This window comes from uncultured Jatrophihabitans sp., from assembly GCF_964246335.1.
Taxonomy (GTDB): Bacteria; Actinomycetota; Actinomycetes; order Mycobacteriales; family Jatrophihabitantaceae; genus Jatrophihabitans.
In genome coordinates, this window is record NZ_CAXTQF010000002.1 from 41,350 (window position 1) to 97,141 (window position 55,792).

55 protein-coding genes and 1 riboswitch (1 of these 56 cut by a window edge) are annotated in these 55,792 nt (G+C 70.6%); of the genes, 27 read left to right on the forward strand and 28 right to left on the reverse strand.

What is annotated here, in order from left to right:
* Positions 1–951 (reverse strand): hypothetical protein (locus tag ACFFCN_RS01040; RefSeq protein ID WP_375488850.1); only part of this gene is annotated, 951 nt, incomplete at its 3' end.
* Between the two features lie 86 nt (positions 952–1,037).
* On the opposite strand from ACFFCN_RS01040, the gene ACFFCN_RS01045 reads away from it, so the two are divergent.
* Complete coding sequence (locus ACFFCN_RS01045; RefSeq protein WP_375488852.1) at positions 1,038–1,328, forward strand: antibiotic biosynthesis monooxygenase family protein; 291 nt, start codon at positions 1,038–1,040, stop codon at positions 1,326–1,328.
* Between the two features lie 88 nt (positions 1,329–1,416).
* Here the strand turns inward: ACFFCN_RS01045 and ACFFCN_RS01050 are convergent, their stop codons facing one another.
* A complete protein-coding gene (locus tag ACFFCN_RS01050) occupies positions 1,417–1,821 on the reverse strand; it encodes a VOC family protein (protein ID WP_375488854.1) in 405 nt (134 codons plus the stop codon).
* A 16-nt stretch (positions 1,822–1,837) separates the two neighbouring features.
* Positions 1,838–1,940: riboswitch (TPP riboswitch) on the forward strand.
* Here ACFFCN_RS01050 and ACFFCN_RS01055 point away from each other — a divergent pair.
* The 3 genes from ACFFCN_RS01055 (at position 1,931) to ACFFCN_RS01065 (ending at position 5,053) form a co-directional block, all read left to right on the forward strand.
* Positions 1,931–3,400, forward strand: coding sequence for a purine-cytosine permease family protein (locus tag ACFFCN_RS01055; RefSeq protein WP_375488856.1), 1,470 nt, complete (start codon positions 1,931–1,933; stop codon positions 3,398–3,400). (Overlaps the previous riboswitch by 10 nt.)
* A complete protein-coding gene (locus tag ACFFCN_RS01060) occupies positions 3,282–4,184 on the forward strand; it encodes a pseudouridine-5'-phosphate glycosidase (protein WP_375488858.1) in 903 nt (300 codons plus the stop codon). The genes ACFFCN_RS01055 and ACFFCN_RS01060 overlap by 119 nt, the downstream gene beginning before the upstream one ends.
* Complete coding sequence (locus ACFFCN_RS01065; RefSeq protein ID WP_375488860.1) at positions 4,181–5,053, forward strand: carbohydrate kinase family protein; 873 nt, start codon at positions 4,181–4,183, stop codon at positions 5,051–5,053. Before ACFFCN_RS01060 ends, ACFFCN_RS01065 begins: the two co-directional genes overlap by 4 nt.
* A 135-nt stretch (positions 5,054–5,188) precedes the next feature.
* Here ACFFCN_RS01065 and ACFFCN_RS01070 read toward each other — a convergent pair whose 3' ends face one another.
* A complete protein-coding gene (locus ACFFCN_RS01070) occupies positions 5,189–5,929 on the reverse strand; it encodes a DUF2993 domain-containing protein (RefSeq protein ID WP_375488861.1) in 741 nt (246 codons plus the stop codon).
* A gap of 73 nt (positions 5,930–6,002) precedes the next feature.
* Between ACFFCN_RS01070 and ACFFCN_RS01075 the strand changes: the two genes are divergently transcribed.
* Positions 6,003–7,073 carry a winged helix DNA-binding domain-containing protein gene (locus ACFFCN_RS01075; protein ID WP_375488863.1) on the forward strand — a complete coding sequence of 357 codons (1,071 nt, stop codon included), beginning with the start codon at positions 6,003–6,005 and terminating at the stop codon, positions 7,071–7,073.
* Positions 7,074–7,095: 22 nt separating this feature from the next.
* Positions 7,096–7,536 carry a pyridoxamine 5'-phosphate oxidase family protein gene (locus ACFFCN_RS01080; protein WP_375488865.1) on the forward strand — a complete coding sequence of 147 codons (441 nt, stop codon included), beginning with the start codon at positions 7,096–7,098 and terminating at the stop codon, positions 7,534–7,536.
* Positions 7,537–7,557: 21 nt separating this feature from the next.
* Here the strand turns inward: ACFFCN_RS01080 and hutI are convergent, their stop codons facing one another.
* From hutI to hutU, 4 genes are read right to left on the reverse strand one after another with little or no spacing between them, the layout of a single operon-like run.
* Positions 7,558–8,730 (reverse strand): imidazolonepropionase, encoded by a 1,173-nt coding sequence (hutI, locus tag ACFFCN_RS01085; protein ID WP_375488867.1) that lies wholly within the window; start codon positions 8,728–8,730, stop codon positions 7,558–7,560.
* On the reverse strand, positions 8,721–10,031 hold the full coding sequence (locus ACFFCN_RS01090; RefSeq protein WP_375488869.1) for a formimidoylglutamate deiminase: 1,311 nt from the start codon (positions 10,029–10,031) through the stop codon (positions 8,721–8,723). Before ACFFCN_RS01090 ends, hutI begins: the two co-directional genes overlap by 10 nt.
* Positions 10,028–11,218, reverse strand: coding sequence for an allantoate amidohydrolase (locus tag ACFFCN_RS01095; protein ID WP_375488871.1), 1,191 nt, complete (start codon positions 11,216–11,218; stop codon positions 10,028–10,030). Before ACFFCN_RS01095 ends, ACFFCN_RS01090 begins: the two co-directional genes overlap by 4 nt.
* Before the next feature lie 58 nt (positions 11,219–11,276).
* The gene (gene hutU, locus ACFFCN_RS01100; RefSeq protein WP_375488873.1) at positions 11,277–12,932 is read right to left on the reverse strand and encodes a urocanate hydratase; all 1,656 of its coding nucleotides are present in this window, start codon (positions 12,930–12,932) and stop codon (positions 11,277–11,279) included.
* A 90-nt stretch (positions 12,933–13,022) separates the two neighbouring features.
* On the opposite strand from hutU, the gene ACFFCN_RS01105 reads away from it, so the two are divergent.
* Positions 13,023–13,790, forward strand: coding sequence for an IclR family transcriptional regulator (locus tag ACFFCN_RS01105; protein WP_375488875.1), 768 nt, complete (start codon positions 13,023–13,025; stop codon positions 13,788–13,790).
* A 69-nt stretch (positions 13,791–13,859) separates the two neighbouring features.
* Here the strand turns inward: ACFFCN_RS01105 and uvrB are convergent, their stop codons facing one another.
* A complete protein-coding gene (gene uvrB / locus ACFFCN_RS01110) occupies positions 13,860–16,034 on the reverse strand; it encodes an excinuclease ABC subunit UvrB (protein WP_375488877.1) in 2,175 nt (724 codons plus the stop codon).
* Between the two features lie 89 nt (positions 16,035–16,123).
* On the opposite strand from uvrB, the gene ACFFCN_RS01115 reads away from it, so the two are divergent.
* The 4 genes from ACFFCN_RS01115 to ACFFCN_RS01130 all read left to right on the forward strand — a co-directional run bounded on the left by ACFFCN_RS01115 (position 16,124) and on the right by ACFFCN_RS01130 (position 21,795).
* Complete coding sequence (locus ACFFCN_RS01115) at positions 16,124–16,786, forward strand: hypothetical protein (protein WP_375488879.1); 663 nt, start codon at positions 16,124–16,126, stop codon at positions 16,784–16,786.
* 71 nt (positions 16,787–16,857) lie between these two features.
* Positions 16,858–18,957 carry a glycogen debranching protein GlgX gene (glgX, locus tag ACFFCN_RS01120; RefSeq protein ID WP_375488880.1) on the forward strand — a complete coding sequence of 700 codons (2,100 nt, stop codon included), beginning with the start codon at positions 16,858–16,860 and terminating at the stop codon, positions 18,955–18,957.
* On the forward strand, positions 18,957–21,263 hold the full coding sequence (treY, locus tag ACFFCN_RS01125; protein ID WP_375488882.1) for a malto-oligosyltrehalose synthase: 2,307 nt from the start codon (positions 18,957–18,959) through the stop codon (positions 21,261–21,263). The genes glgX and treY overlap by 1 nt, the downstream gene beginning before the upstream one ends.
* 31 nt (positions 21,264–21,294) lie before the next feature.
* Complete coding sequence (locus tag ACFFCN_RS01130; RefSeq protein ID WP_375488884.1) at positions 21,295–21,795, forward strand: DUF4188 domain-containing protein; 501 nt, start codon at positions 21,295–21,297, stop codon at positions 21,793–21,795.
* A 141-nt stretch (positions 21,796–21,936) separates the two neighbouring features.
* Here ACFFCN_RS01130 and ACFFCN_RS01135 read toward each other — a convergent pair whose 3' ends face one another.
* Both ACFFCN_RS01135 and ACFFCN_RS01140 read right to left on the reverse strand, forming a co-directional pair.
* Positions 21,937–22,773, reverse strand: coding sequence for a PPK2 family polyphosphate kinase (locus tag ACFFCN_RS01135; RefSeq protein ID WP_375488886.1), 837 nt, complete (start codon positions 22,771–22,773; stop codon positions 21,937–21,939).
* 9 nt (positions 22,774–22,782) lie between these two features.
* A complete protein-coding gene (locus ACFFCN_RS01140) occupies positions 22,783–23,172 on the reverse strand; it encodes an SRPBCC family protein (RefSeq protein WP_375488888.1) in 390 nt (129 codons plus the stop codon).
* A 57-nt stretch (positions 23,173–23,229) separates the two neighbouring features.
* Here ACFFCN_RS01140 and treZ point away from each other — a divergent pair, with 57 nt between their 5' ends.
* Positions 23,230–24,954, forward strand: coding sequence for a malto-oligosyltrehalose trehalohydrolase (gene treZ, locus ACFFCN_RS01145; RefSeq protein ID WP_375488890.1), 1,725 nt, complete (start codon positions 23,230–23,232; stop codon positions 24,952–24,954).
* Positions 24,955–24,964: 10 nt separating this feature from the next.
* On the opposite strand, the gene ACFFCN_RS01150 is transcribed toward treZ, so the two are convergent.
* Genes ACFFCN_RS01150 through ACFFCN_RS01160 form a run of 3 tightly spaced genes read right to left on the reverse strand, consistent with a single transcriptional unit; the run spans position 24,965 to position 26,250 of the window.
* On the reverse strand, positions 24,965–25,267 hold the full coding sequence (locus tag ACFFCN_RS01150) for a winged helix-turn-helix transcriptional regulator (RefSeq protein ID WP_375488892.1): 303 nt from the start codon (positions 25,265–25,267) through the stop codon (positions 24,965–24,967).
* A gap of 39 nt (positions 25,268–25,306) precedes the next feature.
* The gene (locus tag ACFFCN_RS01155) at positions 25,307–25,510 is read right to left on the reverse strand and encodes a hypothetical protein (protein WP_375488894.1); all 204 of its coding nucleotides are present in this window, start codon (positions 25,508–25,510) and stop codon (positions 25,307–25,309) included.
* A gap of 38 nt (positions 25,511–25,548) precedes the next feature.
* The gene (locus ACFFCN_RS01160) at positions 25,549–26,250 is read right to left on the reverse strand and encodes a hypothetical protein (RefSeq protein WP_375488896.1); all 702 of its coding nucleotides are present in this window, start codon (positions 26,248–26,250) and stop codon (positions 25,549–25,551) included.
* 90 nt (positions 26,251–26,340) lie between these two features.
* Between ACFFCN_RS01160 and ACFFCN_RS01165 the strand changes: the two genes are divergently transcribed.
* Positions 26,341–27,081 (forward strand): dihydrofolate reductase family protein, encoded by a 741-nt coding sequence (locus tag ACFFCN_RS01165; RefSeq protein WP_375488898.1) that lies wholly within the window; start codon positions 26,341–26,343, stop codon positions 27,079–27,081.
* Here ACFFCN_RS01165 and ACFFCN_RS01170 read toward each other — a convergent pair.
* Complete coding sequence (locus ACFFCN_RS01170; RefSeq protein WP_375488900.1) at positions 27,078–28,160, reverse strand: ATP-dependent DNA ligase; 1,083 nt, start codon at positions 28,158–28,160, stop codon at positions 27,078–27,080. The genes ACFFCN_RS01165 and ACFFCN_RS01170 overlap by 4 nt on opposite strands.
* Before the next feature lie 128 nt (positions 28,161–28,288).
* On the opposite strand from ACFFCN_RS01170, the gene ACFFCN_RS01175 reads away from it, so the two are divergent.
* The 5 genes from ACFFCN_RS01175 to ACFFCN_RS01195 all read left to right on the forward strand — a co-directional run bounded on the left by ACFFCN_RS01175 (position 28,289) and on the right by ACFFCN_RS01195 (position 33,873).
* Entirely contained in the window at positions 28,289–29,233 is a 945-nt protein-coding gene (locus ACFFCN_RS01175) for an Abi-alpha family protein (RefSeq protein ID WP_375488902.1), read from the forward strand.
* 49 nt (positions 29,234–29,282) lie between these two features.
* Positions 29,283–30,863 carry an alpha/beta hydrolase gene (locus tag ACFFCN_RS01180; protein WP_375488904.1) on the forward strand — a complete coding sequence of 527 codons (1,581 nt, stop codon included), beginning with the start codon at positions 29,283–29,285 and terminating at the stop codon, positions 30,861–30,863.
* Entirely contained in the window at positions 30,860–31,576 is a 717-nt protein-coding gene (locus ACFFCN_RS01185) for an alpha/beta fold hydrolase (RefSeq protein ID WP_375488905.1), read from the forward strand. Before ACFFCN_RS01180 ends, ACFFCN_RS01185 begins: the two co-directional genes overlap by 4 nt.
* 41 nt (positions 31,577–31,617) lie before the next feature.
* A complete protein-coding gene (locus ACFFCN_RS01190) occupies positions 31,618–32,886 on the forward strand; it encodes a class I SAM-dependent methyltransferase (protein ID WP_375488907.1) in 1,269 nt (422 codons plus the stop codon).
* Between the two features lie 150 nt (positions 32,887–33,036).
* The gene (locus tag ACFFCN_RS01195; RefSeq protein WP_375488909.1) at positions 33,037–33,873 is read left to right on the forward strand and encodes an EamA family transporter; all 837 of its coding nucleotides are present in this window, start codon (positions 33,037–33,039) and stop codon (positions 33,871–33,873) included.
* A 13-nt stretch (positions 33,874–33,886) separates the two neighbouring features.
* Here ACFFCN_RS01195 and ACFFCN_RS01200 read toward each other — a convergent pair whose 3' ends face one another.
* On the reverse strand, positions 33,887–34,726 hold the full coding sequence (locus ACFFCN_RS01200; protein ID WP_375488911.1) for an aldo/keto reductase: 840 nt from the start codon (positions 34,724–34,726) through the stop codon (positions 33,887–33,889).
* Between the two features lie 114 nt (positions 34,727–34,840).
* On the opposite strand from ACFFCN_RS01200, the gene ACFFCN_RS01205 reads away from it, so the two are divergent.
* Together ACFFCN_RS01205 and ACFFCN_RS01210 are read left to right on the forward strand one after the other, a co-directional pair.
* Positions 34,841–35,737, forward strand: a complete 897-nt coding sequence (locus tag ACFFCN_RS01205) for a fructose bisphosphate aldolase (RefSeq protein ID WP_375488913.1) — start codon at positions 34,841–34,843, stop codon at positions 35,735–35,737.
* Positions 35,738–35,740: 3 nt separating this feature from the next.
* On the forward strand, positions 35,741–36,157 hold the full coding sequence (locus tag ACFFCN_RS01210) for a PPOX class F420-dependent oxidoreductase (RefSeq protein WP_375488915.1): 417 nt from the start codon (positions 35,741–35,743) through the stop codon (positions 36,155–36,157).
* Between the two features lie 19 nt (positions 36,158–36,176).
* Here ACFFCN_RS01210 and ACFFCN_RS01215 read toward each other — a convergent pair whose 3' ends face one another.
* Positions 36,177–37,061, reverse strand: coding sequence for an aldo/keto reductase (locus ACFFCN_RS01215; protein ID WP_375488917.1), 885 nt, complete (start codon positions 37,059–37,061; stop codon positions 36,177–36,179).
* A 31-nt stretch (positions 37,062–37,092) separates the two neighbouring features.
* Positions 37,093–38,673, reverse strand: coding sequence for a chloride channel protein (locus ACFFCN_RS01220; RefSeq protein WP_375488918.1), 1,581 nt, complete (start codon positions 38,671–38,673; stop codon positions 37,093–37,095).
* Positions 38,674–38,738: 65 nt separating this feature from the next.
* On the opposite strand from ACFFCN_RS01220, the gene ACFFCN_RS01225 reads away from it, so the two are divergent.
* On the forward strand, positions 38,739–39,218 hold the full coding sequence (locus tag ACFFCN_RS01225; protein WP_375488920.1) for a MarR family winged helix-turn-helix transcriptional regulator: 480 nt from the start codon (positions 38,739–38,741) through the stop codon (positions 39,216–39,218).
* A gap of 55 nt (positions 39,219–39,273) precedes the next feature.
* Here ACFFCN_RS01225 and ACFFCN_RS01230 read toward each other — a convergent pair whose 3' ends face one another.
* Together ACFFCN_RS01230 and ACFFCN_RS01235 are read right to left on the reverse strand one after the other, a co-directional pair.
* Entirely contained in the window at positions 39,274–40,140 is an 867-nt protein-coding gene (locus ACFFCN_RS01230) for an LLM class flavin-dependent oxidoreductase (RefSeq protein WP_375488922.1), read from the reverse strand.
* The gene (locus tag ACFFCN_RS01235; protein WP_375488924.1) at positions 40,137–41,162 is read right to left on the reverse strand and encodes an aldo/keto reductase; all 1,026 of its coding nucleotides are present in this window, start codon (positions 41,160–41,162) and stop codon (positions 40,137–40,139) included. Before ACFFCN_RS01235 ends, ACFFCN_RS01230 begins: the two co-directional genes overlap by 4 nt.
* A 144-nt stretch (positions 41,163–41,306) precedes the next feature.
* Between ACFFCN_RS01235 and ACFFCN_RS01240 the strand changes: the two genes are divergently transcribed.
* A complete protein-coding gene (locus tag ACFFCN_RS01240) occupies positions 41,307–41,894 on the forward strand; it encodes a TetR/AcrR family transcriptional regulator (RefSeq protein WP_375488926.1) in 588 nt (195 codons plus the stop codon).
* 7 nt (positions 41,895–41,901) lie between these two features.
* Here ACFFCN_RS01240 and ACFFCN_RS01245 read toward each other — a convergent pair whose 3' ends face one another.
* Complete coding sequence (locus ACFFCN_RS01245; RefSeq protein ID WP_375488928.1) at positions 41,902–43,413, reverse strand: MFS transporter; 1,512 nt, start codon at positions 43,411–43,413, stop codon at positions 41,902–41,904.
* Between the two features lie 95 nt (positions 43,414–43,508).
* Positions 43,509–44,072 (reverse strand): TetR family transcriptional regulator, encoded by a 564-nt coding sequence (locus ACFFCN_RS01250; protein WP_375488930.1) that lies wholly within the window; start codon positions 44,070–44,072, stop codon positions 43,509–43,511.
* 89 nt (positions 44,073–44,161) lie between these two features.
* Here ACFFCN_RS01250 and ACFFCN_RS01255 point away from each other — a divergent pair, with 89 nt between their 5' ends.
* A complete protein-coding gene (locus tag ACFFCN_RS01255; RefSeq protein WP_375488932.1) occupies positions 44,162–45,067 on the forward strand; it encodes an SDR family oxidoreductase in 906 nt (301 codons plus the stop codon).
* 22 nt (positions 45,068–45,089) lie between these two features.
* On the opposite strand, the gene ACFFCN_RS01260 is transcribed toward ACFFCN_RS01255, so the two are convergent.
* Entirely contained in the window at positions 45,090–46,127 is a 1,038-nt protein-coding gene (locus tag ACFFCN_RS01260; RefSeq protein WP_375488934.1) for an NAD-dependent epimerase/dehydratase family protein, read from the reverse strand.
* A 48-nt stretch (positions 46,128–46,175) separates the two neighbouring features.
* Here ACFFCN_RS01260 and ACFFCN_RS01265 point away from each other — a divergent pair, with 48 nt between their 5' ends.
* The gene (locus tag ACFFCN_RS01265) at positions 46,176–46,823 is read left to right on the forward strand and encodes a thymidylate synthase (RefSeq protein ID WP_375488936.1); all 648 of its coding nucleotides are present in this window, start codon (positions 46,176–46,178) and stop codon (positions 46,821–46,823) included.
* Positions 46,824–46,934: 111 nt separating this feature from the next.
* On the opposite strand, the gene ACFFCN_RS01270 is transcribed toward ACFFCN_RS01265, so the two are convergent.
* The 4 genes from ACFFCN_RS01270 to ACFFCN_RS01285 form a co-directional block, all read right to left on the reverse strand.
* Positions 46,935–47,906, reverse strand: a complete 972-nt coding sequence (locus ACFFCN_RS01270) for a glycoside hydrolase domain-containing protein (protein WP_375488938.1) — start codon at positions 47,904–47,906, stop codon at positions 46,935–46,937.
* 119 nt (positions 47,907–48,025) lie between these two features.
* Complete coding sequence (locus ACFFCN_RS01275) at positions 48,026–49,156, reverse strand: epoxide hydrolase family protein (protein ID WP_375488940.1); 1,131 nt, start codon at positions 49,154–49,156, stop codon at positions 48,026–48,028.
* Positions 49,153–49,965, reverse strand: coding sequence for a class I SAM-dependent methyltransferase (locus ACFFCN_RS01280; RefSeq protein ID WP_375488942.1), 813 nt, complete (start codon positions 49,963–49,965; stop codon positions 49,153–49,155). Before ACFFCN_RS01280 ends, ACFFCN_RS01275 begins: the two co-directional genes overlap by 4 nt.
* A 29-nt stretch (positions 49,966–49,994) precedes the next feature.
* Positions 49,995–50,840, reverse strand: a complete 846-nt coding sequence (locus tag ACFFCN_RS01285; protein WP_375488944.1) for an NAD(P)H-binding protein — start codon at positions 50,838–50,840, stop codon at positions 49,995–49,997.
* A 185-nt stretch (positions 50,841–51,025) separates the two neighbouring features.
* On the opposite strand from ACFFCN_RS01285, the gene ACFFCN_RS01290 reads away from it, so the two are divergent.
* Positions 51,026–52,459, forward strand: coding sequence for an MFS transporter (locus ACFFCN_RS01290; protein WP_375488946.1), 1,434 nt, complete (start codon positions 51,026–51,028; stop codon positions 52,457–52,459).
* Between the two features lie 73 nt (positions 52,460–52,532).
* Positions 52,533–53,366, forward strand: a complete 834-nt coding sequence (locus tag ACFFCN_RS01295; RefSeq protein WP_375488948.1) for an NmrA/HSCARG family protein — start codon at positions 52,533–52,535, stop codon at positions 53,364–53,366.
* 212 nt (positions 53,367–53,578) lie between these two features.
* On the opposite strand, the gene ACFFCN_RS01300 is transcribed toward ACFFCN_RS01295, so the two are convergent.
* Positions 53,579–54,472, reverse strand: a complete 894-nt coding sequence (locus ACFFCN_RS01300) for a PAC2 family protein (protein ID WP_375488950.1) — start codon at positions 54,470–54,472, stop codon at positions 53,579–53,581.
* Between the two features lie 52 nt (positions 54,473–54,524).
* Here ACFFCN_RS01300 and ACFFCN_RS01305 point away from each other — a divergent pair, with 52 nt between their 5' ends.
* The gene (locus tag ACFFCN_RS01305; protein ID WP_375488952.1) at positions 54,525–55,388 is read left to right on the forward strand and encodes an LLM class F420-dependent oxidoreductase; all 864 of its coding nucleotides are present in this window, start codon (positions 54,525–54,527) and stop codon (positions 55,386–55,388) included.
* A 51-nt stretch (positions 55,389–55,439) separates the two neighbouring features.
* On the opposite strand, the gene ACFFCN_RS01310 is transcribed toward ACFFCN_RS01305, so the two are convergent.
* On the reverse strand, positions 55,440–55,792 hold the 3' portion of the coding sequence (locus ACFFCN_RS01310; protein WP_375488954.1) for a glycoside hydrolase family 3 N-terminal domain-containing protein. Its footprint extends 1,945 nt past the window's final position; the window shows 353 of its 2,298 coding nt (coding positions 1,946–2,298); the start codon falls outside the window, past its right edge — the gene reads right to left on this strand; it ends in the stop codon at positions 55,440–55,442.

The following is a 55,792-nucleotide window of genomic DNA, read 5'->3' on the forward strand; positions in this document are numbered from 1 at the left end:
GCCGTCCGTGACGTGCAGGAAGAACGCGCTGCCCGCGCCCTGGTGCACGCCGCCCGGCGCGTTGCGGGTGTTGTAATCGATGACTGCGCCGTAGCCGTAGTAGGGCATCTCGTAGTAGAGGTGCTCGTCCGGGTTGCCGCGCCGGAACGAGCAGTGCGACGAGCAGCGCTGGTGCGTGTTGTACAGCCGGCCGGGCTGGCTGATCCACCAGTCACTGGAGTTCGTGTGCAGATACGGCAGCGCGGTGCCCGGATCGCGGTAGTGCCCGAAGGCCTGGGTGAGCGTGAAGCTGCCGATCGGCGTGGCCGACCGCGACTCGCTCGGATGCCGGCTCATGCCGTCCGCGCCGATGTGCGCGGTGACCGCCGAGCCGTAGCGACGCCAGCCGCCGGACACCTTGGTCCACGCCTGCAAGGTGGCGGTGGTGCGCCGGGCCGAACCGGCCGTCACGGTGATCACCTTGGTGGCGCTGCCGGTCGAGTAGTGCAGCGGCAGCCGCTGTCCGCTCGAGGCAGCGCGGGCGACACGTACCGGTGCCGCTCGTTTCGCCGGCGCGACGTGTGTCGGGCGCGGGGCAACGTGCGCTCGCGGCGTCGATGCACCGTGCAGCACGACGGTCGAGGGGATCGTCGGACGCGGGGTCGGGTGCGCGGACGAGGTGGCCGTCGCGGTCGGCGTGGCAACTGCCGGGTGGCGCGCGACGTGCCGGGTAGGCCGCGGAGCGGCGCTGGTCGAGGCCGGGGCGGGCCTAGTGGTGGTGGCCGCGACACTGCTCGGCGACGGCGACGGCGACGGCGCCTGCGACATGGGCTTGGTGGCGACGACGACCCGACGATGCGCGTCGGCGGCAGTGGACGCACTGACCGCGCGACCCGTGCCGATGGCGAGCAGGGCGCACGCGGCCACCGCCGCGCCGGCGACCACGGATGACGCGATGCGACCCCACTTCATGTGGTCATTGTGACACGTGAGACGTATGTGAATCCAGCCGTGGGCCGCGACGGATCCGGCCCGACGGGTCTGCCAGAGTGAGCCGCATGGTCCTCGAGGTTGCCGACATCGCCGTCACGCCGGGTACGGAGGACGAATTCCTTGCCGCGTTCCGTAGCGCCCGGCACCTCGTCGAGCAGACGCCCGGCTGCCGGTCGGTGCGGATGACCCGCGGGGTCGAATCACCGGCGCGGTTCGTGCTGCTCGTCGAGTGGGACTCGGTCGACGCGCACCTACAGAACTTCCGCGCCTCCGACCGGTTCACCGAGTGGCGGGCAGCCCTCGGGCCGTACTTTGCCGGCCCCCCGCACGTCGAGCACACCGCCGACATCGACTGACCGACCGCTCCGAACGCTGTGTCCCGCAGATCGACACTGCGGCGGCCGATCGGCGTTGATCAGCGCGGCAAAGGCACGCTCGGCGCCGTCACTCCGCACTGCACGCCTCCACCAGGTTGCCGCCGGGGTCGCGCGCGATCGCCTGGAACTCGCCGCGGCGGTAGGGAGTCCAGCGACGTGGCGCGAAGTGCGGAACGCCGCCGTGCGCGACAGCCTCGGCAAAGAAAGTCTCAACCTCTACTCGAGACTCAACCCGCAGCTGCAGATGCAGTCCAGTGGTCGGAGTGGTTCCGCTGACCAGCCAGACGCAGGCCCGATCGCCGTCGGCACCCCACGCCGCGGCCTCCACCACGGGGTCGTCCTCCTCTTCGTCCACCAGCTCACGCAGCCGCGTCATGCCGAGCGCGCCGAGGGCGGCGTCGTAGAACGCGGCGCTGCGCGCGAAGTCGTCGGTCGTGATCGTGACGTGGTCGAGGGCCGCCGCGGATCGCACACGCCCGAGCGTAGGGTGATCCGCACACGGGAGTCCGCCGCGGGGCGGGCTGAGAGGGCAGCAGCCGACCGTCGAACCCGCTGGGTAATGCCGGCGTTGGGAGAGCGCCATGAGCACCGTCCTGACGACGCCGTCCGGCACCGCCGATGCCGAACCCGGCCGGACGCTGGCCGACGAGCAGCCCCGCACACTTGGTGTCGCCGACCACTTCGCCCTGTGGGCGAATCTCGGCGTCAGCCTGCTGGGCCCGGCCTACGCGTTCTACGTCCTCGAGCCCGGCACACATCGGCTGTCGTTGGTCGCGGCGTTCACCGCGATCGTGGTGGGCTCGGTGATCGGCACCATCCCGGTCGGCTTCGCAGCGCTGGCCGGTGCGCGCAGCGGCGCGCCGGCGATGGTCCTGCTGCGCGGCCTGTTCGGCCGCCGGCTGTCCTACCTGCCGACCGTGCTCAACCTGCTGCAGTGCATGGGCTGGGGCGTGTTCGAGATCGTCGTCATCGCCGACGCCGCGGATCAGCTGCTGCCCTGGAAGATTCACTGGCTCTACGTCCTGCTCGCCGGTGCGCTGACCACGACGCTGACGCTGCGCCCGCTCGGATTCGTCCGCACGCTGCGCCGGTACGCACTCGTCGCCGTGGCAGCCAGCACCGTCTACTTCCTCGTGCAGTTCCTGCGCGCGCCGTTGCCCTCACTGACCCACGGCACCTGGTCCGGGTTCTGGACCGCGGCCGACGGCGTCATGGCGGTGTCGATCTCGTTCGTGCCGCTGGCCGCCGACTACACACGCCACTCGCGGTCGGGCCGCGGCGCGTTCGCGGGTTCGGTGATCGGCTACTCGGTGACGCAGATCGTCTACTACGCGCTCGGGCTGCTGGCGTTCTCCACCGTCGTGCACGGCTACAGCGGGGACAACGGGCCGGTGTTCGCCGCGTTCATCGCGTTGCCGCTGGGCTGGCTGCCCTTCGCCGTGCTCGTGCTGCGCGAGCTCGACGAGTCGTTCGCCAACGTCTACTCCACGACGGTGTCGATCCAGAACCTGCGGCCCCTGGCCGACCGCCGCGTGCTGGCCGTGCTGATCGGCGTCCTGGCGACGGCCGGTGCCCTGGTGCTGCACCTCGGTGCGGACTACCAGAACTTCCTGCTGTTGATCGGCTCGATCTTCGTGCCGCTCGCCGCGGTGTTCACCGTCGACTACTTCGTCCTGCGCCGCCGCGAATGGGACGTCAGTGCGCGCGCCCCCGCGCGCTGGCCGATGCTCGTGCCGTGGCTGCTCGGCTTCGTCGTCTACCAGCTGATCAATCCCGGCGACCTCGGCTGGTGGACGCGGCAGTGGACGAATGTCGCGACCTGGCTGCACTTCACTGCGCGGTCGTGGATGAGCGCGTCCCTGCTCTCCTTCGCCGTCGCGGCGCTCGCTACCGTCCCCTTCGGACTGCTCGACGGTGCTCACAGGAGGCGACGTGCTGATCGATCCGGAGGTCGCGGAGGCGCTGGCGGCGCGGCGGCCGGTGGTGGCGCTGGAGAGCACGATCATCAGCCACGGGCTGCCGCGGCCGGACAACCTGCGCATCGCCCGTGAGATCGAGGGCGCGGTACGCGCGGGCGGTGCCGTGCCGGCCACGGTCGCGATCGTCGACGGGCAGGCGCGGATAGGACTCGACGACGCCGCGCTCGACCGCGTCGCCGGCGACCCCGATGTCGCCAAGGCCAGCGTGCGCGACCTCGCGGCGGTCGCGGCTCGGCGTGGCGTCGGCGCCACGACCGTCGCCTCCACGGCGCACCTCGCGGCCGCGGCCGGCATCCGCGTCTTCGCCACCGGTGGCCTCGGCGGCGTGCACCGCGGCGCGCGGGACTCCTGGGACGAGTCGGCCGACCTCACCACGCTCTCGCGGACCCGCGTGCTCGTGGTGTGCGCCGGGGTGAAGTCCATCCTCGACGTCGCGGCGACGCTCGAACGGCTCGAGACGCTCAATGTCGGTGTACTCGGCTACCGCACCGACCGCTTCCCCGGCTTCTACCTGCGCGACTCCGGCCATCCCCTGCACTGGACGGTCGACTCCGCCGCCGCCGTCGCCGACGTACTGCGCGCGCAGGACACCCTGCAGACCGACGGTTACGGCATGGTGCTGGCGAACCCGATCGACACCGCCGACGAGCTCGACCACGACCTGCACGATCGCACGCTGGCCTCCGGACTCGCGGCTGCGGATGCGGCCGGGGTGCGTGGTAAGGACGTCACGCCGTTCCTGCTCGAGCACTTCCATCGGGAGACGACCGGCGCCTCGCTGGCGGCGAACGTGGCGCTGGTGCTGTCCAATGCGCGGCTCGCAGCGCAGGTGGCGGCGCAGTACGCAGCCGCATGACGCGCGTCGTCTGCCTGGGCGACCTGCTCGTCGACGTGCACGCAGCGCTGCCCGGTCCGTTGGTGTTCGGTTCGGACACCCCCGCACACATCGAGCTGCGGCACGGCGGCGGCGCGGCCAACGTCGCCGCGTGGCTGGCGACGCTCGGCGCGGCGGCGACCTTCGTCGGGCGCGTCGGCGACGACGTGCTCGGTCGAGACGCCGTCACCCGGCTGCGTGACACCGGTGTGCGTACGCAGATCGATGTCGACCCGGATCGGCCCACCGGCACGTGCATCGTGCTCGTCGGCAGCGACGGCGAGCGGACGATGATCCCGTCGGCCGGCGCGAACGATGCGCCGCCGGACCTCGCGCTCCTGCCGGCCGACACCGACTGGCTCTACGTGTCCGGCTACCCGCTGCTGCGCGACAGCTCGCGCGGCCCGATCGCGCGCGCGATCGGGCAGGCACGCGACCGCGGTCGGGCGGTGGCCGTCGACGCGGCGTCGGCCGGCCCGTTGACCGCTTTCGGTGCGCAGCGCTTCCTGGACTCGATCGGCGGCGGCGTCACGCTGTTCGCCAACGTCGACGAGGCGCGGGTGCTCGTCGGTGACCTGGAGCCGGCCGCCGCGGCGCAGGCGCTCGCAACCCGCTGCGGCAGCGCGGTGGTGAAACGGGGTCACGCCGGTGCGGTGTGGTCCGACGCGTCCGGCGTGCGGTCGGTGCCTGCCGTGCCCGCAGATGCCGTGGACTCCACCGGAGCGGGCGACGCGTTCGCGGCGGGTTTTCTCGCCGGCGGCCCGACCGTGGCCGACCGGCTGCAGCTTGCCGCCGACGCCGCCGCCCGTGCGGTCAGCGCGCTCGGCGGCCGTCCGCCGCACGGGGTGTAGCTCGGCGCCTTCTCGCGCCGCCTTTCGGATCGCACTTGGCACCTCCCCGTCGCGGCTCGGAGAGCGGAACAGCCACGCTCAGCAGGTACCACGTGCACACGCAGCCGCCGGCGCGGCCGGCTAAGGGATGCGACGTCAGCTCTTCTTCGTGTCGAAGGACAGGTCGCTGCCGGTCAGCCCGATCTGCGCGCCGACCGAATCCATGTGCAACGACTGCACCCGCACGCCGAACGGGATGCCCTTGAGCGGGATGTGCAGGTCGAAGATCTTGTCCAGTGCGGTGGCGATGTCGCCGGACAGCCGGTCCAGACCGTTGATCGACGTCTTGCCGAAGCCCAGCGCGCCGTTCACCAGCCGGGGTTCCGTGCTGATGGCGGCCTGCACGCTCTGCCCGAGCACGGTGATCGTCTTCGCCGCGCGGATGCGCCCGTCGCCGGCATAAGACACGTCGATACCAAGCGCGTTGCTCAGCTCGGCGTAAGTGATCGTCGCCTGGGCGTCGGCCGTGTCGGCGTGGAAGTGGTCGAAACTGCGCGACGCAGTCACTTGATGCAGCACGACCTGCACCCGGGACAGCGTGAGCACCTTCGCGCTCTTGTCGATCGGCACGTTCTGCGCCGTCACCGTGATCTTGTCCGACTTCCCCGTGGCGAGTTGGGTGAGGAACGGGAAGCCGGCGATGTCGACGTCCGGCCGCGACGGCAGGTGCTGCGACGACTGGATGGTGTCCGCCGCGGTGCGCTCGGCGATGTAGAGACCGATGCGGTCGGCGGCGATCAGCAGGCCGACGATGACGACGAACACGATCAGCAGCGTGCGGCCGGTGTGTCGCCGGCGACGCGCGTATGCGGGCGGGGCACCCTGCCAGGCAGACATCGGTCGATCCTGGCACGGCGCGGCTGTGGGCCGACCTCGCCGGGCTGTCGGTGTCGTGCGGCACACTCGGCGCGTGGCGCGCACGGATGCGGTGCTGGGCGAGCGGATCGCGCGCAACGGGTTGGCCGCGCCCCGGTGCGCCACGGTCGCCGAGGCAGCCGCGATCACGACGGCCGTGCAGGCCCAGGACAACCAGGCCTCGCGGTTCGGTATCCGGGTGCGGGCGCCGGTGCTGGCCGAGGCGGATGTGCTGGCGGCGATCACCGAGCAGCGCTCGGTGGTGCGCACCTGGCTGCTGCGCGGGACGATCCACCTGGTCGACACCGCGGACCTGCGCTGGCTGGTGGCGCTGATCGGACCCGTCGTCATCCGCAAGTACCGCACCCGATGGCGTCAGCTCGGCCTGCACGACGACGTGCTCGAGCGCAGCCTGACCGTCCTGCCGGACGTGCTGGCCGGCCGGGCACTCACCCGGCACGAGATCCATGACGCACTGCGCGAGCGCGGTGTCGCGCCGGAGGCGAGCGACCCGCAGGCGCCGACGCACGCCATCCTGCATGCGTGCTGCACCGGGCTGGCCTGCCGCGGCGCGGACCGCGGCCGCGATGCGACGTTCGTGCTCACCGACGAATGGGTGCCCCGCGGAGCGCAGGGGCCGCGCGGCGACGACGCGCTGGCCGAACTCGCCCGCCGCTACTTCACCGCTTTCGCACCGGCGACGGCCGGCGACTTCGCCGTGTGGTCGGGGCTGCCCGGTACGAAGGCGGTCAGGCTGATTCGCGACGAGCTCACCGAGGTCGACGTGTACGGCCGTCCCGGTTACCGGCTGGGCACGGTGCCACCGGAACGGTCCACCCGCCTGCTGCCGGCGTTCGACAACTATCTGCTCGGCTACCGAGACCGCAGCGCCATCCTCGGCGCGCCGGACTACGGCCGGGTCTACATCGGCGGCCTGATCCGGCCGACGGTGCTCGTCGACGGCCAGGTGGTCGGGGTCTGGGCACTCAACCGCGTCAAGCGGACCGTGACGATGACGCCGTTCGAGGCGCTGACGCACACGGCACGGCGTGGGATCAACCGCGAGGTCGCTGCGCTGGGCAGGTTCACCGGCCTCGACCTGGCCGTCGTGATCGACGGCGGATGAGCGGTTCCGGCACACTTTGCGGATGACCACCTGGGCGGACGTGCGGGCAGGCGCGCCGGAGCTGGCCGAGACCGTGCGGCGCACGTTCGCGATCCGCAAGCACGCCACCATGGCGACGATCCGACGTGACGGGGCACCGCGCATCAGCGGGACGGAGATCGAGTTCGCGGACGACGGCAACGTCTTCTTCGGCATGTCTCCTGACGCGATGCGCGCGCACGATCTGCGCCGGGATCCACGCGTCGCGATCCACTGCCCTACCGAGGACGCGCCCGGCGACGACCCGGCGAGCTGGCTCGGCGAGGGGAAGATCATCGCTCGTGCCGTCGAGGACGAACCGGGACGCTTCCGGCTGGACGTCCAGATCGTAGTGCTCACCCGGATCGCCCCTGGCGCCCGCGCATTGGAGATCAGCACGTGGAATGCGCGCACCGGTGAAACGACGATCGCCCTGCGCGAGTGAAGAACGGCTCGGCCGTGCGTATCAGCTGACGCGTGCCGCGAGTTCCAAGGTGTGGGCGATGGGCACGCCCGGGCGGTAGGCCAGGTGCAGATGGCTGGGCGCGTCGAGCACCACCAGGTCAGCACGCGCGCCGAGGCGCAGGTGGCCGACGTCAGTGCGGCGCAGTGCCTGCGCGCCCCCCGCTGTCGCGGCGTGCACCGCCTGCGCGGGCGTCATGTGCATCTCGCGCACCGCCATCGCGATCACGAACGGCATCGACGACGTATAGCTCGTCCCGGGGTTGCAGTCGGTGGCGAGCGCCACGGTCACTCCCGTATCGAGCAGCCGTCGCGCGTCGGGGTACGGCGAGCGCGTCGAGAACTCGACGCCAGGCAGCAGCGTCGCCACCGTGTCGCCGCTGGCGAGCGCGTCGACATCTGCGTCGTCGAGATACGTGCAGTGGTCCACGCTGGCCGCGCCGAACTCGACAGCCAGCTGCACGCCGGGGCCCGGGCCGAGCTGGTTGCCGTGCACCCGCAGACCGAGCCCGCGCTCTCGTCCCGCGCTCAGCACGGCGCGCGCCTCGTCGGCATCGAATGCGTGCGCGCTGCCCGGTTCACAGAAGACGTCGACCCACCGCGCGTACGGCGCGCACGCCTCGAGCATCTCGCCGGTGACGAGGGCGAGGTAATCGGCGCGCGCGGATCCGGCCGGCACCACGTGGGCGCCGAGGAACGTCGTCTCGTCGGTGACCGTCCGGGCCACCCGCAGCAACCGTTGCTCGTCGGCCACGGTCAGCCCGTACCCGCTCTTCACCTCGACGGTCGTGGTGCCCTGGGCACGCATCTCCTCGATGCGCACAGCTAGGCCGCGGCGCAGTTCGTCGTCACTCGCCGCGCGGGTGGCGTCGACCGTCGAGCCGATGCCGCCGCCGTCGTAGCAGGCGCCGGCCAACCGAGCGGCGAACTCTGCGGCGCGGTCGCCCGCGAACACTGCATGCGTGTGGCTGTCGACAAAGCCGGGCAGCACCGCCCGGCCGCCGACATCGCGGACCTCGTCGGCGGCGGGGGCGTCGCCGGCCCGGCCCACCCACGCGATCGTGCCGTCCTCGACGACCACGGCCGCGTCCGTCCGGATGCCCAGGGGCGTGCCGTCGACCTCCGGATCGTTGGTGACCAGTTCGGCAATGCCGTTGACGAGAATGCTCACGGACACAGCCTGCCGATCGCGTCACCGAGCAGCACGCCGACGTCGCCGAGCACGTGTCGCCCGGCCTGCACGATCACCCGGCCGTCCACGACCACGGTGTCGACATCCGCCGCGCCGGCGGCGAGGACGACTTGTGCAGGGTCACAGCCGGCCGTGCGCGGCGTGTCGAGGCGGACCGCGACGAGATCGGCGCGATTGCCCGGTGCGAGCGACCCGGCGTCCGGCCAGCCGATGCTGCCGTGCGCAGTCAGGGCGCCGGTCAGCTCGGCCGGGGTGAACCGGCCGCGCTTTCCGGTGGCCAACCGCTCGTGCATCTCGAGCGCGCGGGCGTCGCCGAGCAGATCGATCTCCGCGTGTTGATCACTGCCCAGCGACAGCGGTGCGCCCGCGTTGAAAACGTCGCGGGCCGGGCCGATGCCGTCGGCGAGGTCGGCCTCGGTGCTCGGGCACATGCACACCGTGCTGCCCGACGAGCCGATCATCGCGACCGCTGCCGTGTCCAGATGCGTGGCGTGCACGGCCGTCGTCAACGGGCCGAGGACGCCCGCGTCGTGCAGCAGCGCAGTCGGCGTCGCGCCGTAGAAGGCCTCCGCGGCGGCGTTCTCCGCCTGCTGTTCGGACAGGTGCACATGCAGTGGCCGGCCCGCCGCGGCGGCGCGCACCGTGGGCAGTGCGGTACACGGCACGGCGCGCACGGAGTGGATCGCGGCGCCGATGCGCGTGGTGTCGTCGTCGCGCAGCCCCGCGAACCGTGTCGCCCACGCGTCGGCATCCGCGTCGGCGAAGCGGCGCTGGACGTCGTCGAGCGGCGTGTGGCCGGTGCCGTCCAGGCCGCCGGACAGGTAGCAGGTGTCCAGCAGCGTCAGCCGGATGCCGGCGTCGCGAGCCGCCTGGCGCGGCGCCTGCGCCATGGCGTTCGGGTCGGCGTAGGCAGTGCCGCCGGGGGCGTGGTGCAGGTAGTGGAACTCGCCGACCGCGCTGATCCCGGCCAGCGCCATCTCCGCGTACACCGCGCGAGCGAGCGACAGGTAGGAGTCCGGGTCCAGCCGCTGCGCGAGCGCGTACATCTGCTCGCGCCAGGTCCAGAAGCTGCCGCCGTCCGCATGCGTACGCCCGCGTAGCGCGCGGTGGAAGGCGTGGCTGTGACAGTTCGCGAAGCCGGGCAGGACGACGCCGGGCAGCCGGTCGGCACCCGTGGCGTGGGCGCCCGGTGTCACGGCGGTGAACCGGCCGCCGACGACCTCGATGCGCACGTCGCGGGCCGGCCCGTCGGGCAGCAACGCATGCTCGGCGAAGTACGTCGTCATGCGCGGGTCAGTACTTCGACGACGGTGGCCAACGCGTCCACGCCCGCCAGGCAGTCGGCGCGTTCGGCGTGCTCGGCCGGCGAGTGCGACACGCCCGTCGGGTTGCGGACGAAGAGCATGGCCGCGTCCACGCCGGCGTTGGCCAGGATGCCGGCGTCGTGCCCGGCCCCCGTGTCCAGGATCGGCACGCCGCCCAGCACGGCGGCGGTGCGCTCGCGCGCGGCGAACTCGGTCGCCGCGCTCCACGACTCCTCGGTCACGGCTCCGCCGAGGCCGTCCACCACGCGCTGCACGTCCGCGACCACTGCCTGTGCCTGCTCGGCCCGCGGCGCGCGCGCGTCCAGCCAGGTGGTGACGTGCGCGGCGATCGCGTTGATGCCGTTGGGTTCGACGCGCACCCGCCCGCACGTGGCGACGGCGTGGTGCCGCTCCGCGGCCTGCCGTGCCGCGAGCGCCACGCGGGCAAATGCCAGCATCGCGTCGCTGCGGTCGGCGAGACGGGTCGTGCCGGCGTGGTCGGCGCGCCCGGGCAGGTCGATGCGCCACCGCCCGTGCGGCCGGATCGCGGACGCGACGCCCACCGCCGCGTCGAGCTCGACGAGGCCCTTGCCCTGCTCGACGTGCAGCTCGACGAAGTGCGCAATACGCCCCAGCGCCTCGTCGTCGCGGCCGAGGTGCGTCGGATCGTGTCCCGCCGCGGCCATGGCGTCGGCGAGCGACGTGCCGTCGGCGTCGGTGAGCGAGCGGGCTCGGTCGGCGGACATCGCGCCGGTGATCACCCGCGACCCGGCACACGCGACGCCGAAGCGCGCGCCCTCCTCGTCGCCGAAGTTGACCACCGCGACCGGTACCGCGGGCTGCCAGCCGCGCTCGCGCAGCACGTCCAGCGCGGCGAAGGCGCTGACCACGCCCAGCGGGCCGTCGTACGCCCCGCCGTCGGGCACCGAGTCCAGGTGCGAGCCCACGGCGACGCCCGGCGTGGCGTCCGGATCGCCCCGCGCGGTGTCCCACGCCCACTGGTTGCCGGCACGGTCCTCGACCACGTCCAGGCCGCGCGCGCTCGCCTCGCCGGCGAACCACTCCCGCAACGTCGCGTCCTCGCGGGTCCAGGCGTAGCGGCGGTACCCACCCGTGCGTGCGGCGCGGCCCACCGGCGCGAGCGCCGACCACATCGCGTCGAAACTCATGCGGCGTCCGCAGCCACGCCACGCGCTCCGCAACGGTGAGTGGGGACAGGGCCGACGCTCATCCCTGGTGCATCGGGATGCGCACGTCGCGCTCCGCGGCAACCTCGTCCGCACGGTCGTAACCGGCGTCGACGTGCCGGATGACGCCCATGCCCGGGTCGTTGGTCAGCACCCGCTCGATCTTCTGCGCGGCCAGCGGCGTGCCGTCGGCGACGCACACCTGGCCGGCGTGGATGGAGCGGCCGATGCCGACGCCGCCGCCGTGATGGATCGACACCCAGCTCGCGCCGGACGCCACATTGACCATCGCGTTGAGCAACGGCCAGTCGGCGATCGCGTCCGAGCCGTCGGCCATGGCCTCGGTCTCCCGGTACGGAGATGCCACCGAGCCGCAGTCCAGGTGATCACGGCCGATCACCAACGGCGCGCTGATCTCACCACGCGCAACGAGGTCGTTGAACGCGACGCCGGCCTTGTCCCGCTCGCCGTACCCGAGCCAGCAGATCCGCGCAGGCAGGCCTTGGAAGTGGACCCGCTCCCCCGCCAACTTGATCCAGCGGGCCAGCGACTCGTTCTCCGGGAACAGGTCGAGGACGGCCTTGTCGGTGCGCGCGATGTCCTTCGGATCGCCGGACAGCGCCGCCCAGCGGAACGGGCCCTTGCCCTCGCAGAACAGCGGACGAATGTAGGCGGGCACGAAACCGGGAAAGTCGAAGGCACGGGTCAGTCCGGCGGTCCGCGCCTCGCCGCGGATGGAGTTGCCGTAGTCGAACACCTCGGCGCCCTTGTCCTGGAACCCGACCATTGCTTCCACGTGCCGCGCCATCGACGCCTGCGCGCGCCCGGTGAACTCCTCCGGCTTGCGCTGCGCGTAATCGTGCCAATCGTCGAACTCCACGCCGATCGGCAAATATGACAGCGGGTCGTGCGCGGACGTCTGGTCGGTGACGATGTCGATCGGCGCGTCGTTGGCCAAGAATCGCGGCACCAGTTGCGCGGCGTTGCCGAGCAGCCCGATGGACAGCGGCGTGCGAGCGTCGCGTGCCTGCTCGGCCAGGCGCAGCGCATCGTCGCGGTCCTTCGCCTGCACGTCCAGGTAACCGTGGTCGATGCGCCGCTGGATGCGGGTCTGATCGCACTCGATGCAGATCGCCACGCCGCCGTTCATGGTCACCGCGAGCGGCTGCGCGCCACCCATCCCGCCGAGCCCTGCGGTCAGCGTGATGGTGCCGGCCAGCGTGCCGTCGAACTTCTTCGCGGCCACGGCGGCGAACGTCTCGTACGTGCCCTGCAGGATGCCCTGCGTGCCGATGTAGATCCAAGAGCCGGCCGTCATCTGCCCGTACATCGTGAGCCCGAGGTTCTCGAGGCGGCGGAACTCGTCCCAGTTCGCCCAGTCGGGGACGAGGTTGGAGTTGGCGATGAGCACGCGCGGCGCCCACTCGTGCGTGCGCATGACGCCAACGGGTTTGCCCGACTGCACGAGCAGCGTCTCGTCCTGCTCGAGGGTGGTGAGCGAGCGGATGATCGCGTCGTAGCTCGCCCAGTTGCGCGCGGCGCGGCCGGTGCCGCCGTAGACGACGAGGTCGTCCGGCCGCTCGGCGACCTCCGGGTCGAGGTTGTTCATCAACATGCGCATTGGCGCCTCGGTCTGCCAGCTCTTCGCCGAGAGCGTGCTGCCGTGGGGTGCGCTTACCGGTCGGGCTCCGTCCATGTCCCCATTGCACACCGGGCCGCCGGACAACCGCCACGGGCGTCACGAAGAAGTTGTCTGAGATCTCAGACACTTCGCTAGGGTGGCGCGGTGGCGACCGTGCCCGCCGCAGACCAGGCGCTGCGCATCCTCGACTACCTCGGCCGACAGGCCGGTCCCGTCGGCGCGGCCGCCCTCGCCCGCGATCTGGCGCTGCCCCGCTCCACCGCGTACCACCTGCTCGGCACGTTGGCCGAACGCAACTACGTCACCCGGTTGCCCGACGAGCAACGCTGGGCGCTCGGCCTGGCGGCGTACGAGCTCGGTACCGGCTACACCCGGCAGGCGCCGCTGGCCCGAGTGGCACGCGTACCGCTCGCCGACCTCGTCGACCGCACCGGCCACACCGCGCACCTCGCAGTGCTGCACGGCAACGAGGTCGTGTACGTCCTGGAGGAGCGCGCGCCAGGTCGGCCGCCGCTCATCACCGATGTGGGCGTGCGGCTGCCGGCGCACCTCACGGCCAGCGGCCGAGCGATGCTTGCCCAACTTCCCGGCGCGCAGATCTGTGCCCTCTACCCCGACGCCTCGGCCTTCGTCGACCGCACGGGCGACGGGCCGCGCTCGGTGTCCGCGTTGCGTGTGCTGCTCGCCGAGACCCGCCGCCGCGGCCATGCCCAAGAGAGCGGCGAGGTGAGCCCCGGCTTCAGCTCGATCGCCGTGCCCGTGCACGACCATTCCGGGCGGCCCACCGCAGCCGTGGCCGCGACGTTTCCCATCGACGCAGTGACCGATGACGAGCGCGGTCGCATAGCGGGCGCGGTCCGCCACGCCGCCGCGACCGTCGCCCGCCGCGTCTACGGCCGGCCGGCTCGCTGACGGCTGACTCCGCTTTACCGGGCGAGCGTCGGCACTGACCTACGCTCGACGCTCAGCGACACCGTTTGATCAGCGGCCGACGCCGGCGGCGTCCATGCCGCGCAGCTCCTTCTTCAGCTCGCCGATCTCGTCGCGCAGCCGTGCGGCGACCTCGAACTGCAGTTCGCGCGCGGCGCTGAGCATCTGCTCGTTCAGCTGCTGAATCAGGTCGGCGAGCTGCGCGCGCGGCATCTCGGCGACGTCCAGGCCGCCGCCGGCATGAGCGCCCACGCCGACCACGCCGCCGGACACACCCCGGCCGTTGCGCCCCGGAGCCGGCGACTTGGTGCGGGTCTGCGCCTTGCCACGCGACTGCGAACGGCCCGAACCACCGACCGGCACGGCGCCGAGCAGCTCGTCGGTGTCCGCGGCCTCGCGCGCGAGCATGTCGGTGATGTCCGCGATCCGTTTGCGCAGCGGCTGCGGGTCGACGCCGTTCGCCTTGTTGTAGGCGACCTGCTTGTCCCGACGACGATTCGTCTCCTCGATCGCGTTGGACATCGACGGCGTCACGGTGTCGGCGTACATGTGCACCTGGCCGGACACGTTGCGCGCCGCGCGCCCGATCGTCTGGATCAGCGAGGTGCCCGAGCGCAGGAAGCCTTCCTTGTCGGCGTCGAGGATCGCGACGAGCGACACCTCGGGCAGATCCAGGCCCTCGCGCAGCAGGTTGATGCCGACCAGCACGTCGAACTCGCCGACGCGCAGCTCGCGCAACAGCTCCACGCGGCGCAGCGTGTCGACCTCGGAGTGCAGATACCGCACGCGCACGCCCTGCTCGAGCAGGTAGTCGGTGAGGTCCTCGGCCATCTTCTTGGTGAGCGTGGTGACCAGCACCCGCTCGTTGCGCTCGGCGCGGTCGCGGATCTCGCCCAGCAGATCGTCGATCTGACCCTTGGTCGGCTTGACCACGATCTCCGGGTCGACCAGCCCGGTAGGCCGGATAACCTGCTCGACGAACTCGCCCTTGGCCCGGCCCATCTCATAGTTGCCGGGCGTCGCGGACAGGTAGACCGTCTGGCCGACGCGCTCGGTGAATTCCTCGAACTTCAACGGCCGGTTGTCCATGGCGGACGGCAGCCGGAACCCGTGGTCGACGAGCATCCGCTTGCGCGACATGTCGCCCTCGTACATGCCGCCGGTCTGCGGCACGGTCACGTGCGACTCGTCGACGACGAGCAGGAAATCCTCGGGAAAATAGTCGAGCAGGCAGTGCGGGGCACTGCCCGGGAGCCGTCCGTCGATGTGCATCGAGTAGTTCTCGATGCCCGAGCAGAACCCGACCTGGCGCATCATCTCGATGTCGTAGCTGGTGCGCATGCGCAGTCGCTGCGACTCGAGCAACTTGTTCTGCCCGTCGAGCTCGGCGAGGCGTTGCTCGAGTTCTTTCTCGATGCCGCGGATCGCGCGCTCCATGCGCTCGGGCCCGGCGGCGTAGTGCGTGGCCGGGAAGATGAAAACCTCGTCGACCTCGCGCACGACCTCACCGGTCAGCGGATGCAGGTAGTACAGCCGCTCGATCTCGTCGCCGAACATCTCGACGCGGATGGCGAGTTCCTCGTAGACCGGGAAGATCTCGACGGTGTCGCCCCGCACCCGGAACGTGCCGCGGGTGAACGACAGATCGTTGCGCTGGTACTGCACCTCAACCAGGTGCCGCAGAATATCCTCACGCTCGACCTGTTGGTTGAGGTTCAACCGCACCGATCGGTCGACGTACTCCTGCGGGGTCCCCAGACCGTAGATGCATGACACCGTGGCGACCACCACGACATCGCGCCGGGTCAACAACGAGTTGGTTGCGGAGTGCCGCAGACGCTCTACCTCGTCGTTGACCGAGCTGTCCTTCTCGATGTAGGTGTCCGTCTGCGGGACATACGCCTCGGGCTGGTAGTAGTCGTAATAGCTGACGAAGTACTCGACGGCGTTGTTCGGCAGCATCTCGCGCAGCTCGTTGGCCAGCTGAGCGGCGAGGGTCTTGTTCGGCGCCATGATCAGCGTCGGCCGCTGCAACCGCTCGATCAGCCACGCGGCGGTGGCCGACTTGCCCGTGCCGGTGGCGCCGAGCAGCACGACATCCTGCTCGTCGGCGCGCAGCCGGCGTTCGAGCTCAGCGATCGCGGTCGGCTGATCGCCCGACGGCTCAAAATCCGAGACGACCTCGAACTTGCCGCTTTTCGGCGTGATGTCGGTGTGGACCCGCATGCCTCCACGGTACGAGCCGGGTCCGACAATGTGCGCGGCCGAAGGGCTCTTCGCTCCCCCGCGTCCGCATGTGGGGGCAGACTCGGCGTGTGACCGGCATCGAGTTCGTCGACGAACCTGTCGAGCACGCCGACGCCCCGGTGACGGAGGGCATTCCGGAGCGGCCGGATCCGCGCAACGCCGGTCGTTCGCTTCTGCTCCGCCGATGGTCCGACCACCGAGCCCGCACTGCCCTGGCCGCGGCACTCACCTTGGCCGCGGCGGGGCTCGCCCTTGTCGCCGCCTTGTCGCGGCTCTACACGGTCGGTTTCGGGCCGCGTGGCCAGTTGTTCAGCCACAGCATCGACGCGTGGGGCAACTACCACGGTCTCGGCGAACTCAACCGCGAGGGCCAGCACGCGGCCCGCTACGGCGTCGTGCTCGTCGGGTGTGCGGTGGCCCTGCTCCTGCTGGCCGTCCAGCTGGTTGCGCCGCGACTGCGGCTGCGCACGCCGCGCCGGCTGACGCGTGCCACGCCGTACCTGCGGGTCGGCATCACCGGCATCCTCGCCGGCATCACCCTGGCCATGTACCTCGACACCGCCGCCGTGTTCGGCAGTGCGCGGTCGAGCATCCAGGTCGGTGTGTCCGCCGGCGATCCCATCCGCGGCGACGTCGTCACGGCGTACGGGCCGTGCCTGTGGATTGCCCTCGCCGCCGTCGGCTGCGCGGCCGCGGGTGTCGTCGCCGCGGCCGACGCCGCACGCGGCTAGCACCCGGCGCACCGGTCGAGCGTGCTCACCCAGTCGGTCGGCCACCGACGGGCCCCTGGCAGGCTGGTCGCATGAATCTCTGGCCGGGCAGCGCCTATCCCCTCGGGGCGACATATGACGGTTCCGGCACGAACTTCGCGCTGTTCAGCGAGGTGGCAGAGAAGGTCGAGCTGTGCCTGTTCGACGCCGACGGCACCGAACACCGCCACGAGCTGTGGGAGGTCGACGGGTACGTCTGGCACGGCTTCCTGCCCGGCGTCGAACCCGGTCAGCACTACGGCTACCGCATCCACGGCCCGAACGACCCCGCCAACGGGCAGCGGTGCAACCCCAACAAGCTGCTGCTCGACCCGTACGCCAAGGCGATCGACGGCACCATCGAGTGGGACGAGTCGTTATTCGGCTACCACTTCGACGACCCGGACGGCGAGAACGACGAGGATTCCGCCCGCTCGCTGCCCAAGTGCGTGGTCATCAACCCGTACTTCGACTGGGGTGTCGACCGCCCGCCCAGGCGTTCCTACGCCGACAGCATCATCTACGAGACACACGTCAAGGGCCTGACGCAGACGCACCCCGAGCTGCCCGAAGAGCTGCGCGGCACGTACGCCGGCATCGCGCACCCCGTGATCATCGAGCACCTCACGCAGTTGGGTGTGACGGCCGTCGAGCTGATGCCGGTGCACCACTTCGCGAACGACTCGTTCCTCATCGACAAGGGACTGTCGAACTACTGGGGTTACAACACGATCGGGTTCTTCGCGCCCGACCACAAGTACTCGTCGAGCACCTCGCCGGGCGGGCAGGTGCAGGAGTTCAAGGCCATGGTCCGCGCCCTGCACGACGCGGGCATCGAGGTCATCCTCGACGTCGTCTACAACCACACCGCCGAGGGCAACCACATGGGCCCGACTCTGTCGTTCCGGGGCATCGACAACCAGGCGTACTACCGGCTGGTCGACGACGACAAGCAGTTCTACATGGACTACACCGGCACCGGGAACTCGCTCAACGTCGGCCACCCGCACGCGCTGCAGCTGATCATGGACTCCCTACGGTACTGGGTGCTGGACATGCACGTCGACGGCTTCCGCTTCGACCTCGCCTCGACGCTCGCCCGCGAGTTCTACGACGTCGACCGCCTGTCGGCGTTCTTCGAACTCGTGCAGCAGGATCCGGTGGTCAGCCAGGTGAAGCTGATCGCCGAGCCGTGGGACGTCGGGCCCGGCGGCTACCAGGTGGGCAACTTCCCGCCCCAATGGACCGAGTGGAACGGCAAGTACCGCGACACCGTTCGCGACTTCTGGCGCGGGGAGCAGAACACCGTCGGCGAGTTCGCCGCGCGCATCACCGGCTCGGCGGACCTGTACGAGACATCCGGCCGCCGACCGGTCGCGAGCATCAACTTCGTCACCGCGCACGACGGCTTCACGCTGCGCGATCTCGTCTCTTACAACGACAAGCACAACGAGGCGAACAAGGACGACAACAACGACGGGGAGAGCCACAACCGGTCGTGGAACTGCGGCGTCGAGGGACCGACCGACGACGACGAGGTGGTGACGCTGCGGGCGCGCCAGCAGCGCAACTTCATCACCACCATGTTCCTGAGCCAGGGCGTGCCGATGCTGTGCCACGGTGACGAACTCGGCCGCACACAGGACGGCAACAACAACGGCTACTGCCAGGACAACGAGCTGACCTGGGTCGACTGGTCGCGGGTGGACGTCGACCTGCTGGCCTTCACCCGGCGCGTTGCGGAGCTGCGTCACCACCACCCGGTGTTCCGCCGTCGGCGCTTCTTCGACGGGCGCCCGACGCGCCGCCGCGGCGGCATCCCGGACATCGCCTGGTTCTCCCCCGACGGCGCCGAGATGACCGAGGAGGACTGGGAGTCCGGCGTCAGCAGCATCGCGGTCGTGCTCAACGGGAACGGGATCGCCGAGCGCGACTCGCGCGGCGAGCGGGTCACCGACGACTCGTTCCTGCTGTTCTTCAACGGATTCTGGGAGCAGACCGAGTTCACCGTGCCGGCCGAGGAGTACGGCCAGGCATGGGAGGTCGTCGTGGACACCACCCATGCCGAGACCGAGGAGCGCGTCATCGAGGCCGGCAGCACGGTGTCGATGGCGCCGCGATCGCTGGTCGTGCTGCAGCAGGCGAACTCCTGATGGGTCAGGCGCCGCGCTCGACCTACCGGTTGCAGGTCGCACCGAAATTCGACCTGCACGCCGCGGCGGATGCCTGCGACTACCTCGCCGCGCTCGGCGCCGGCGCGGTGTACCTCTCGCCGCTGCTGCCGTCGTCACACGGCTCGGACCACGGGTACGACGTCATCGCGTTCGATACCGTCGACCCGCAACGCGGCGGCGTCGACGGCTGGACCCGGCTGCTCGCCGCGGCCCGGTCGCGCCAGCTGCCCGTGGTGGTGGACATCGTGCCGAACCACACCGGCGTCGCCGTGCCGCACGAGAACGCAGCCTGGTGGGACGTGCTCAAACTCGGCCGCGGCTCGGTGTACGCACGGTGGTTCGACATCGACTGGTCACGCGGGCGGCTGCTGCTACCCGTCCTCGGCGACGACTTCGACGACTCGCAGCTGACGCTCGACATGGACGCGCCGGGCGGACCGGAACTGCGCTACTTCGAGCACCGTTTCCCGCTGGCCGCGGCCACCGAACCGGGCGCTGTGAGCGCTGACGACACCGCAGCCGATGTGCACACCCGCCAGCACTACCAACTTGTGAACTTCCGACGCGCCGACACCGAGCAGAACTACCGACGATTCTTTGCCGTGACGACGCTCGCCGGCCTGCGGGTCGAGGACCCGGTCGTCTTCGACGCCACGCACACGCAGATCGCGCGCTGGGTCCGCGACGACCACATCGCGGGGCTGCGGGTCGATCATCCTGACGGGCTCGCCGACCCGAAGCAGTACCTGCAGCGGCTGCGTGAGCTGGCCGGCACCGACTCGTGGCTGCTCGTCGAGAAGATCCTCGAGGCCGGCGAGCAGCTGCCCGCGGACTGGCCGGTCGACGGCACCACCGGCTACGACGCCCTGGCGGAGGCCGGTGACGTCTTCGTCGACCCGGACGCCGAATCGGCGTTCACTGCGCTCTACCAGGAGCTGACCGGCGACGGGTCGACGAACTGGGGCCACATCGGCCGCGGCAAACGGCAGGCACTCGACACCATCCTGCAGGCCGAGCTCTCCCGCCTCGCCAACCTCGCGAGCGACGTGCCGGACGCACGCGCCGCACTGGCCGACCTCGTCGTCGCGTTCGGCGTCTACCGCACCTATCAACCGGACGGCGACGAGAACCTGCGCGACGCGGTGGATGCCGTGCTCGGCGCGCACCCCGACCGCGCCGAGGCGGTCGATGCGTTGCTGTCGCGGCTGCGCGACCCGGACGACGAGCTGTGCAGCCGCTTCCAGCAGGTCACCGGCGCGGTCATGGCCAAGGGCGCGGAAGACACCGCCTACTACCGCTACAACCGGTTCGTCGCGCTCAACGAGGTGGGCGGCGATCCGGGGCGGTTCGGCATCGAGCCCGACGCGTTTCACGAGGCGCAACAGGCCCGCGTCACCGAGGCGCCGCGCGGCATGACCACGCTGTCCACCCACGACACCAAGCGGGGCGAGGACGTGCGCGCCCGCCTCGCGGTCGTGGCCGAGCTGCCCGACGACTGGGCGTCGCTGATGCGCGAGCTCATGTCCGCCGCGCCATTGCCGGACACCGGATTCGCCTACCTGCTGTGGCAGACGTTCGCCGGCGCGGGCCTGATCGAGCGCGAGCGCATCCACGCGTATGCGGAGAAGGCGATGCGCGAGGCCGCTCAGTCGACCAATTGGATCGACCCCGACACCGAGTTCGAGTCCGCGGTACACCGCGTCGTGGACGCCGCCTACGACGACCCGGCCGTGCACGAACCGCTCGCCCGCTTCGTGGAGCGCATCACGCCGTACGGATGGTCGAACGCGATGGGTCAGAAGCTCGTGCAGCTGACCATGCCCGGCGTGCCCGACGTCTACCAGGGCACCGAGCTGTGGGACGACTCGCTCGTCGACCCGGACAATCGCCGAGCGGTTGATTTCGCCGCCCGCCGTGCCCTGCTGGAGCGGCTGGACGAAGCGGATGCGCCGCCACCGGTGGACGCAACAGGTGCGGCCAAGCTCTGGGTGACCTCGCGCGCATTGCGGCTGCGCCGCGACCGCGCCGAGCTGTTCGCCGGTTACTGGCCGTTACAGGTGCGGGGTGTCGCCGCGGCGCACGCGATCGCCTTCGACCGCGGCGGTGCCTTGACCGTCGCGACCCGGTTGCCGCTCGGTCTGGAACGGGCCGGCGGCTGGCGCGACACGGTCGTCGCCGTCGGGGACTCGGCCACCGACCTGCTGACCGGCCGCGAGTTCGGCGGCGACGTGGCGCTCGGCTCACTGCTGGACATCTACCCGGTAGCGCTGCTCGCCCGCGGGTGATCGAATCTCCGGACAGACCTCGGAGGTAGGCATGAGCAGGGTGCAGGCGGGCAGGTTCACCGCGGACGTCGACGGAGACTTCGTCGTGTTCCTGATCGGCATGCGGTTCAACAAGCCCCTCCAGGTGCGTCAGTGGTGGCCGGTGTTCGTGGCGATGCCGAAGATGTTGCGCGTCCTGGATGAGCACCCGGAGCTCGGCTGTCTGGGGATGCACAGCTGGTTCGGCCGGACGACGCTGCTGGTGCAGTACTGGCGCGACTTCGACGCGCTCGACCGGTTCGCCCGCGATCGCGAACTCCCGCACCTCGAACCCTGGCGACGCTTCAACGCAGCGGCCCGCTCGTCGAGTGCCGTCGGGGTGTGGCACGAGACGTATCAGGTGCGTGCCGGCGAGTACGAGGCCGTCTACGCGAACATGCCCGTGACGGGGCTCGCAGCGGCCACCAGCCACGTGCCGGTGCGCAGCAAGGCGCAGACGGCGGCGGCGCGGATCGGCAGGTCCGCCGACGACACGCCGGCCGTCGACGCCTGACCTCCCGCCACTCCTGCTCGTCCCCGGCGTTGGGCGCAGGTCGTCCGGAGAAACGCCTACTTTTCGTCGCTCCGGCGACACATAGTTGGCGTTTCTCCGGGAGGCCCATGCCACCGCCAGCGCCTGTGCGCCGGCCCGGAATCAGTTGGGCGGGGCCAACTTCTCCTTCAGCGTCGGGATGTCCAGCGGCGGGTTCGGGTACTGCGGGTCCAGCTCGCTCAGCGTCTCGTGCAGCAGCTCGCCGATGGCCCAGTTGCGGTACTTCTTGTGGTCGCTCGGCACGATGTACCACGGCGCGTACTCGGTGTTGCAGCGCTCGAGCATCTCCGAATAGGCGAGCTGGTACTCGTTCCAGAAGCCGCGCTCGGTGAGATCGTCCGGGTTGAACTTCCAGTGCTTGTCCGGCCGGTCCAACCGCTTGATCAGCCGCTCACGCTGCGTGTCGAAGCTGATGTTGAGGAAGCACTTGAGCACGGTGGTGCCGCCGTCGACCAGCTCCTTCTCGAACTCGTTGATCAGCTCGTACCGCTTGCGCCACTCGGACTCCGGCACGAGCTCGTGGACCCGGACGATCAGCACGTCCTCGTAGTGCGAGCGGTCGAAGACGCCGATCGTGCCGGGGATCGGCAGCTGCTTGCGGATGCGCCACAGGAAGTCGTGCCGCAGCTCGGTCTTCGTCGGCGCCTTGAACCCGGTGTACTGCACGCCGATCGGGTCGAACACACCGACGACGTGCTTCGTGACGCCGCCCTTGCCGGCCGTGTCGATGCCCTGCAGGACGAGCAGGATGCGCCGCTCGCTGCCGGCCGTGCCTTCGGCCCAGAGCTTCTTCTGCATCTCGCGCAGCGACGCGTCGTCGTTGCGCAGGTCGCGGTTGTGCTTCGACGGCGCCAGCGGGCGGTCCTCCGGGTCGTAGCCCGCCAGGTTGACCCCGCCGCGCGCCACGGCCAGCGCCTCGCGCATGCTCTGTTTCGGCATGGCGGAACGTTAGCCTGCAGCGACGAGCTTGCGCAGCGCGAGCTGCGCGAGCGGTGCGTACCCCAGCACGACGGGCAGCGGCGCGTCGATGGTCAGCCACGTACGTGTGCCGTCGCCGTCCGGGCGCACGCCGTGGTGCAGCCGGACGGTCAGCGGCCCGCGGTGGACGGTCCACGACCAGCGCCGTGCGGACTCGTCCACCTCGTCGATGCGGAACGCGACCGACACGCCCAGCGGGCCGACGACGCGGCCCGTCACGCCCGGTGCGATCCGCGCCGCCTCCGTCTCGACGCGCGTGATCTGCGGTGACCACTGCGGCCAGGCATCGACCTGCGCGTACCGCTCCCACGCCGTCGCCGGCTCCGACTCACCACGTGCACTCAACGTCACATTCGCCACTCTCCGATCGTGGCATGCGCGGGTTACCGCGAAATTTGGGTCGGGCAGGGTGTGCGTGTGACAGCGATCCGCGTGTGGGCCCCGAACGTCTCGTCGATCAAGGTCCGCGCCGCCGGCACCGACACCGACCTGCAGGCCGAGGCGGACGGTTGGTGGGCAGGACCGGACCTCTCCCCCGGCACCGACTACGCGTTCCTGCTCGACGGCAACGACGAACCGGTCCCGGACCCATCGTCGCGACGCCAGCCGGAAGGTGTGCACGGGCCCAGCCGCGTCTACGACCAGCGCGCCTACACCTGGAACGACGCCGGCTGGGCCGGGCGTGACCTGACCGCTGCGGTCGTCTACGAGATGCACGTCGGCACGTTCACACCGGGCGCCACGTTCGACTCCGCGATCGAGCGTCTGGACCACCTCGTCGACCTCGGCGTCACGCACGTCGAGCTGCTGCCGGTCAACGACTTCAACGGCGTATGGAACTGGGGCTACGACGGCGTGCTCTGGTACGCCGTGCACGAGACCTACGGCGGCCCGGACGGCCTCAAACGCTTCGTCAACGCCGCGCACCAGCGCGGGCTGGCCGTCGCGCTCGACGTCGTCTACAACCACCTCGGGCCCTCGGGGAACTACCTGCCGCGCTTCGGGCCGTACCTCAAGACCGGCCGCAACACCTGGGGTGACCTAATCGCGGTCGAAGTGCCCGAGGTACGTCGGTTCATCATCGACAACGCGCTGATGTGGCTGCGCGACTTCCATGTCGACGCACTGCGCCTGGACGCCGTGCACGCGCTGATCGACCCGTCGCCCCGGCACATCCTCGCCGACCTCGAGACCGCCGTGGAGCAGCTGTCCGGTGAGGTCGGCCGGCCGTTGACGCTCATCGCGGAGTCCGACCTCAACGACCCGATCATGATCAACCCGCAGTCCCGCGGCGGGTACGGGCTGGCCGCCCAGTGGAACGACGACGTGCACCATGCGCTGCACGCCTTGCTGACCGGGGAGCGGCAGGGTTACTACTGCGACTTCGGCTCGCTGGCGGTGCTCGCCAAGACGTACACGCACGCGTTCCTGCACGACGGCACCTACTCGACCTTCCGCGGCCGCGACCACGGCGCGCCGATCGACCCGACGTTGGTGCACGGCTGGCAGTTCGTCGTCTGCCTGCAGAACCACGACCAGGTGGGCAACCGCGCCGTCGGCGATCGGTTGCCGGAGCTCACGTCGCCCGAGCTCGTACGGGTGGGCGCGGTGCTGCTGCTCACCTCGCCGTTCACGCCGATGCTCTGGATGGGCGAGGAGTGGGCGGCGTCGACCCGGTGGCCGTTCTTCGTGTCCCATCCCGAACCGGAACTGGCCGAAGCCACCGCCAAGGGCCGGCTCGCGGAGTTCGCCGGCCACGGCTGGAACGTCGACGAGATGATCAACCCGCTGGATCCCGAGGCGTACCGCACCGCGATCCTGGACTGGTCCGAGCCGAGCGCCGGTGAACACGCCGCCGTGCTCGACCTCTACCGCAGGCTGCTCGCGCTCCGGTCCGCCGAAGCGGACCTGCGCGACGCCGACCTCACCCGGGTTGCGGTCGACTTCGACGAGGACGAGCGGTGGCTCGTCGTGCACCGCGGCGCCTTCCGCGTGGTGGCGAACTTTGCCGACCGGCCGCAGGAACTGACCGTCGGCAACGGCGCCGTCGTACTCGCGACCGGGGACGCGACCGCGACCGACAGCGGGGTGACGCTCGCGCCCAGCTCGGCCGCGATCGTGCGCCTCGCCGACGCGACCTAGCCGTCGCGACCTAGCCGGCGGGCGCCGCAGCCCACCAATCGGCCAGGGCGTGCAGCTGTCGTGCCACGCCGATCCCGGAATCGGTGAGCTCGTAACCACCGGCGGGCACGTCCCGGACCAGTCGGATGTCGATCAGCTCGGCCAGTCTGGTGACGAGCACGCTCTGGCTCATGCCGCCGGCCTGTACGCGCAACTGGTTGAACGGCAGCGCGCCGTCGCGCAGCACCCAGACGACACGCAGCGCCCACCGATGCCCGAGCACGTCGAGCAGACTGGCGAAATTGCCTTGTCCTGACGTATTCCCACCCACCATGGCCCCATCAAAACACCTGACGGGCCCGGCCGCGCGGACTTACTGGATTTCGCCGACCACAATTCCCGGGTCCGGCTCCTCGACCCGGACAACCGACGCCGTGGGTGAATCACCCGCTTCGGTCTCCCACTGCTGGGTAAGCGCCGAGCTCATGCGCTGCGCCGCATCGAAATCTTCGAACGGGCCGACGGCACGCGGCCCGACGAGCTGCTGCCCCTCGTCGGTCAGGACGACGACGAACATCGATCACCTCCGGGTGACGGGTGGTTGTGAACTGCGATCTAGCGGGCGTCGACGACGAGCTTCGGAAAATTCGCCGGCGGTGGTCCGAAAGCCCTCCGGGCGGAGCGGATCGCGCCCCGGGCCAGGGCGGCGTTGCCGCCGGCACCGACCGCGGCGCCGACACCCAGCGGCAGCGCGCGCCCGAACAGCAGTGCGCTCTGCCGCGCGCCGAAGCGACCGATCAGCAGGCGACCGAGATGCGAATTCACGCCGGCGATCTTGTCCTTCGAGGTACTGCGGGTCAGCACCGCGGCCCAGTGCCGGTCGGCGACGCCGGCGCCGTCGAGTGCCGCGGCACTGCCGTCACCGAGCAGCACCGACAGCACCAGCGCACGCCGCACGACCGGGTCGCTGACCGGCAGACCGTGCAGCTCGGCGAGGGCGAGCACGTACATCGCCGACGCCGACACGAACGCGCCGATCTCGGCGGCGCCGCTGGCGACCGAAGCCGCGGTGCCGGCACCGGGAACCGCGGCCGCCGCGCCGGACGCGCCGCCGATGCCGACGACGGCCGTGAGGTACTGCCGCTCGAGCCGGGTCACCAGCTGCGCCGGCGTCAAATTCGGGTCCTTGCGCTGTACGCGGTGCAGGTAGTTCAGCACGACGGGCCGCTGCACCGCGAGCGCGCGGTCGAGGGCGACGTCGAGCGTGCGTTCGACGCGGCGCGGCATCGGCAACCGCGACCACGCCTTCTTCGCCAAGTCTCGTCCCGTCCTCGCGTCGTCCGCGCCTGTCCACGCCTGCCGCGGCGAATGGCCTCACCGTCCGTGGCCCAACCCTAAGCTGTCGCCGTGCGCGCCCTGTTCCCTGCTATCACGGACGTCGTCGACGTCCACGCGGTGTACGCCCGCGGCTGGCTCGAGCACGGCGGCGTGCGCGCCAACTTCGTCACCTCGTCGGACGGCGCGGCCCAGGCCGACGGCCGCTCCGCCGGGCTGCAGACACCGGGTGACAACCGGGTCTTCGCCGCCCTGCGCGATCTGGCCGACGTCGTGCTCGTCGGCGCCGGGACCGCGGTTGCCGAGGGCTACGCGCCGACCGTGCTCAGCGACCGGCGCCGGGCGGTGCGCCGCGACCACGGTCTGGATCCGGCACTGCCGACCGCGGTCACCAGCCGCACGCTGCGCCTCGACCCGGCCAGCGCGTTGTTCGCCGGAGCCGACGGACCGCGCACCATCGTGTTGACGTGCGCGAGCGCGCCCGCCGAGCAGCGCGAACGACTCGCGCAGCACACGGACGTCGTCGTGTGCGGCGACGACGACGTCGATCTGGTCGCGGCGCGCGCCGCGCTCGTTGAGCGCGGCCTGACCCGGGTGCTCTCCGAGGGCGGCCCGACCGCGTTCGCGCAGCTGGTGCGCGCTGGCGTCGTCGACGAGCTGTGCCTGAGCGTTTCGCCGATGCTCATCGGCCCCGGCCCGGGCCGCATCACCGCAGGCGCGGACGAGTGGCCCGACCCGTCCGGCCTCGAACTCGTCAGCGTGCTGACCGAGGACTCCGCACTGTTCCTGCGCTACCGCGTCATCGGCCGTTAGCCGCCGAGGCCGGGGACGATGTCGCCGAGCTGGAAGGTGATCGGCTGCTCGAGCTGTTCGTAGGTGCACGAGCGCGGTGTGCGGTCGTCGCGCCAGCGGATGAAGTGCGCGAGGTGCCGGAAGCGGGTGCCCTCCATGTGCTCGTACTTGACCTCGAGCACGCGCTCGGGCCGCAGCGGGACGAACGACAGGTCCTTCGTCGCGTTCCACCGGCTGACGTTGCCGGGCAACCGCTGCTTGGCGTGCGCGTCCGCGTTGGCCCATTCCGCCCAAGGATGGTCGTCGTCCTGGCCGGCCAGCAGCGGCTCGAGTTCGTCGACGAGTTCCGCGCGGCGTTTCGCCGTGAACGCGCCGACGACGCCGACGTGCTGGAGCTTGCCGTCGTCGTTGTAGAGGCCCAGCAGCAGCGACCCGACGAGGGGCTGGTCCGACGTCGAGGTCTTGTGCCAGCGGAAGCCGGCGAGCACGCAGTCGGCGGTCCGGGTGTGTTTGATCTTGAACATCACCCGCTTGTCCTGCTGGTAGGTGATGTCCAGCGGCTTGGCGATGACGCCGTCCAGCCCGGCACCCTCGAACTCGGTGAACCAGCGCTGCGCCTCGTCGGCGTCGGTGGTGGTCGGCGTGAGGTGCACCGACCTGCCGCCGCTGCCGATGGCATGCTCCAGCGCGGCGCGCCGCTCGGCGAACGGCCGCTTGGTGAGGTCGTCGTCGCCCAATGCCAGCAGGTCGAACGCGACGAACGACGCCGGCGTCTGTCCGGCGAGCAGGTCAACGCGCGACTTCGCCGGGTGGATGCGCTGCTGCAGCGCCTCGAAGTCGAGCCCGGCCGGCGTGGCGATGACGATCTCACCGTCGACGACGCAGCGCTCGGGCAGCTCGGCGCGGATCGCCTCGACGAGTTCCGGGAAGTAGCGGGTCATCGGTCGCTCGTTGCGGCTGCCCAGCTCCACCTCGTCGCCGTCCCGGAACACGAGCGAACGGAACCCGTCCCACTTCGGCTCGTAGGACGCGCCGGGCGGGATCGTCGGCACCGCTTTGGCGAGCATCGGCGCGATCGGCGGCATGACGGGCAGCTTCATCGGCTCATTGTGTCCTGACCGGTGCGCCGACGGGCCGCGCGGCGTCGCGGGCCGCGCGATCCATCGACTACGGTCTTGCGCAGTTGTGCGCCGCAACCGGTGTCACAGACAACCGCCGGAGGTGTGCCGTGGCAGACGAGCCACGCGACTCCGCGTCCGGGCGCGCGCGGCCGGCGCCCACGCGCGACGGTGCGGCCGGCAGCAGCCCGAACGGGTTGGCGACGTCGGCGAACGGGCGTGACCGCAGCGCCTGGCCGACGCGACGGCGGACGGGCTTCGGCCGGCTCGAGGCGCAACAGGGCCAGGTGGTCGCGGCTGCCGGCAACGCGATCGTCACCGCTGCGCGGGTCGGCCGGCTGCTGGGCAGGTCCAGCTGGCGGATGGCACGCCAGCTACCCGGCGTGGACACCGTCGAGAAGCAGGCGGAGAAGCTGCGCCAGGCCGCCGCCGCGGAGATCCTGCGGATGCTCGAGCTGCCGACGAGCCTCATCGGCAACGCGACACCCGAGGAACAGCGCGTGATGATGCTCGTGCACAACGGCAGCGACGACGCCGAGCCGTTGCGCTCGGCGATGACCGAACTGCTGCAGCGCGCGCAGGAACCCGACGGCAGCAGCAAGAACCGCGATTACCTCTACGGCACGATCGTCAGCCAGCTGGTGCCGGACGAGGCGCGCATCCTCGCCGCGCTCGCCGGTGGCCGGACCTTTGCCCTGGTCGATGTCGCAGCGCGCTCGGGCCGCCGCTCCCCCGAACGCACCGTGCTCACCGACGTCTCCACGGTCGGGGAGACCGCCGGCGTGACGACGCCCGCGAACACCCCGACCTACCTCGGCCGGCTGCGCGGCTTCGGGCTGCTCGACTCCGGCCCCGAGGGCGGGCGCGATCTCGTCGGACAGTACGTCCAGCTGGCCGACGACCCCGCCGTCACAGCCGCCCGGAACGAGATCGAGAAGGGCCGGCAGGGCAGCGTCAGACTGGTCCGCAAGACGGTGCAGATGTCGACCTTCGGCGCCGAGTTCTGGAAGGCATGCGCACCGTCACGCGCGGCCATCGACCAGCGCTCCGGCTGACCGGCGGAGCAGCGGCGTCGACCACATGACCGGTCGGTACCGTGCTGCCATGGGTCGGAATCGGCGTCGGGTGCTCGGCGCATTGGGCATCGCTGCCTTGCTGCTCGGCGCCTGCACAACCACCGAGAACGGCCACGGCTCGGCCGTCGGCGGCGCGGGTTCGAGCGCCGCACCGGGCAGGACGTCGTCCGGGTCCACGGCCCAGCCGCCGACCCGCCGCGCCACGTTCACCGACTGCAGCGACCAATTCAACCTCGCTGCGCTGAACCTGCCGGCCAGCGTCCAGGCCCGGCTGACCTTCGACTGCGCGACGCTGCCCGTGCCGCTGGACTACGCCCAGCCGAACGGCCGGACCATCTCCTTGCAGCTCGTCCGCGTCCACGACAAGCGCGACACCCACCCGACCGGCTCGCTGTTGGTCAACCCGGGCGGTCCGGGCGGTTCCGGTGTCGAGATCGCGCTCGGCCTCACCCCCAAGCTCACCAGCACCCTGCTGCCGCACTTCGACGTGGTCGGCTTCGACCCGCGCGGCGTGGGTTCGTCTACGCCGGTCAGCTGCGTGTCCGACGCGCAGAAGGACCGGCTCAACGCCGCGCAGCCCGACGTGCGGACGAAAGCGGGCTTCGCGCAGGCAAAAGCCCTGGCCGCGACCGTCGCGCGCGAGTGTGAGAGCAAGTACGGCAGCGCACTCGCGCAGATCGACACGGTGCAGACCGCGAAGGACATGGATCAGATCCGCAAGTCGGTCGGCGACGCCAAGCTCAACTACCTCGGGTTCTCCTACGGCACCGAGCTGGGCGCGCAGTACGCGCACCTGTTCCCGCACAACATCCGGGTGATGGTGCTCGACGGCGCCGTCGACCCGCTGACCAGTGACGTCACCGCGTTCGCGAACCAGCTGGGCGGCTTCGAGCGCGCCTTCGACCAGTTCGGGGCCTGGTGCCAGAAGCACACTCCGTGCAAGAGCGTCGGCGACCCGCGCGAGGCGGTCTACAACATCGCCGCGCAATCGCGGGCGAATCCGATCCCGGCGCAGGGCGACTCGCGCCGCGCGACCAGCTCGCTCGTCTACACCGGGATCCTGTCCGCGCTCTACTCGCAGTCGCAGTGGCCGACGCTCGGCCAGGCACTGCTCGACGCGCAGCACGGCAATTCGGAGGGGCTGCTCACGCTTGCCGACCAGTACAACGAGCGCACCAACGGCCAGTACTCCAACCTCTACGACGCGAACACCGCCATCAGCTGCAACGACTCGCGTCCCGGCCCGACCGACGCGCAGATCCGCGCCACTGCCGCGAGCTGGACGAAGCGTTTCCCGATTTTCGGGCTGTGGTCCGCGATCTCGCTGTTCTCCTGTCAGCAGTGGCAGCCGCAGCGCACCGTGCCGCCGTTGCCCACCGCGCGGGACGCGTCGCAGACCATCCTGGTGATCGGCAACCTGCACGACCCCGCGACGCCCTACCAGGGCGCGAAGAACCTCACGCGCACGCTCGGCAAGGCGGAGCTGCTCAGCTGGGACGGCGAGGGGCACACCTCCTACCTGCAGGGCAGCGGCTGCGTCGACGGCTACGTCAACAGCTACCTGATCGACGAGAAGCTGCCGCCGCAGAACAAGACGTGCCCGCGGTGAGCGAGCGCACCCCGTTCCTGCACGTCGACGACGCCGCAGGTGGCCCGGACGCGACCCGCGCCGTCGTGCTCGTCCTGCACGGTGGCCGCTCCACCGGACGCACCCGGGTGCGCGCCCGGCAGCTCGCGGTCGTGCGCATGCTGCCGTTCGTCACCTCGCTCCGGCGCGCCGGAGCGGACCGTGGACTCGCCGTCGGCCGGTTGCGGTACCTGGTCCGCGGCTGGAACGGGACGGCGCAGTCCCCCGTGGCCGACGTGTTGTGGGCCCTGGACCGCATCGCCGAGCGTTACCCAGGCCGGCCCGTCGCGCTCGTCGGTCACTCGATGGGCGGCCGGGCCGCGATGTATGCCGCAGGGCACCCGGCGGTCCGCGCGGTGGTCGGGCTGGCGCCGTGGATCGAACCGGGCGACCCGGTGGCCCAGCTGGCCGGGCGGCGGGTGCTCGTCGTGCACGGCGATCGCGACCGGATGACCAGCCGGGCGCACTCCGCGGATTACGCCGGGGCCGCTGCGGCGGTGGCCGAGTCGGTCGGCGACGTCACGCTCGGCGGGGAACGGCACGCGATGCTGCGGCGCCCTCGTGAGTGGCACGAACTGGTCACCGCATACGTGCTCGCGGTGCTGCGCGCGACACCTGCGCAGGAAACCGTCGACGCCGCCATTGCGAATGTTGTAGAGAAGATACTTGCCGGGGAGCCCTCGCTTACGATCTGACCGCGTGCCGTGCCCCGCGCCACCGATTCGAAGGAGACGCGATGACTGCAACGAAAAGCCGTAGCGACACCTCGGATCGCCGACCGGTTGACGCGCGCCGGTGGCCGGACATCGCCGCCGTCCCGCACTCGCCGGTGCGCGCCCGTATCGCCGAGCGGCTGTTCCGCCATGCGATCAAGCGGCTGCCACTGCGGGTCAGCGAACCCGGCGGCGTCTGGTCCGGGTCCGGTGTCGCCTCCGACCCCGCCATGCAGCTCGTGCGGCCGCACGCGTTCTTCCACCGCATCGGGGACACCGGCACCATCGGCTTCGGCGAGGCCTACATGGCCGGCGACTGGACCACCGAGGACCTGCCGGGTGTGCTGTCGGCGTTCGCCGCCAACATGCGCGACATGATCCCGCCGGTGCTGCACCGGCTGCGCAACGCGGTGCTCAGCGTCCAGCCCCGTCAGCACGACAACACCGTCCAAGGCGCGCGGGACAACATCCACCAGCACTACGACCTGTCCAACGACCTGTTCCGGCTGTTCCTCGACGAGACGATGACGTACTCGTCAGCGGTGTTCGACGGCGAGCCGAAGGACTCACCGGAACCGCTGGCGGACGCGCAACGCCGCAAGATCGACCGGCTGCTCGACGCCGCCGGCGTGGGCGACGGCACGTCCGTACTCGAGATCGGCACCGGCTGGGGCGAGCTCGCGCTGCGGGCAGCCGCGCGCGGCGCGACGGTCGTGTCGCTCACCATCTCGACGGAACAGGCCGACCTCGCCCGGCAGCGGATCGCGGCGGCCGGCGTCGCCGACCGCGTCGAGGTCCGGCTGCAGGACTACCGCGAGGTACAGGGCCGCTTCGACGCCGTCGTCAGCGTGGAGATGATCGAGGCCGTCGGCGCCAACCACTGGAACGAGTACTTCCAGACGATCGACCGCGTCCTGGTGCCCGGCGGTCGCGTCGGCCTGCAGGCGATCCTGCAGGACGACTACACCGTGCTCGCCACGAAGGACACCTACACCTGGATCCGCAAGTACATCTTCCCGGGCGGGCAGCTGGCGTCGGTGGAGGCGATCGAACGCACGCTCGCCGCGCACACCGCGCTGCAGGTGTCCGACCGGTACAGCTTCAACCGGCACTACGCCGAGACGTTGCACCGCTGGCGGGAGACCTTCGAATCGCATGCGGCCGAGGTCGACGCGCTCGGCTTCGACGAGACCTTCCGGCGCATGTGGTCGCTGTACCTCGCCTACTCCGAGGCGGGTTTCCGCACGGGCTACCTGGATGTCCAGCAGCTCACGCTGACCAAGACGCGCTGAGTCGGCGTTCAAGGACGGCCCTCGCGCGACCTGGTACTTCCCGAGCGCGGTCCGGCGGCGGCCCGAGCCGCCATCAGCCGGTGCCAAGCCGAAGCCATCGGCGCCACACCCGCGCGCATAGGAACGCTCGTTGCCTCGATAGGTTGAGTCGTGACCGTCGTCCTCGGCCTGCTGGCAGCCCTTTTCTACGGGGTGGGCGACTTCGCGGGCGGCTTCGCCTCCCGCCGCAACGGCGCGTTGACCGTGCTGCTGTGGAGCTATCCGGTCGGCGCACTGCTGATGACGATCATGCTGCCGTTCTTCGCGGGCGGCATCGACGGCCGGGTGGTCGGCTTCGGCATTGCCGGCGGCGTGGCCGGAATGGTCGGCGTCGTCGTCATGTACGACCTGATGACGGTCGCGCCGATGAACGTCGTCTCGCCGGTCACCGCAGTGCTCGCGGCGATCGTGCCGGTCGTCGTCGGGGTGTCGATCGGAGAGCGTCCGCATGTCTCCGCGTGGTTCGGCATCCTGCTCGGGCTGGCGGCGATCGCCCTGGTCAGCCGCACGAGCGAGACCAACCCGCACGGGCACGTCGGCCCTCGGGTGCTCGCGCTGGCGTTGCTGTCCGGGCTGGGCTTCGGCTTCTACTTCGTGTTCCTGGCCCGTGCCGGCGGCCACACGGGGCTGTGGCCGCTGGTCGTCTCGCGGTACGCCTCGGCTCTGCTGATCATCCCGCTGGCGAAGGCGCGCGGCGCGCTGATCCCGATCCGCAACGCACGCGCGTTCGCTGTGGTGATCGCGGCCGGGGCGTTCGACGCGCTGGCCAACATGTTCTTCCTGCTCGCCACGCACACCGGACTGCTGTCGTTGGCGAGCGTGCTGACCTCGCTCTACCCGGTGACCACCGTCGTGCTGGCCGTGACATTCCTGCGCGAACACACGACGCCCGTGCAGCGAGCGGGACTGGTGCTGGCTGCGGGGGCGGTCGTGCTCATCACCGTCTGAGCGAGGTCTGCACTCAGCCCACCATGTCGAACGTGTCCGGGTCCGGCCCGGTGCGCTCGCCGCGGTCGAGCGCGGAGATCGCCTCGACATCGGCACCGGACAATTCGAAGTCGAAGATGTCGATGTTCTCCTCGATCCGCTCCGGAGTCACCGACTTCGGGAAGATGATGTCGCCGCGTTCGATGTGCCAGCGCAGCACCACCTGGGCCGGTGACTTGCCGACGCGGCGCGCGATCTCGTTGATCGTCGGGTCGTCGAGTACGTTGCCCTGCGCGATCGGCGACCACGCCTCGACGGCGATCTGATGGTCGGCACAGAACTGCCGGACCTCTTGCTGCGCAAGATAGGGGTGCACCTCGATCTGGTTGATCGCCGGCGTGACGTCGCTCTCCTCGTGCAGGCGCCGCAGGTGGTGCGGCTGGAAGTTCGACACGCCGATCGAGCGGGCCCGCCCGTCCGCGTAGAACTCTTCAAGCGTGCGCCAGGTCGAGACGTAGTCGCCGTCGTAGCGGGTCGGCAGCGGCCAGTGGATCAGGAACAGGTCCACGTGATCGAAGCCGAGGTCGTCCAGGGACTTCGCGAACGCCTGCCGCGCGTCGTCCGGCCGGTGCGCGCCGTTGTTCAACTTGCTGGTGACGAACACGTCCTCACGCGCGATGCCGGACTTGGCGATGGCCTCGCCGACCTCCTTCTCGTTGCCGTACATCTGCGCGGTGTCGATGTGCCGGTAACCGGCGTCGAGTGCGGCGCTGACGGCAGCTGCGGTGTCCTTCGGCTCGATCTGGAACACCCCGAAGCCGAACTGCGGAATCCGCTGGCCGTTGTTGAGCAGGATGTCGGGTACTGCAGGCACGAGTGGGCACTCCTCGTCGTCGAGAGTTCTGGGTTCGCCCCACGGCCTACCCCTGCACGCGCGGGTCGTCACGGGCGGCGTTTGCCGCCGTCCGGGGTCGGAAAGGATGACTCCATGGACGCGACCCAGCTCGAGAAGATCCGTTCCGGCCAGGGGTTCTTCGCAGCGCTCGACCAGAGCGGCGGCAGCACCCCGAAGGCACTCGCCGAGTACGGCGTCGCAGAGAGCCGTTACGACTCCGAAGCGCAGATGTTCGACCTCGTGCACGCGATGCGCACCCGGGTCGTCACCAGCCCGGCCTTCGACGGCTCGCGGATCCTCGGCGCCATCCTGTTCGAGCAGACGATGGACCGCGAGGTGGACGGTCAGGCCACGGGTGACTATCTGTGGCAGCGCAAGCAGGTCGTGCCGTTCCTCAAGGTCGACAAGGGCTTGGCCGACGAGGTGGACGGTGTGCAGCTCATGAAGCCGATCGACACCCTCGACGACCTGCTCGAGCGGGCGAACAAGCACGCGATGTTCGGTACCAAGATGCGCTCGGTGATCAAGGACGCCGACGAGAGGGGTGTCGAGCAGATCGTCGAGCAGCAGTTCGCCGTGGCTGAGCGCATCAGCGCCGCAGGGCTCGTGCCGATCCTCGAACCCGAGGTGAGCATCGACAGCACGCACAAGGGGCAGGCCGAGCAGCTGCTGCACGACGGCCTGCGGGCGCGGATCGCGTCGCTGCCCGAGGACCAGCTGATCATGCTGAAACTGACCATCCCGGACGAGGCGGATCTCTACGCCGACCTCGCCGCCGATCCGCGGGTGCTGCAGGTGCTCGCGCTGTCCGGTGGTTACAGCCGCGACGACGCGTGCAACCGATTGGCCAAGGATCACTCGATGATCGCCAGCTTCTCCCGCGCCCTCCTGGACGGCCTGACCGACCAGCAGACCGACGAGCAGTTCAACCAGGCCCTCGAGGCGTCGATCGCGCGGATCTACGACGCGTCCGTGCATAAGGAGGCCTGACACGTGCCGACCTCGCCGCTGCCGGACGACCTGCGCGAGATGCTTGCCCGACCCAACCCCGCCGTGATGGCCACTGTGGCGTCCGACGGCCGGCCGGTCACCGTCGCCACCTGGTACCTGCTCGAGGACGACGGCACCATCCTGCTCGGCCTCGATGCCGGCCGCGCGCGGCTCGAGCACCTGCGCCGCGACGGCCGGGTCTCGCTGACCGCGCTCGAAGAGGGCAACTGGTACACGCACGTGAGCGTGCAAGGCCGGGTGACCTCGATCGCCGACGACGAAGGGCTGCGCGACATCGACCGGCTCTCGCAGCACTACACCGGCAACGACTACCCCAACCGGAAGAACGCGAGGGTCACGGTGCACGTGAGCATCGACCGTTGGCACGGCTGGAGCAACGGCAGCTCGGTCGACGGCTGACGCCGCGAGGCGGCCGGCGTCACCCGGCGTCGAGTCGTGCCAACTGCGCGTCGTCGAGGGTCAGGTCGGCCGCTCGGGCGGAATCGCTGATCGACTCCGGTCGCTTGGCCCCCGGGATCGGGATGACCGTCGGTGATTGCGCGAGTTCCCAGGCCAGCGCCACCTGCTGCGCGCTGACCGCCACCTCGCCGGCCACCTCGGCGAACGCCGGGTGCTTGTCGGCCAGACCCTTGGCGCCGGACAGGCCGCCGAGCGGGCTCCAGGCGAGGAACGCCAGGCCGAGTTCGGCGCACGCATCGATCTCCGCGTGGCTGGACCGGAATGCGGGCGAGAACTGGTTCTGCACGCTGACCAGCGCGTCCCCCAGGACGTCGTGCGCCTGCCGGATCTGCTGCGGTCCGGCGTTCGACAGGCCGACCATCGCCACCCGACCCGAGTCGTACACCTGCTTCAACGCGCCCAGCGTGTCGATGTAGTCGACGTGCGGATCCGGCCGGTGGTGCTGCCACAGCGCGATCTGGTCGACGCCCAGCCGCTGCAGACTCGCGTCCACGGCCGAGTCCAGATGCTCCGGCGATCCGTCGGTCGCCCAGCCGCCGCCGGCGGTGCGCACGTGTCCGGCCTTCGTCGCGAGCAATACGCGGTCTCGCACGCCCAACTCGTCGAGCAGGCCGGCCACCAACGTCTCGTTCGCGCCCTGCGCGTCAGCGCCGACGTCGTCGCCGGGACCGTAGGCGTCAGCGGTGTCGAACAGCGTGACGCCGGCGTCCAGCGCGGAGGAGATCGTGTCGAGCAGCTGCTGGCGCGGCTGCGCACCGGTCTGGTCGAAGGTCATCAGGCCGAGGCCGACGGCACCGACCTCGTGCCGGCCGACGGTGTCGTTGCCGAGCGTTCGTGTGTGCATGGCAGTTACCTGCCCGGCTGCCGCGGCCTGGTCACCCTTCGCGGTTCTCGGTCGTTGCGGCGCCCCGAGGGATTGCGTTGCGCATCGCTCGAGGGGTCAACCGGCCGACCGCCCGCTGTTGGTGATCGACGACGACGAGGTCGGTCTGCACGTCGCGCATTGCCTCGATGGCAGCCGACAACGGCGCATCGAGTGCGATCGTGCGCCGGTTGTCGATCGTGGCGTCGTCGGCGGCCGGGCGAATGGCCGCGTCCAGGATGAGACCGTCGAGCGGGTCCGGCGTCGCGTCGAGGTCGACGCCTCGCCGCCGCAGCTTCGCCGTGTAGACGGTGTCGCGGCTCAGGACATGGCTCACCCCGGTGGCGAGCACGATCGCCGTCATGAGCGGCAGGATGATCGTATACTCACCGGTGAGCTCGAAAAGGATCACCACGGCAGTGATCGGCGCGCGGGCCGATCCGGCGAACACCGCGCCCATGCCGATGAGGCCGTAAGCGCCGATGGTGCCGGCGGACTGCGGTAACGCGTCGTGCAGGACGCTGCCGTAGGCGGCGCCGAGCATCGCGCCGACGAACAGACTCGGCGCGAACACGCCGCCGGACCCGCCGATACCGATGGTCAGGCTCGTGGCCAACACTTTCGCGGCCAGTAGCCCGACCAGCACGGCGACGGTGTAACCACCGACGACGCCGCGGTCGAGCACCGGGTAACCCACGCCGTACATCTGCGGGACGGCGAGCAGTAGGCCGCCGAGCAGCAAGCCGCCCACCGCCGGACGCAGCCACTCCGGCCCGCGCCACGCCCAGTCACAGACGTCTTCGACCAGATACAGCACGCGCGTGAAGAGCACGCCAGTCACCCCGGCGATCAGGCCGAGCAGGGCGAACCACGCGTACTGGGTCGGGTCGGTGATGTGGAAGCCACGCAGATGCAGGAAGGCAGTGTCCCCGAACGCGGACCTGCCTATGACGCTCGCGCTCACCGAGGACAGCACGACCATGCCGAACGAGCGGGCGGCGAAATCTCGCAGGATGAGCTCCATCGCGAAGAAGACGCCGGCCAACGGCGCGTTGAACGTCGCCGCAATGCCGCCGGCCGCGCCGCAGGCCACCAGTACGCGGGTGCGTTCCTCGTCCACCGCGGTGAGCCGGCCGAGCGTGGAGCCGAGGGCCGAACCGATCTGCACGATCGGTCCCTCGCGACCGACGGATCCGCCGCCACCGATGCACAGCGCGGAGGCGAGCGCCTTGACGGCTGCGACCTGCGGTTTGATGCGCCCCTTGTTGCGTGCCACCGCGTACATCACCTCCGGCACGCCGTGGCCACGCGCCTCCCGTGCGAACGCGTGCACGAGGGGCCCGTAGATCAACCCGGCGATGACCGGAGCGAGCACCAGGAACCACACGCCGAGGAAGGGCACGTGCGGGTTCGACACGCGGCCGAGCCCTGCGTAATCGGCGTGGCCGCTCAGAACGTGGGTGAAGGTCGAGATCAGCCAGCGGAACGCGATAGCGCCTCCTCCGGCGCCGGCACCGACGCACAGCGCCAGCACGAGCAGACCCGTCTCCGAGGTTCGCAGGGCCGCCAGCGACCGGACCGTCAACTGCCTCATCGCATAGTGCATATATTGCATTGTGCAATGATTGGCTTCTCAGTCGACGCTGACAGGCTGGAAAGGTGACCGGACGTTCACGCCGCGACCCCGATGAGTTCGTCGACGCCGTTTTGACAGCGTCCCGTGTGCTCGTAGGCGTGTCGGCCCGCTCGCTCGCCGCCGTCGAGGAGTCGGTGACCGTCGTCCAGTTCCGCACGCTCGTCGTCCTGCACACCCGGTCGCGCACGAATCTGAACGGCTTGGCCGATTCGTTGGGCGTCAACGCCTCCACAGCGGCGCGGATGGTGGACAAGCTCGTGTCAGCAGGGCTGGTGGCCCGGGCCGACAACCCCGACAACCGGCGTGAGGTGCACCTGGCACTCACCGACGCCGGGGCGAAGCTGGTCGACGAGGTAACGGCCCGCCGGCGGGCGGAGATTGCTCGCATCGTCCGCGCGATGCCGGCCGAACGGCGTGCCGAGCTGGCTCCCGCCCTGCGGGCTTTTGCCGCCGCAGCGGCGGAACCGCCGACCATGCAGGGTGCCACCGCCTACGGTTGGTGACCCCACCGCCCGCGCCCAGCCGCTCACCCGCTGGCGCGCGTAGGAGCGGTGCGTACTAGCGCGACGGGCGGATGATCTCGTCGACCAGCCACGTCGCCACGCCCTGCGGGTACGGCGCCGGCAGCGAGAGGGCAAGGTGCATGAAGCCGGCGTCGACGGCCCGGCCGATGGTGTCACGCGTGGCGGCGGGGTCGTCGTAGGCGACCCGCAGCACCAGGGAGCCGGTGATCTCCGCCGGATCGCGGCCGATCTCCCGGCAGTATCCGTCGAGCATGCCGCGCCGGATCAGTGCGTCGTCGACGTCGTCGCCGGGGTAGTTCCACACATCGGCATGCTCGGCGACCACCCGCAACGTCGCCTTCGCACGGCCGCCGATGACGAACGGTGGCGTGGGTTGCTGGAGCGGCTTGGGATTGCCGAACGCGCCGGTCAGGCGGTGCTGGTCGCCGGCGAAGTCGAACGGCGCGTCCTCGGTCCACAACCGGCGGATGATCGTGCACGCCTCGGCGAGGCTGGCGACGGCATCGGTGGCATCGAGGTAGGGCAGGCCGTGCGCGTCGTACTCGGCGCGGGCGATCGGCATGCTCGGGCGCGATCCCGCGCCGATGCCGAAGTCGAGCCGGCCGCCGGACACGATGTCCACCGTCGTCGCGATCTTGGCAAGCATCGCGGGCGGCCGGAAGCGGTTGCTCGTGACGAGCAGGCCAAGACGTAACCGCTCGGTCTGCGCCGCAAGCGCCGCGAGCAGCGTCCACCCCTCGAGGATCGGACCGCTACGGTCACCGGCGATCGGGAAGAGATGGTCGAACAACCACGCGTGCTCGATCTCGTCCAGCGCATCGGCCTCACGCCAGACACGGAGCAGGTCCGCGTACTCGATCTGCTGCGGTGCGGTTGCGATGCCGAAGCTCGGCGCGCTCACCGCCGCCGCCGCCGCAGTGCCGGGTCGAGCAGGGACGGCGGGGTGTCGACCTTCTCCTCCGGCGCGAGGTCGACACCGGGCGCCACGACCTCGTCGATGGCGTCGAGCACGTCGTCGTCGAGCAGGGTGTCCGCGGCTGCGAGCTGAGACTGCAGGTGCTCGATCGTGCGCGGACCGATGATGGCGCTGGTCACCGCCGGGTGCGCCGTGACAAAACCGAGCGCGAGCTGGATCAAGGTCAACCCGGCGTCGTCGGCGATGTGCACCAAACGCTCGACGGCCGCGAGCCGCGCGCGGTTCGCGGGCTGGGACAGGTCGAAGCGCTGCGGCATCATCTGCGCGCGGTTGGTGGTGATCTCACGCCCCTCGCGCACCGCACCGGACAGCCAACCCGACGCCAGGGGGCTCCATGCGAGCACGCCCATGCCGTACCGCTCGGTGACGGGCAGGACGTGCGTCTCGATGCCACGCTGCAGGATCGAGTAGCTGGGCTGCTCGGTGACATATCGGCTCAGCTGATGCTCGCGTGCCGCCCACTGCGCTTCGACGATGCGGTAGGCGGGGTACGTGGACGTGCCGAGGTAGCGGATCTTGCCCGCACGTTGCAGGTCGGTCAGTGCGGCGAGCGTCTCGTCGTCGTCGGTCGTCGGGTCCCAGCGGTGCACCTGGTAGAGGTCCACGTGGTCGACGTCGAGGCGACGCAGGCTGGCATCGAGCTCGCGGGTCAACCAGCGGCGCGAACTGCCCTGATGGTTGCGCTCGTCGTCCATCGGCAGGAACGCCTTGGTGGCGAGCACGATGTCGTCCCGGCGCCCGGCGATGGCTTTGCCGACCAGCTGCTCGGACTCCCCCTTGCTGTAGGCGTCGGCGGTGTCGATGAGGTTGATGCCGCCCTCGAGCGCGGCGTCGACGATCGCCGTGGCGTCGTCCTGCGTGGTGTGGCCGATCGAGCCGAAGTTCATGGCACCGAGCACCAACGTGCTCACCTGCACGCCGGTGCGGCCCAAGGTGCGGTACTGCACGGTCGTCCCCTTCCGTCGTGGTCCGGCGCGTCAACGCACCGTGGGTGCGGGCTCTGGCACCATAGACAACCGGAACCTCGCTCCGTCTGACGATACGGAGCGCTGCTCCGGTTCGCAACACGGGTGACCGAGGAGGTACCGCGAATGGCCGACACCGCGAAGCGCGCGGACCCTCCCGTCCGTAAACGCGCCGACGCGCGCCGCAACGAGCAGGCCCTGCTCGACGCCGCGGCAACGGTCTTCGTCGCGTCCGGCGTGCAGGCGCCGGTGCGCGAGATCGCGGCGCAGGCCGGCGTCGGCATGGGCACGATCTACCGGCACTTCCCCACCCGCGCCGATCTGATCATCGCGGTGTACCGGCATCAGGTGCAGGCATGCGTGGAGGCCGGGCCGGCCCTGCTCGCAGCCGCCGAGACGCCGCACGCCGCGCTGACGCAGTGGATCGACCGGTTCGTCGACTTCCTGGTCACCAAGCACGGGCTGGCGGCGACGCTGCGCGCGGACCAGCAGGGATTCGACACGTTGATCCACTACTTCCTGGACCGCCTCGTCCCGGTGTGCGCGCAGCTCCTGCAGGCCGCCGTGGACGCGGGTCAGATCAGCGATGACGTGGACGCGCGGGAGTTGATGCGCGCGATCGGCAACCTGTCCGTCGGGATCGAGGGCGATCCGGACTACGACGCCCGCCGGATGGCCGCCCTGCTGGTCGCGGGCCTGCGTGTCTCGACGTGAGATCGAGTCAATCGGACACTGATCGACTGGTGCGTTCGTCGACCGACGGCTGCGCCGCTCGCGCCGCCGCCGCGTCGCGTGCGTCGCGTGCGTCGCGTGCGTCGCGCACGGCGAGTGCCAGCGCACCGAGCCCGAAGAGCACGGCGAGACCCAGCGCCGACGCGTAGGCGTGGCCGTAATGATCGGCGCGCTCCGCCCCGAGACCGGCGGCCGAACCGGCGACGGTGTAGAACACCGCGCTGCCCAACGCCGTGCCGGTGGCGTTGCCGATGCGCTGCGCGGTCTGCAGCATGCCGCCCGCGGTCGAACCGCCGGACACGTCGACCTCGGCCAGGGAGAGCGCCTGGTTCGGGGTGATCACGCTGCCGCCGCCCAATCCCGCGATGAGTAACGGGCCGGCCAGTACGAAGGTGATGGTGTCGTTCGAGACCCGGCCCGCGGCCAACGCCCCGGCCACGGCGGCGGCGGCAACGCCGACGAGGAACAGCAGCAGCGCGCCGACCAGCAGCTTGTTCCCGATACGTGGGACGAGCCGGCCGCCGATCGGCGCCGACACCGCCGTGCCGACGGCGTAGGTGGCCGACGTCAGGCCGGAGTGCAGTGGTGAGAAGCCGAGCCCGAACTGCAGGAACAAGGACAGTACGAGCGGTGTGCCGGTGTAGCCGACGAAGTAGACGAACGCCAACGCGACGCCGTTCGAGTAGGACCGCAGACGGAACAGGGTCGTGTCGATGAGCGGGTGGCCTCGTTGCCGGGCCGGGCCGCGTTCGTAGGCTACGAAGCCGACCAGGACGGCCAGCGCAGGAATGACGATCAGGAGCAGGCGCAGGTCGCGGCGTGCGTCGTACTGCACGATCGGGAACAGCACGCCGAACATCCCCAGTGTCAGCAGTCCGACGCCGGGGAGGTCCAACGGGCGGGCGTGTTCCGGCGCGCGGTCGCGCGGCAGGAGTCGCCGGCAGAGCAGGAACGACGCGATCCCGATCGGCACGTTGACCAGGAAGCACAAACGCCAGCCCCAGTGCTCGCCGCCCAGCGCGATGATCGCGCCGCCGATCACCGGGCCGGCCGCTGTGGCAACGCCGACCGCCGTGCCGATCGCACCGAACGCCCGGCCGCGCTCGGAGCGGGGGAACAGCTGCTGCACCAGGCCGGCCACCTGCGGATTGATCAGGCCGCCGGCCAGGCCCTGCAACACCCGCGCGGCAATGATCACACCCGGGCTCGGCGCCAGGCCGACGGTGGCCGAGAAGATCACGAATGCGGCGATGCCGACGAGCAGCATGCGACGGCGTCCGCGGTCGTCACCGAGCCGGCCGGCGACGATCGGCACCATGCCGAACGCCAGTGCGTAACCGGACACGACCCACTGCAACTCCGACGCGCCCGCGCCGAGCCCGCGGCCGATCGAGGGCAACGCGACGATCACGATGCTGACGTCCAGCAGCGTCATGAACAGCGCCGTCACGCAGACGAACAAGGCCGCCCAGCGCCGTGGATCAGGTTGCTCGCCGGTCACCGGACGACCGGCCGGTGCCGTCGTCCGCTGCACAGCTGCACTCGGTCAACCCTACGAACACGTGCGGGACCCCACGCACGTGCGTCCGGCGCGGACTACGCGGTGGTCACCGACCGCAGCTCGGACAGCGACTCGTCGATCAACCGGCGCAAGGCAACCGGGTCGTCCTGGCTCACCCAGCGGGCGAAGGCGACGTGGAACACCGTCACTGCCGTCTGGGCGGCAAGGGTGGCGGCGTTGGGCGAGAGCCCGCGCGCCGCCAACGCGGCCGCGACGTCCGCGGACAGCAACTGCAGCTTGATCAGCTCGCGTTCCTGCAGCTCCGGGTGGCCCGAGATGATCTGCGCCCGCACCCGGGCGAAGGAATGGCGGTCCTCGAACAGCCTCGCAACCTCGTCGAATGCTCCCGCGACCGCCTCCATCGGAGCCGCCGACGCGGGCGCCGCGTCGATGCCACGCAGCCAGCGGCCCCGGAATTCGTGCGAGCCGTCGAAGAGCACCTCACGCTTGTCGGCGAAGTACCGGAAGAACGTGCGCTTCGTCAGGCCCGCAGCTTCGGCGATCTGCGCAACTGTCGTCTCGTCGTAGCCCTGTTCGGCGAACAGGGCTGTGGCGGCCTTCGTCAGCCGGCCCGCGGCGTCGGGTTCCCATCGAGACATCGCCACGATGGTAGACGATGACACCGGGTGCCATAGCCTGTGCTAGCGTGATGACACCAGATGACATCCCCCTTTCGACTGGAGCTGCCATGCGTGTTTTCGTCACCGGAGCATCGGGCCACATTGCGTCCGCCGTCATTCCCGAACTGGTCGCGCACGGCCATCAGGTCGTCGGGCTCGCGCGCTCCGACGCCTCCGCGGGTGCGGTCGCGAAGCTGGGCGCCGAACCCCGAACCGGCGACCTCGACGATCTCGACGGCCTGCGCGCCGCCGCCGGCGAGGCCGACGGCGTCATCCACCTCGCCTTCAAGCACGACGCGATGTTCGCGGGCAATCCGCAGGATGCGGTGCAGGCGGATCTCGACGCGACGAAGGCGTTCGGCGAGGCGCTGGCCGGCACCGACAAGCCGCTGGTCACGACCAGCGGCACGCTGATGCTCGCCATGGCCGGCATCACCGGACGTCCCGGCACGGAGGACGACCAGTCCGAAGGTGGGCCGCGCGTCGAAGCCGCCAACTACACGACCGGCCTCGCGCAACAGGGAGTGCGCTCGTCGGTCATCCGGCTGGCGCCGATGGTGCACAGCGACCTCGACCACCACGGCTTCACCTCCGCGCTGATCGGATTCGCCCGCGACAACGGCATTGCCGCCTACACCGGCGACGGCACCAACCGCTGGCCCGCGGCCAACACCTACGACATCGGTGTGCTGTACCGCCTCGCGTTGGAGAAGGCACCCGCCGGGTCGACGCTGCACGGTGTCGGTGACACGGGCATCCCGCGTCGGGTCATTGCCGAGACCATTGCCGGGAAACTCGGCGTCGAAACGAAGAGCATCAGCGACGACGAGGCGCCGCAGTTCCTCGGATTCCTCGCCGGGTTCGCCGGTCTGGACAATCCGACGTCGAACGACAAGACCCGTGAGCTGCTGGGCTGGGAACCGACGCACCCCGGTTGGGTCGAGGACGTGCAGACCGGCCACTACTTCGCCTGATCACCCGGACACAGCGGCCGCGCTACGCATCGCGCGGGTGATCGCGTCCCGTCGCGACACGGTGGTGCAACAGCGGACCGGCCCGTCCATCACCACGGGCAATCGCGTCGACGAACCGTCCCAGCACGTCATCCGCGCTGTGCTGGGGCGTCCAGCCGAGTTCACGCAGCCGGCCGGTGTCGAGCAGTGGGCTGTGCACCGCCAGGTCGAGCCAGCCGGGCTCGGTCGGCTGCAGGCGGGCCTTGTGGGTCAGGTTCGCGCCCATGCGCAGCAGCGCCGGCGGCAGCGCCGGGCCGACGCCGCCGAAGACGGCGGCGAAGGTGGCCCGATCGACCACCGGTTCAGCGGCCACGTTGAAGGCGCCCCCGGCGCGCTCGCGCAGCACGAGGTCGAGTGCGCCCGCCACGTCGTCGCTGTGCACCACCTGGAACGACATCGAATCGGTGAACGGAGCGAACCGCAGCACCGGTCGACGCACCGCGACCTTCGGCACGAACCGGCCGAGGAAGTAGCGCGCGACCTCGCTGGCCGCGGCGTTCTGGAAGATCAGGGCCGGGCGCATCCGAGTCACGACGGCGTGCGGCTCGGCGGCCGTGACGATGTCCTCGGCGGCGGCCTTGTCGACGCTGTACGTCGACGTGGCGATGCCCGTGGTCGGCCACGACTCGTCGACCGGCGATTTCGGGCCCGGTCCGTACGCACCGACCGACGACTGGTGCACGAAATGCGGCACCCCGGCGGCGATCACCGCCCCGGTCACCGCGGCGGTGCCGTCCTGGTTGGTGCGACGCATCGCCGCGCGGTCGCCGAACGGCTGCAGCGCGAAAGCCAGGTGCACCACGGCGTCCGCGCCCTCGAACAGGTGCGTCAACCGCGCCTGCGCGTCCGCGATGCCGATGTCCAGCCGGTGCCACTGAGCCCAGCTGTAGGGCGGCGCCGCAGGTGGGCGCCGCCGGCTGACGGCGACCAGTTCGTGTTCGCCCTCGTGTTCGTCGCCGCCGAGACGTTGCAGCAGCGACGTGCCGACGTTGCCGGTGGCACCGGTGATGACGATTCGCATGGCAGGCAGATACCCGAACCGCGCCGATCGACAACTAGCGTCATGGACATGCTTGCCCCGACGATCACCTGTCTGCGCCGGCCCACCATCGGCGAGGCGTGGCTGGCCGTCGCCGAGTGCATACTCGCCGACGGCACGCCCGGCAGCTGGGACGGCAAGCCGCTGCGCGAGATCCTGGCGGCCGTCCTGGAGGTCGACTCCCCCGCCGTCGCCGACCCGATCATCGCCCGGCACGCCGACCCCGAGCGACTGGCGTGGATGCACGCGAACTTCACCGACCACTCCCGGGTGGCCGAGCTCGGCGAGGCCGACAGTTACGCCACCCGCTTGTACGACTACGCACGCACCGGACGCGACCAGATCGCGTGGGTCGTCGAGCGGATCAAGGCCGACCCCGCCACGCGCAACGCCACGATCACGACGTTCCAGCCGCTCACCGACACGAGCTACGTCCCGTGCGTCAGCCTGCTCGACTTCTGGCTCGCCGGCGACGCGCTGCAGCTCGGTGTGTACGCCCACGGCATCGACTTCGGGACGAAGGGGTACGCGAACCTCGTCGAGCTCGCGGCCCTGCAGCACCACGTCGCCGATGCCGTCGGCGCCGCGGTCGGCACGTTCACGTTCACCATCAAGTCCGCGCACATCTACGACACCGAGCTCGACCTGATGCGCGACATCTGCCGGGCAGCGCGATGACAGGCCGGCAGCTGATTACCTCGGACGCGGTGTTCGAGACCGTCGTCGGCTACTCGCGCGCCGTCCGGGTCGAGACGGACGCGTACGTCGCCGCGCCGGACTGACCGGCAGCTACGGCGTCGCGGTGCCGTCCGGAGCGAGCAGGCCCGGTGTGTCCGGACGTGCCTGGTCGATGTCGGTGGCGTTGGCCGTGGTCAACGATTCGCCGTACTGCCAGATCTTCGTCGCCGACGCGGGCGCGCAGCTCGGACTCTGCGGATGGAACGCCGGCGCGTTTCGCGGTCCGGTCGTTCCGCGCGGTGCGCCGATGCGTGGTTCGTTCTCGTTCATGGCGAGCTCCGCGCCACCCCCGAGCGACGGGTCGCCGGCCAGCGCTCGGCAGTAGGCGCGCGGGAAGTCGTAGTACTGCTTGTGCACGTTGCCGTAGAAGCCCACGCGATAGCTCGTGCCACGTACCGCGTGGTACCAGCCGAGCAGGTACGCCGACGTGGGCTCGCCCCGGCAGGACGAGACCTGCTCGATGTCCTTGAACAACGTGGCGCGCGCCGGCAGGCGCAACCGGTGCGCTGTGCTCAGCGCGGCGTGCGCGTCCGCCTGCGCCTGCGCGCCGGTCCGGTCGTTCCCGCACAGATCCCCGCCGTTGCAGTGCGAGCAGTTGCGGTCATGGACGATCAGATAGACGTAGATCCGCTGCGCCCGCGCGTATGCGAGCTCGGCGCGGGACGTCCCGAACGAACCGCTGAGGTACCGCCCCCAGAACTGTGGGCGCGGGTGGCCGCGGTACCACGCCCGCACGTTGGCGATGGTCGTGGAACTGATGGAGCGCGTCGAGTCGACACCCCACCACAGACCTTGCGGAGTGTGCACCGACGGCGCGGTCTTGCTGCTGCTCGTGCTCGCGGACTGGGTCGCGCTCGGCGAGGCGCTGTGCGGAGTGCTCTCGGCACTGGACGCAGGCGCGGCCGAACCTGTCGCCCGCGGCGTGCCGGCAGCGGTATCGCCGGACGCCGGCGACCGTGTCACCACCTTCAGCAGGACGACGGTCGCCAGGGCGACGACCAGGACCGTCAGGACAACGGCCACGACGGGGCCACGACGCCGTCGACGCCGCCGTCGATGCCCACCTGGCGAGGTCACCGGCACATGATCCCCCGATGCTGCGGCACGCCTCACGGCGCCACGCTGAACCGCAGGTGAACGCGTCAGCGAAGGGGCGCGAAAAACTCGGCGATGTCGTCGGCGAGCAGCTGGGTCTCTTCGAGCGCCGCGAAGTGACCGCCGCGGGCCATCCGGGTGTAGCGCTGCACGTTGTACGTGCGCTCCGCCCAGCTGCGCGGCGGATGGACGAGGTCCTTCGGGAACACGGCAACCGCAGTGGGGACGTCGACACGGGCGACACGCAGGCCGTGCCCTCGGGCGAACTCGAAGTAGGGCCGGAACGAGGTCGAGATGCACTGGCCGAACCAGTAGAGCGACGCCTGGGTCAGCACCTCGTCGTCGTCGAACACCGATTCGAGCGTCCCGTCGTTGTCGGTCCACGCGAAGTACTTCTCGACCATCCAGGCGAGCAAGCCGGCCGGTGAGTCCGACAACCCGTAGCTCAGGGTCTGCGGCCGGGTCATCTGGAGGTGCTCGTACGCGCCCTCGTCGGTGGACCAGTGCGCCGCTTCGTCGAGGTAGCCGCGTTCGTCCGACGTTAGCGAATCGGAGTCGTACTCCAGTGGGTCGGCGATGGACGTCAGGTGGATGCCGAGCACCTCGTCGGGGTGTTCCTGGCCGAGCAACGACGTGGGGCCGGCGCCGAGGTCACCACCGTGCGCGCCGAACCGGCGATAGCCCAGATGTTCAGCCATCAGCGCGTGCCACAACTCGTGGGTCGGCACCGCAGCAGGGAACTGCGCCGCCTGATCGGTGCCCGGGAAGCCGGGCAGGCAGGGCACCACCACGGTGAACGCCGGTCCGGCAGCCTGCCCGAGCGACAACTGCGCCGCCAGGTTCCGAAGTTCCCAAAAACTGCTCGGCCAGCCGTTGGTCAACACGATCGGCAACGGAGCCGGGCCGCGTCCCTCGTACAGCAGGAATGCCACCTCCGTGCCGTGCAGGTGTGCACGGCCCCAGGGCAGCTCGGCGATCTCGCGCTCGTAGCGGCGCCAGTCGTAGGTCGTGGCCCACACGTCGGTTAGGCGGCGGACGACCGCATCTGGCGTCCCGGCGGCCCAACCGAGTTCGACGTCGCCGGGCCACCGGCGTGGCCAGCGGGTGCGGCGCAGCCGCTGCCGCAGATCGTCCAGCTCCGCGTCGGTCACGGCGTCGAACGGCCCGGTGCCGGTCATTTGGTCTCGCTCGTCGCGGCCGGGTCCGCTCGACCGCCGGGGTTCTCGAGCGGCCGGGCGCGCAGGACACCGGTCCGCATCGGCAGGGTGAACTCGCCGTCTGCAGTCTCCGGCGTGTTCGCCAGGTAGGCCCGGACGCGATCGAGCCTGGCCCGCAGCTCCCGCTCCGGCATGGCCAGCATCCCTGCCCGGGTCGCGAGGGTGGCGACCAGCGATTCGGCGGTGCGTTGTTGGCCGTGCGCGAAGTCTGCTCGCTGCGGCGACTCGAACCAGGCGTCGCCGCCGCGCGGCAGGTACGCCCCGGCGTCGCCGGCCCGCCAGGTGCGGACCGTGTCGCGGGGGCCGATGGCCTCGAAGCCAGCAACCCGCTCGAGCCCGGCGACCCAGCGGACGCCGTCGTCGAGGACGTTCCACAGGCCCGCCAGGATGCCGCCCGGGACGAGCACCCGCGCCATCTCCGCGGCGGCCACGCCCATGTCGAACCAGTGCATGGCGTTGCCGGCGAGCACGACGTCAACGGACGCGTCGGGCAGCGGGATGGCCTCCGCGCTGCCCGGGACGGCGCGAACTGTCGGCAGCGCGCGGCGCAGCTCGGTGAGCATCGCCAGGTCGGGCTCCACGGCAATGACGTCTGCGCCGAGCTCGACGAGCGACGCGGTGAGCTTGCCCGTCCCGGCGCCGAGGTCGAGCACGCGCGCTCCCGGCGCCGCCTCGAGCGCCCAGCGCACCGCATCCTGCGCGTAGTCCGGCCGGTGCTCGGCGTAGGCGCTCGCCACCGCGCCGAACGGCAACGGTCCGCCCTGCGTCACCGCCTGACCGTAGCCGAGGCCGCGGGCGGTTACGCCGCGGCGCGATCGGCGAGCAGGTCGGCCACGGTGCGCGGCTCCCGGCCGAGCAGGGTCGCCAGGGTGGGATCGACCTGCGCGAAGTCGCCTACTCTGGCGGCCAGGAACATTCCCAGCAGCATCCGCGCCATCTGCGGCTCGGGCGCCTGCGCCACCCACTCCTCGTCGTCCGCTACGACCCGCTCGACCTGCCGCCCGGTGATCGTGGTGGCCACCGCGGCGATCTCGGCGAAGGTCGGCGCCGTCGACGCGGTGAGCGTGACCGGCCCGTCGTGGCCGTGGGCACCGGCCAGGATCACCGCAGCGGCTTCTGCCTGGTCGGCGCGGTCGGTCCACGACACGGGCCCGTCGGCGGGTGCGGCGATCACGCCGGTGGCCTGCCACGGGCCGAGCAACCAGTCCAGGCTGTGCGCATAGAAGCCGTTGCGCAGCGACGTCCACGCCACCCCGCTGGCAGCGAGATCGGCCTCCGCGGCGGCGTGGACACCGGCCGGGAAGAACGCGCTGTCCGCGCGTGCGTTCTGGTGGCCGGTGTACAGGATGCGCGACGCACCTGCTTCGGCAGCGATCTCGATCGCGCGACGGTGCAGCGTCGGTTGGTCGGCATGCATATCGCTGGACGACACGAGCAGCACCTGGTCCGCGTCCTCGAACGAGTGCCGCAGGCTGGTCGGGTCGTCGTAGGAGCCTTGCCGGACCCGCACGCCGCGGTCGGCGAAGTGCCGCGCCTTGTCGGGGTCGCGCACGCTGACCCCGATCTCGCCCGCCGGTAGGCGATCGAGCAGGTGCTCGACGGTGCCGCCGTTCAAGGCGCCCGTGGCGCCGGTGATGACGATCATGGAGTCTCCGTTCCAGCGGCTTTCGTCCGACGGTAGCGCTGGTTCGGGGGCGCCGCGGGTGCGCTGGTACGTCGCTGTCAGCGTCACGGTCGCGCTGACAGCGCGATGTGCGCCGGCTGCCAGCGGCACCGCGCAGGGTCGGAGACGCACGACGCGCATCCGATCGATTCGTCCGAGGAGCAGCCATGACCACCATGACTCCCGCAGCCCCCGTCACCACCACCGAGGCGCCGACCCGCAATCCGGTGCGCTGGCTCGTCTTCACCGTCGTCGTCGTCGCCAATATGATGGATCTGATGGACGCGACCATCGTCAACGTCGCGGGCCCGTCCATCCGCTCGGCGATCGGCGGCAGCACGTCGACGCTGCAATGGCTGAGCGCGGGCTACACGCTGGCCTTCGCCGTCTTCCTCGTCACCGGCGCCCGGCTCGGCGACATGTTCGGCCGCCGCCGGCTCTTCCTGCTCGGCTCGGCCGGCTTCACCGTGATGTCCGCCGCCTGCGCGATCGCGCCGTCACCCGCGGTGCTCATCGGCTGCCGGGTGCTGCAGGGGGCCTTCGGCGCCCTGATGATTCCGCAGGGCATGGGCATGTTGAAGGAGGTCTTCGCCGAGGACGAGATGGGCAAGGTCTTCGGCGCCTTCGGCCCGGTGATGGCGCTGTCCGGTCTTGCCGCGCCGATCCTGGCCGGCGTGCTGGTCGAGGCCAACCTCTGGAGCATCGGCTGGCGCCTGGTGTTCCTCATCAACGTGCCGATCGGCATCGCCGCCTTCGTCGGCGCGATCCGGGTGCTGCCGCACACGGTCGCGCGGCCCGGCATCCGGCTCGACACCGTCGGCATGGTGCTCGTCGGGAGTGCACTGACAGCGCTGATCTACCCGCTCATCCAGGGCCACACCGACGGCTGGCCGACGTGGACGTTCGTCCTGCTCGGTCTGGGCGTCGTGCTGCTCGGGGCGTTCGTTCTGTGGCAGCGGCACCGCGGCGACAACGCGCTGATCGAGCCGAGCCTGCTGAGCAACCGGGCGTTCACCAGCGGGATCGCCGTGCTGCTTGCTTTCTTCGGCGCATTCGGTGGCCTGGTGCTGTGCGTGTCGCTGTTCGGCCAGCTCGGCGAGGGTTTCTCCCCGGTGCACGCCGGCCTGACCCTGATGTCGATGATCCTCGGCCTGCTCGTCGGCATGGGTGTCTCGTTCGCGCTCGTCGCCCGACTCGGCCGGCACCTGCTGCACCTCGGCTTCCTGATCGTCGCAGCGGGCATCGTCGTCCTTGCGCTTACCGTCACCGGCGCGCACTCCGCGTCGACCTGGGATCTCGCACCCGGGTTGTTCCTGATCGGTGCGGGCGCGGGCGCCAGCATGGGCCAGCTGTTCGAGTTCATCATCGCCGGCGTCTCGATGGACGAGGTCGGTTCCGCCTCGGGCGTGCTCGAGGCCGCCCAGCAGCTCGCCACCGCGATCGGTGTGGCCGCGCTCGGCACGATCTTCTTCTCCGCGTTCGCCGGTCACCTGCCGACGCACGCCCTGGCGATCACGACGTGGGCGTGCATGGCGCCGGTCGCGCTGGCCTTCCTGCTGGTGTTCCGGCTGCCGATGAAGGCCCGCGAGACCGTCGGGTGAGAGCGTGCGCCGGCGATCGCGACGGCCGAAGCGGGCACACTTCGCAGAAGCTCAACACAACCAAGGGAGCGCGATGCCTACCTATACGGTTTTCGGCGCGACAGGTCAGCAGGGCGGCGCCACCATCGCCGCCTTGCTCGAGTCGGGTGCGTCCGTTCGCGCCGTGGTCCGTGACCGCGACAAGGCCCGCTCGCTCGCCGAGGCCGGCGCCGACCTCGTCGTCGCGGACCTCACCGATTCCGACTCCGTGTACCGCGCGCTCGACGGCGCCGATCGGGTCTTCGCCGTCACGACGATGACCGACGACCGCGGCACCGACGGCGAGACGGCCGACGGCAAGCTGATCGCCGATGCCGCCCGCGCGGGCGGTGTCCAGCACGTCGTGTACAGCTCGGTCGGCGGGGCGGAACGCAACTCCGGAGTGCCGCACTTCGAGAGCAAGCGCCGTGTCGAGGAGTACCTGGCCGAGATCGGCGTGCCGCACACCGTCATCCGGCCGACGTTCTTCTTCGAGAATCTGCTTTCCGCCTCGGTGGAGGACGGCGAGGTGGTCGTCCGGCTGCCGCTGCCCGATGACGTGCCGTTGCAGATGGTCGCGGTGCGCGACATCGGGAAGGTCGCGGCTGCTGTGCTGCTCGACCCGTCCCGGGTGCCCGGTGGCGCAGTCGAGTTCTCCGGCGACGAACGGACGGGCAGTCAGATAGCCGCGGCGTTCGGCGATCACGCGGAGCGGCAAGCACGGTACGAGGCGCTGCCAGTCGTTTCGCTCGACGACGACATGCGCGCCATGTTCACCTGGTTCACCCGGCTGCCGGCCTACCAGGCGGACGTCGCCCTCACCCGTGAGCTCGACCCTGACGTGTGGGACCTGCGCGGCTGGCTCGCGAGCGGCGCGTGGAGCGGCTGACGCCGTCTGCGCGCACGACAGCGGAACACCGGCTTCGGGCGCAGCGGGCGGTTGTCGCTGCAGCTGCGGCAGACGTCCGGGGTGTTGCACCCTCCGCGTAGACGCCAACTATTCGTCGCTCCAGCGAAAGAATCTTGGCGTTTCCCAGCCCAGGTGGGCAACCGTCGACGGGTGCGGGTCGACCACCTGCACGTGTTCTGCTCGACGCAGCGTCAGTCGCCGCGCGACTCGTTGGCGAGGAAGCGTTCCAGCTCGGCGCCCAGCTCGTCGGCCGATGGCAGATCCCCGTCGTCGAGCGCGCTCTGGGCCGCGGCGGCTGCGGCGTCGTACTGCTGCTCGAGGGCGGCGACCAGCGTCTGCAGCTCCTCGGATCCGGCTACCTCGCGCTTGATGGCTTCGCGGTTCACCTGGTCGGCGTCCTCGAGACTGGTCGTGTCGAAGCGCAGGCCGGCGCGCGCTCCGACCTCACGCAACAGCGCGAGCGCGGCGGCCGGGAACTCGGCCTGGGCCAGGTAGGGCGGGATGGGCGCGGCGATCCCGAGCGCGTCGAAGCCGGCTGCGCCGAGGCGGTACTCGACCAGGTGGCCGGCGCTGGCGGGCACCATGATCTGGCCCAGCCACGCGCGGTAGTCGGCGAACAGCTCGCGTCGTGAACCGTGCACGATGATCGGCGTCGGCCGGCTGTGCGGCACCGACATCGGGAACGCGTCCAGCCCGATGACTATGCGTAGTTCCAGGCGCTCGACGAGCAGCGCCACCGCAGCCGCGTAACGCTCCCACTGGCCGTCCGGCTCGGGGCCGGCGAGCACCAGGTACGGGGTGTCGTCGTTGTCGTGCAGCAGGTGTACGGCCAGCTGTGGGGTCTCGTAACCGCTCCAGTGATCGACGTCGAAGCGCATCACCGGTCGCCGGGCGCGGTAGTCGTAGAGCTGGTCGACGTCGAAGCGCGCCACGACCGGCGCGTCGTCCACCTGCAGCGTCGAGCGGGCGAGCCCCACTGCGGTGCCGGCGTCGACGAAGCCGTCGAGCAGATGCAGCAGCACCGCACCGGACAGGTCCGGTCGGTCCGCGTCGAGGTCGAAGAGCTCCTCTGGATCCAACGTCACCCCCCCATTCTGACTCTCCGGGGGTAGACACCCGCGCACTAGCGTCGATGACATGCAGATCGGAGTCGTGTTCCCGCAGACCGAACTCGGCGGCGACGCCGGCGCGGTGCGCCAGTTCGGGCAGGCCGTCGAGCAGCAGGGGTACCGCCATCTGCTGGTCTACGACCACGTGCTGGGTGCCGATCCCGACGTCCACTCGCCCTGGCGCTGGCCGTACGACGTCGACACGACGTTCCACGAACCGTTCGTGCTGTTCGGCTTCCTCGCCGGCATCACGTCGCTCGAACTCGTCACCGGCGTGATCATCCTGCCGCAGCGGCAGACCGCACTGGTCGCCAAGCAGGCCGCCGAGATCGATCTGCTCACCGGTGGACGTTTCCGGCTCGGCGTCGGCGTCGGGTGGAACCGGGTCGAGTACGACGCTCTCGGCGAGGACTTCACTACCCGCGGCCGGCGCAGCGGCGAACAGGTCGAACTGCTGCGCCGGTTGTGGACCGAACGCTCTGTCGACGCCGCGGTCGGTGCCGAGCGTGTCGTCGGCGCGGGCCTCGCGCCGGTCCCGATCCAGCGTCCGATCCCCGTGTGGTTCGGCTGTTCGTCGCCGCCGGCCTACCGACGTGCCGGACGCCTCGGCGACGGCTGGTTTCCGCAGGTGCAACCCGGTCCTGAGCTGGACGACGCCCGCGCGATCGTCGAGGGCGCCGCTCGAGACGCCGGCCGCGATCCGGCGACCCTGGGCATGGAAGGCCGGGTCACCTATCGCGGCGATGCGGACGACACCGCCGCCGCGGTCGAGCGGTGGCGCGCCGTCGGCGCGACGCATCTGGCGATCAACACGATGGGCGCGGGTCTGTCCTCGGTCGACGATCACGTGGCCGTGTTCGCGTCCCTCGCCGCGCGCCTCGGTCTGGGCTGACCCGGCGAACGGCGGGTCGGGAGCCGGTGCCGGCTCCCGACCCGCAGGTCGCTACAGCGAGACGGTGTTCGTGGCCGACGGCGTCACCGTGTCCGACGCCGTGCCGGTCGAGAACACGTACTGGCCGTGCTCGAGCGTGGGCGCCCCGCTGGCGTCGATGTCACCCTGCACGATGCGCAGCGCCGAGGTCGGGACCGACACCGTCACCGTCCGGGACGCGCCCGGCTTGAGCGTCACCCGGGTGAACCCGGCGAGCCGCTTCGCCGGCACCAACACCGCGCTGACCGGCTGCGAGGCGTACACCGGAACGACCACGCCCCCGGCCCGCGAGCCGGTGTTGGACACCTTGACCCGCACCTGCACGGTGTTGCCGGACCTCGTCGCCTTCGACACCGAAGCTGTGG

Excerpts from the sequence above, each read along its gene's own strand:
- ACFFCN_RS01045 (WP_375488852.1), top strand. The coding sequence starts at position 1,038 with ATGGTCCTCGAGGTTGCCGACATCGCCGTCACGCCGGGTACGGAGGAC.
- ACFFCN_RS01290 (WP_375488946.1), top strand. The coding sequence starts at position 51,026 with ATGACCACCATGACTCCCGCAGCCCCCGTCACCACCACCGAGGCGCCG.
- ACFFCN_RS01130 (WP_375488884.1), top strand. The coding sequence starts at position 21,295 with ATGAGCAGGGTGCAGGCGGGCAGGTTCACCGCGGACGTCGACGGAGAC.
- ACFFCN_RS01070 (WP_375488861.1), bottom strand. The coding sequence starts at position 5,929 with ATGTCTGCCTGGCAGGGTGCCCCGCCCGCATACGCGCGTCGCCGGCGA.
- hutU (WP_375488873.1), bottom strand. The coding sequence starts at position 12,932 with ATGGACGGAGCCCGACCGGTAAGCGCACCCCACGGCAGCACGCTCTCG.
- ACFFCN_RS01250 (WP_375488930.1), bottom strand. The coding sequence starts at position 44,072 with ATGTCTCGATGGGAACCCGACGCCGCGGGCCGGCTGACGAAGGCCGCC.
- ACFFCN_RS01135 (WP_375488886.1), bottom strand. The coding sequence starts at position 22,773 with ATGCCGAAACAGAGCATGCGCGAGGCGCTGGCCGTGGCGCGCGGCGGG.
- glgX (WP_375488880.1), top strand. The coding sequence starts at position 16,858 with ATGAATCTCTGGCCGGGCAGCGCCTATCCCCTCGGGGCGACATATGAC.
- ACFFCN_RS01240 (WP_375488926.1), top strand. The coding sequence starts at position 41,307 with ATGGCCGACACCGCGAAGCGCGCGGACCCTCCCGTCCGTAAACGCGCC.
- ACFFCN_RS01095 (WP_375488871.1), bottom strand. The coding sequence starts at position 11,218 with ATGAGTTTCGACGCGATGTGGTCGGCGCTCGCGCCGGTGGGCCGCGCC.
- ACFFCN_RS01220 (WP_375488918.1), bottom strand. The coding sequence starts at position 38,673 with ATGAGGCAGTTGACGGTCCGGTCGCTGGCGGCCCTGCGAACCTCGGAG.
- ACFFCN_RS01180 (WP_375488904.1), top strand. The coding sequence starts at position 29,283 with ATGGGTCGGAATCGGCGTCGGGTGCTCGGCGCATTGGGCATCGCTGCC.
- ACFFCN_RS01205 (WP_375488913.1), top strand. The coding sequence starts at position 34,841 with ATGGACGCGACCCAGCTCGAGAAGATCCGTTCCGGCCAGGGGTTCTTC.
- ACFFCN_RS01080 (WP_375488865.1), top strand. The coding sequence starts at position 7,096 with ATGACCACCTGGGCGGACGTGCGGGCAGGCGCGCCGGAGCTGGCCGAG.
- ACFFCN_RS01170 (WP_375488900.1), bottom strand. The coding sequence starts at position 28,160 with ATGAAGCTGCCCGTCATGCCGCCGATCGCGCCGATGCTCGCCAAAGCG.
- ACFFCN_RS01295 (WP_375488948.1), top strand. The coding sequence starts at position 52,533 with ATGCCTACCTATACGGTTTTCGGCGCGACAGGTCAGCAGGGCGGCGCC.
- ACFFCN_RS01305 (WP_375488952.1), top strand. The coding sequence starts at position 54,525 with ATGCAGATCGGAGTCGTGTTCCCGCAGACCGAACTCGGCGGCGACGCC.
- treY (WP_375488882.1), top strand. The coding sequence starts at position 18,957 with ATGGGTCAGGCGCCGCGCTCGACCTACCGGTTGCAGGTCGCACCGAAA.
- ACFFCN_RS01090 (WP_375488869.1), bottom strand. The coding sequence starts at position 10,031 with ATGACGACGTACTTCGCCGAGCATGCGTTGCTGCCCGACGGGCCGGCC.
- ACFFCN_RS01275 (WP_375488940.1), bottom strand. The coding sequence starts at position 49,156 with ATGACCGGCACCGGGCCGTTCGACGCCGTGACCGACGCGGAGCTGGAC.
- ACFFCN_RS01150 (WP_375488892.1), bottom strand. The coding sequence starts at position 25,267 with ATGGTGGGTGGGAATACGTCAGGACAAGGCAATTTCGCCAGTCTGCTC.
- ACFFCN_RS01190 (WP_375488907.1), top strand. The coding sequence starts at position 31,618 with ATGACTGCAACGAAAAGCCGTAGCGACACCTCGGATCGCCGACCGGTT.
- ACFFCN_RS01065 (WP_375488860.1), top strand. The coding sequence starts at position 4,181 with ATGACGCGCGTCGTCTGCCTGGGCGACCTGCTCGTCGACGTGCACGCA.
- uvrB (WP_375488877.1), bottom strand. The coding sequence starts at position 16,034 with ATGCGGGTCCACACCGACATCACGCCGAAAAGCGGCAAGTTCGAGGTC.
- ACFFCN_RS01255 (WP_375488932.1), top strand. The coding sequence starts at position 44,162 with ATGCGTGTTTTCGTCACCGGAGCATCGGGCCACATTGCGTCCGCCGTC.
- ACFFCN_RS01265 (WP_375488936.1), top strand. The coding sequence starts at position 46,176 with ATGCTTGCCCCGACGATCACCTGTCTGCGCCGGCCCACCATCGGCGAG.
- ACFFCN_RS01055 (WP_375488856.1), top strand. The coding sequence starts at position 1,931 with ATGAGCACCGTCCTGACGACGCCGTCCGGCACCGCCGATGCCGAACCC.
- ACFFCN_RS01155 (WP_375488894.1), bottom strand. The coding sequence starts at position 25,510 with ATGTTCGTCGTCGTCCTGACCGACGAGGGGCAGCAGCTCGTCGGGCCG.
- ACFFCN_RS01260 (WP_375488934.1), bottom strand. The coding sequence starts at position 46,127 with ATGCGAATCGTCATCACCGGTGCCACCGGCAACGTCGGCACGTCGCTG.
- ACFFCN_RS01285 (WP_375488944.1), bottom strand. The coding sequence starts at position 50,840 with ATGATCGTCATCACCGGCGCCACGGGCGCCTTGAACGGCGGCACCGTC.
- ACFFCN_RS01215 (WP_375488917.1), bottom strand. The coding sequence starts at position 37,061 with ATGCACACACGAACGCTCGGCAACGACACCGTCGGCCGGCACGAGGTC.